Annotated in this window: 24 protein-coding genes and 1 pseudogene (2 of these 25 running past the window's edge); 13 read left to right on the top strand and 12 right to left on the bottom strand. The window is 74.0% G+C overall.

Features of this window, described 5'->3' with window-relative positions; translation table 11 throughout:
• The 5 genes and pseudogenes from ACIPSJ_RS23980 to ACIPSJ_RS23960 form a co-directional block, all read right to left on the bottom strand.
• Window positions 1-1,894 (bottom strand): annotated as a pseudogene (locus ACIPSJ_RS23980) (type I polyketide synthase) (its annotated part extends 334 nt beyond the left edge of the window); the annotation flags it as partial.
• A 61-nt stretch (window positions 1,895-1,955) separates the two neighbouring features.
• Window positions 1,956-10,466 (bottom strand): type I polyketide synthase, encoded by an 8,511-nt coding sequence (locus ACIPSJ_RS23975; protein WP_401348642.1) that lies wholly within the window; start codon window positions 10,464-10,466, stop codon window positions 1,956-1,958.
• Between the two features lie 59 nt (window positions 10,467-10,525).
• On the bottom strand, window positions 10,526-28,363 hold the full coding sequence (locus ACIPSJ_RS23970) for a type I polyketide synthase (RefSeq protein ID WP_401348640.1): 17,838 nt from the start codon (window positions 28,361-28,363) through the stop codon (window positions 10,526-10,528).
• A 145-nt stretch (window positions 28,364-28,508) separates the two neighbouring features.
• On the bottom strand, window positions 28,509-29,732 hold the full coding sequence (locus tag ACIPSJ_RS23965) for a cytochrome P450 (protein WP_401348638.1): 1,224 nt from the start codon (window positions 29,730-29,732) through the stop codon (window positions 28,509-28,511).
• 146 nt (window positions 29,733-29,878) lie between these two features.
• Entirely contained in the window at window positions 29,879-33,379 is a 3,501-nt protein-coding gene (locus ACIPSJ_RS23960; protein ID WP_401348635.1) for an AfsR/SARP family transcriptional regulator, read from the bottom strand.
• A 458-nt stretch (window positions 33,380-33,837) separates the two neighbouring features.
• On the opposite strand from ACIPSJ_RS23960, the gene ACIPSJ_RS23955 reads away from it, so the two are divergent.
• From ACIPSJ_RS23955 to ACIPSJ_RS23920, 8 genes are all read left to right on the top strand, one after another.
• Complete coding sequence (locus ACIPSJ_RS23955) at window positions 33,838-36,696, top strand: BTAD domain-containing putative transcriptional regulator (protein WP_401348633.1); 2,859 nt, start codon at window positions 33,838-33,840, stop codon at window positions 36,694-36,696.
• 223 nt (window positions 36,697-36,919) lie between these two features.
• Window positions 36,920-38,173 carry a cytochrome P450 gene (locus ACIPSJ_RS23950; RefSeq protein WP_401348631.1) on the top strand — a complete coding sequence of 418 codons (1,254 nt, stop codon included), beginning with the start codon at window positions 36,920-36,922 and terminating at the stop codon, window positions 38,171-38,173.
• A 46-nt stretch (window positions 38,174-38,219) separates the two neighbouring features.
• Window positions 38,220-39,779, top strand: a complete 1,560-nt coding sequence (locus tag ACIPSJ_RS23945) for a BBE domain-containing protein (protein ID WP_401348630.1) — start codon at window positions 38,220-38,222, stop codon at window positions 39,777-39,779.
• Window positions 39,780-39,786: 7 nt separating this feature from the next.
• Entirely contained in the window at window positions 39,787-41,133 is a 1,347-nt protein-coding gene (gene ccrA / locus ACIPSJ_RS23940) for a crotonyl-CoA carboxylase/reductase (RefSeq protein ID WP_401348628.1), read from the top strand.
• Between the two features lie 32 nt (window positions 41,134-41,165).
• A complete protein-coding gene (locus ACIPSJ_RS23935) occupies window positions 41,166-42,194 on the top strand; it encodes a 3-oxoacyl-ACP synthase III family protein (protein ID WP_401348626.1) in 1,029 nt (342 codons plus the stop codon).
• Window positions 42,191-43,066: a 3-hydroxybutyryl-CoA dehydrogenase gene (locus ACIPSJ_RS23930; RefSeq protein ID WP_401348624.1), complete on the top strand. Its 876-nt coding sequence runs from the start codon at window positions 42,191-42,193 to the stop codon at window positions 43,064-43,066. The genes ACIPSJ_RS23935 and ACIPSJ_RS23930 overlap by 4 nt, the downstream gene beginning before the upstream one ends.
• Entirely contained in the window at window positions 43,063-43,860 is a 798-nt protein-coding gene (locus ACIPSJ_RS23925) for a thioesterase II family protein (RefSeq protein ID WP_401348622.1), read from the top strand. The genes ACIPSJ_RS23930 and ACIPSJ_RS23925 overlap by 4 nt, the downstream gene beginning before the upstream one ends.
• Window positions 43,857-44,039 carry a ferredoxin gene (locus ACIPSJ_RS23920; RefSeq protein WP_355725356.1) on the top strand — a complete coding sequence of 61 codons (183 nt, stop codon included), beginning with the start codon at window positions 43,857-43,859 and terminating at the stop codon, window positions 44,037-44,039. The genes ACIPSJ_RS23925 and ACIPSJ_RS23920 overlap by 4 nt, the downstream gene beginning before the upstream one ends.
• A gap of 24 nt (window positions 44,040-44,063) precedes the next feature.
• On the opposite strand, the gene ACIPSJ_RS23915 is transcribed toward ACIPSJ_RS23920, so the two are convergent.
• Complete coding sequence (locus ACIPSJ_RS23915) at window positions 44,064-44,888, bottom strand: maleylpyruvate isomerase family mycothiol-dependent enzyme (RefSeq protein WP_401348620.1); 825 nt, start codon at window positions 44,886-44,888, stop codon at window positions 44,064-44,066.
• A 70-nt stretch (window positions 44,889-44,958) separates the two neighbouring features.
• Window positions 44,959-45,447, bottom strand: a complete 489-nt coding sequence (locus tag ACIPSJ_RS23910) for a TetR family transcriptional regulator (protein ID WP_359222790.1) — start codon at window positions 45,445-45,447, stop codon at window positions 44,959-44,961.
• Between the two features lie 166 nt (window positions 45,448-45,613).
• On the opposite strand from ACIPSJ_RS23910, the gene ACIPSJ_RS23905 reads away from it, so the two are divergent.
• Genes ACIPSJ_RS23905 through ACIPSJ_RS23895 form a run of 3 tightly spaced genes read left to right on the top strand, consistent with a single transcriptional unit; the run spans window position 45,614 to window position 49,679 of the window.
• Window positions 45,614-47,047 carry an aldehyde dehydrogenase gene (locus tag ACIPSJ_RS23905; protein WP_401348618.1) on the top strand — a complete coding sequence of 478 codons (1,434 nt, stop codon included), beginning with the start codon at window positions 45,614-45,616 and terminating at the stop codon, window positions 47,045-47,047.
• Between the two features lie 32 nt (window positions 47,048-47,079).
• Window positions 47,080-48,132 (top strand): alpha/beta fold hydrolase, encoded by a 1,053-nt coding sequence (locus ACIPSJ_RS23900; RefSeq protein WP_401348616.1) that lies wholly within the window; start codon window positions 47,080-47,082, stop codon window positions 48,130-48,132.
• A gap of 53 nt (window positions 48,133-48,185) precedes the next feature.
• A complete protein-coding gene (locus tag ACIPSJ_RS23895; protein ID WP_401348614.1) occupies window positions 48,186-49,679 on the top strand; it encodes a glycoside hydrolase family 3 N-terminal domain-containing protein in 1,494 nt (497 codons plus the stop codon).
• On the opposite strand, the gene ACIPSJ_RS23890 is transcribed toward ACIPSJ_RS23895, so the two are convergent.
• Window positions 49,633-50,682 (bottom strand): glycosyl hydrolase, encoded by a 1,050-nt coding sequence (locus ACIPSJ_RS23890; RefSeq protein ID WP_401348612.1) that lies wholly within the window; start codon window positions 50,680-50,682, stop codon window positions 49,633-49,635. The two genes, ACIPSJ_RS23895 and ACIPSJ_RS23890, sit on opposite strands and share 47 nt — an antisense overlap.
• A gap of 280 nt (window positions 50,683-50,962) precedes the next feature.
• Between ACIPSJ_RS23890 and ACIPSJ_RS23885 the strand changes: the two genes are divergently transcribed.
• The gene (locus tag ACIPSJ_RS23885; protein ID WP_401348609.1) at window positions 50,963-51,985 is read left to right on the top strand and encodes an N-acetylglucosamine kinase; all 1,023 of its coding nucleotides are present in this window, start codon (window positions 50,963-50,965) and stop codon (window positions 51,983-51,985) included.
• Window positions 51,986-52,050: 65 nt separating this feature from the next.
• Entirely contained in the window at window positions 52,051-54,183 is a 2,133-nt protein-coding gene (locus tag ACIPSJ_RS23880; RefSeq protein ID WP_401348685.1) for a glycoside hydrolase family 3 N-terminal domain-containing protein, read from the top strand.
• Window positions 54,184-54,193: 10 nt separating this feature from the next.
• Here the strand turns inward: ACIPSJ_RS23880 and ACIPSJ_RS23875 are convergent, their stop codons facing one another.
• The 4 genes from ACIPSJ_RS23875 to ACIPSJ_RS23860 all read right to left on the bottom strand — a co-directional run.
• Window positions 54,194-55,072: a carbohydrate ABC transporter permease gene (locus tag ACIPSJ_RS23875; RefSeq protein WP_401348606.1), complete on the bottom strand. Its 879-nt coding sequence runs from the start codon at window positions 55,070-55,072 to the stop codon at window positions 54,194-54,196.
• The gene (locus ACIPSJ_RS23870) at window positions 55,069-56,079 is read right to left on the bottom strand and encodes a sugar ABC transporter permease (protein WP_359222770.1); all 1,011 of its coding nucleotides are present in this window, start codon (window positions 56,077-56,079) and stop codon (window positions 55,069-55,071) included. The genes ACIPSJ_RS23875 and ACIPSJ_RS23870 overlap by 4 nt, the downstream gene beginning before the upstream one ends.
• A complete protein-coding gene (locus ACIPSJ_RS23865) occupies window positions 56,079-57,452 on the bottom strand; it encodes an extracellular solute-binding protein (protein ID WP_401348603.1) in 1,374 nt (457 codons plus the stop codon). Before ACIPSJ_RS23865 ends, ACIPSJ_RS23870 begins: the two co-directional genes overlap by 1 nt.
• A gap of 156 nt (window positions 57,453-57,608) precedes the next feature.
• Window positions 57,609-57,671, bottom strand: the final stretch of a protein-coding gene (locus tag ACIPSJ_RS23860) for a peptidyl-prolyl cis-trans isomerase (RefSeq protein ID WP_401348600.1). The gene runs 603 nt beyond the window's last position; the window shows 63 of its 666 coding nt (coding positions 604-666); its start codon lies off the right edge, out of view; its stop codon occupies window positions 57,609-57,611.

Here is a 57,671-nt window from a genome sequence, read left to right as displayed (position 1 = left end):
CGGATGGTGTGATGCCGTTGGCGGTCCAGAGGCGGGCGAGGCTGGTCATGATGGCGAAGAGGGCGGGTTGGACCATGTCGACCCGGTCCAGCCATCCCTCGTCGGTGCTGGTGAGGGTGTCGATGAGGGGCCAGCCGGTGAGGGGGTCGAGGGCTTGGGCGCAGGCGTCGAGCGATGCGCGGAAGGCGGGGGCATCCTCGTACAGGTCGCGTCCCATGCCCGCCCATTGCGAGCCCTGCCCCGGAAAGACGAAGACGGGGCCCCGGCCCGTGGGGCCGGCCTCTCCGGCGATGAGCTGTGGGGCGGGCCGGTCCTCGGCCAGCGCCCGCAGGCCGCTGATGGCGGTCTCGCGGTCGTCGGCGACCACGACCGCCCGGTGCGGGAGCAGTGCGCGGGTCGTCACCAACGCGTGTGCGGTGGCCGCGAGTTCAAGCTCGGGGTCGGACTCCAGGCGTTCCGCGAGACGTCCGCCCAGCGCGGCCAATGCCTCGGTGCTCGCGGCGGACAGCAGCAGGGGCAGGCGGGCGGGCGGCTCCTCGGCGGCGGGCGGCTCGGGGTTCTCCGGCTGCTCCAGGATGATGTGGGCGTTGGTCCCGCTGATCCCGAACGACGAGATCCCGGCCCGGCGCGGCCGGTCGGCCTCCGGCCAGGGAAGGGCGCGGTCGAGGAGGCGGATGGCGCCCTCGGTCCAGTCGACCTGGCTGGTGGGTGTGCCGAGGTGGAGGCTGCGCGGGAGCAGGCCCTCGCGCATCGCCCAGATCATCTTGAGGACGCCCGCGACCCCGGCGGCGGCCTGGGTGTGCCCGATGTTGGTCTTGACGGAGCCGAGGTGGAGTGGGCTGGTGCGGTTCTGGCCGTAGGTCGCGAGGAGGGCCTGGGCCTCGATGGGGTCGCCGAGCCGGGTGCCGGTGCCGTGCGCCTCGACCACGTCCACGTCGGCCGGGGTGAGGTGGGCGTGGTCGAGCGCGGTGCGCAGGAGGCGGGCCTGGGAACGGCCGTTGGGCGCGGTGAGCCCGTTGGAGGCGCCGTCCTGGTTGACGGCCGTACCGCGGATCACGGCGAGGACGGGATGGCCGTTGCGGCGGGCGTCGGAGAGGCGTTCCACCAGCAGGGTGCCCACGCCCTCGCTCCAGGAGGAGCCGTCCGCCGCGTCGTCGAACGCCTTGATGCGGGCGTCGGGGGCGAGCCCGCGCTGCCGGGAGAACTCGACGAAGGACTCGACCGTCGACATCACGGTGGCACCGCCCGCCACCGCGAGGTCGCACTCGCCGACGCGCAGCGACTGGACGGCCAGGTGCAGCGCGACCAGCGACGACGAGCAGGCGGTGTCGATGGTCAGGGCCGGTCCCTCCAGGCCGAAGACGTACGACAGCCGGCCGGAGGCGATGCTGCCCGCCGTACCGGCGCCGATCATGCCCTCGAAGCCCTCGGGCGCGGGCGTCAGCCGGGTGCCGTGGTCGTGCGAGAGGATCCCGATGAACACACCGGTACGGGAACCGGCGAGGCCGAGCGGGTCGAGGCCCGCGCGTTCGAACGTCTCCCAGGTCGTCTCCAGGAGCAGCCGCTGCTGCGGGTCCATCGAGAGGGCCTCGCGGGGCGGGATGCCGAACAGGGCGGCGTCGAAGCCGGCCGCGTCCTGGAGGAAGCCGCCCTCCTTGACGTAGATGTGGCCGACGGCGTCCGGGTCGGGGTCGTACAGCTCGTCGATGTCCCAGCCGCGGTCGGCGGGCATCGCGGAGATCAGGTCGCGTTCCTCGACGACCGCGCGCCACAGGTCCTCGGGCGAGTCGATGCCGCCGGGGAAGCGGCAGGCGCCCGAGACGATCGCGACGGGCTCCTGCCGTCCCGACTCCAGCTCCAGGAGCCGGGCGCGGGCCCGGTGCAGATCGGCCGTCACCCGCTTCAAGTACTCGATGATCCGCGTGTCTTCCACGGAACGCGTCCCTTTCTGAAGGTCAGAAGGTGCCCATGTCGTCGATGAAGGAGAGGAGTTGGTCGACCGAGGCGTCCTCCAGGCCGAGGTCGGGGCCGTCGGCCGCGGCCGGGGCGTCGCCGTCGCTCCACCGGGCCACCAGGGAGTGCAGCCGCATGGTGACCTTCGCCCGCAGCGCCGGGTCGGAGGTGTCGGCGCCGAGCAGGGCGAGTTCCAGCCGGTCCAGGTCGGTGAGGACCGGTGGGGTGACCTCGACCGGGGTGCCGAACAGCTTCTCGTCGAGGAACTCGGCGATGGCCCGCGGGGAGGGGTGGTCGAAGGCGAGGGTGGCCGGGAGTTTCAGGCCGCTGAGCGCGGACAGCCGGTTGCGCAGGTCCACCGCGGTCAGTGAGTCCAGGCCGAGTTCACGGAAGGCGCGGCCGTCGTCGACCTGGTCGGCGGAGCCGTGCCCGAGGACGAGGGCGACGGTGGTGCGTACGGCGTCCAGGAGGCCGGCGGCGCGTTCGGCGGGGCCGCGCGCGGCGAGCCGTTCGCGCAGGCCGGTCTGGTCGGCGGCGCCCGCGCTGCGCCGGCCGGCCCGTACCAGGCCGCGCAGCAGCGCGGGGAGCGTGCCGTCGCCGGCCTGGGCCCGCAGGGTGGGGAAGTCGAAGCGGGCGGCGACCAGATGGGCGTCGGGGCCGTCGAGGGCCGCGTCCAGCAGGGCGGTGCCCTGCTCGGCGGTCAGGCTGCGGGTGCCGGAGCGGGCCATCCGGCGGGCCAGGTCCTGGTCGGTGAGCCCGGCGCCCATCTCCGAGCGGTCCTGCCACAGTCCCCAGGAGACGGACAGGCCGGGCAGGCCCAGGGACCGGCGGTGCCGGGCGAGGGCGTCCAGGAAGGAGTTGGCCGCACCGTAGTTGGCCTGGCCGGCGCCGCCGAAGGTGCCGGCCATGGAGGAGTACAGGACGAACGCGGCCAGGTCGGCGTCGCGGGTGAGGTGGTGCAGCTGCCAGGCGGCGTCCGCCTTCGTCCGCAGCACGGTGTCGACGTGGTCCGGGGTGAGCGAGCCGAGGGCCCCGTCGGCGAGGACGCCCGCCAGGTGGAACACGCCCGTGAGCGGGTGGAGTTCGGGTATCTGTGCCAGGAGCCGGGCCAGGGCGTCGGGGTCGGACACGTCGCAGGCGGCGGCCGTGACCGTGGCCCCGGCGCGCGTCAACTCGTCCACGAGTGCTGCCGCGTTGGGGGCGTCGGCGCCCCGGCGGCCGGTGAGCAGCAGATGGCGTACGCCGTGCCGGGTCACCAGATGGCGGGCGAGGATGGCGCCGAGGGTGCCGGTGCCGCCGGTGATGAGGACCGTGCCCTCCGGGTCGAGCGGGCGGTGTGCGGGGGCGTCGGCAGTGGCGGTCGCCCGCGCCAGCCGTGCGACGCGCAGGGCGCCTTCCCGCAGGGCGAGTTGGGGCTCGCCCGAGCCAAGGGCCGCCGCCAGCACCACCGTCGGGACCTCGGCCGTGTCGCTGTCCAGCAGCACGAACCGGTCGGGCTGCTCCTGCTGCGCCGAGCGGACCAGGCCCCACAGCGGGGCGTGCGCCAGATCGGTGGGCGCGTCCAGGTCGCCTGCCGCCACCGCGCCCCGGGTGAGGAACACCAGCCGTGCCTCCGCCCAGCGCTCGTCCGCCGTCCACGCCCGGCACAACTCCAGCGCGTCCAGCAGCACTTGCCGGCCCCCGGGCTCGCCGCCCGCGCCGGCCACCAGCACCGCTTCCGGTACCGGGGCGCCCCCGTCCACGGCCGTGGCCAGCGCGGTCAGGTCGGCGTAGTGCCGGCGGGAGTCCACCTCGGCCGGCCACACGGCCTCGCACCGCTTGCCCAGCACCGCCCAGCGGGCGGCGGTGGTCTCGCCCGGCGGCAGCGGCGTCCAGTCCAGGCGGAACAGGGAGTTCTCCGTGGCGGAGCGGGTCGCGGTCAGATCGGCGGCCGTCATGGGGCGTACGGCGACGGACTCGGCGGTGAGCACCGGCTGCCCGGCACCGTCGTACAGGTGGAAGCCGAAGGAGCCGTCGCCGAGCCGTACCACCCGGACCCGCAGCTCGGTGGCGCCCCGCGCGTGCAGGGTGACCCCGCTCCAGCTGAAGGCGAGTTGGCCGCTGTTCTCCAGGCCGTCCAGGACGACGACGTGCAGGGCCGCGTCCAGGAGCGCCGGGTGGATGCCGTACTCCGTGGCGTTCTTCGCCTCCGGCTGCGGGAGCCGTACCCGGGCGAGGAGTTCGTCGCCGCGCCGCCAGGCGGCGGTCAGGCCGCGGAAGGCGGGGCCGTAGTCGATGCCGACGGCGGCGATGCGCTCGTAGGCGTCCTCGGCCGGCAGGGGTTCGGCGTCCCGCGGGGGCCAGTCGGCGAGCGGTTCGGGTGCCGCTCCGGCCGGGGCCAGGACGCCCTCGGCGTGCTGGGTCCACGGGGACTCCTCGTCGGCGTCCGGACGCGAGTGGACGCGTACCGCGCGCCGCCCGGAGCCGTCCGGTGCGTCGACCATGACTTGGACGACCGTCCTGCCCCGCGCCGGAATCACCAGCGGGCGCTGCAGCGCCAGATCCTCCACGGCCGCGCAGCCCACCGCGTCACCCGCCCGCACCGCCAGTTCCACGAAGGCGGCACCGGGCAGGATCGCCACCCCGGCCACCGCGTGGTCGTCCAGCCAGGGCAGCGCCCGCCGGGTCAGACGGCCCGTCAGCAGTGAGCCGCCGTCGGCGAGTTCGACACTGGCGTCGAGCAGGGGATGCCCGGTGCCGCGCACTCCGGCGCCCACCGGACCGGACAGCGGCTCCAGCCAGTAGTGCTCCCGCTGGAACGCGTACGTCGGCAGGTCGACCCGGCGGGCGCCGACCCCGTCGAACACGGCGGCCGTCCAGTCCACGTCCACGCCGTGCGCCCAGGCGTCCGCCAGGGCGCGCGCGGTGCGCTCCGGGCCGCCGTCCTCGCGGCGCAGGGTGCCCAGCGCGGCGACCGGCGCGTCCTGGGACGCGGCGATGTCGGATATCGGGCCCAGCAGCAGCGGGTGCGGGCTCATCTCCAGGAACACCCGGTGGCCCCGGTCCAGCAGATGCCGTACGGCCTTCTCGAACTGCACCGGCTCACGCGCGTTGCGGTACCAGTACGCGGCCGACATCCCGGCGGTGTCCAGGAGTTCCCCGGTGACCGTCGAGCACAGCGGGACCGTGCCCTCCTGCGGGGTCAACTCTGCCAGTGCGTCAAGGAGTTGTTCGCGCAGCCGGGCCATCTGCGGGGCGTGGCCCGGGGCCACCGCGCCGCGCACCCGGCGCACCTGCGCGCCCTCGGCCTCGGCCACCACGAGGAACTCCTCCAGGGCCGTCACATCGCCGGTGACCACCACCGACTCCGGCCCGTTGACGACACCGACGCTCAACTCCGCCTCCCACGGGCCGAGTCGGGCCGCGACCCACTCCGGGGACTTGGACACCCCGGCCATCGCGCCCAGGCCCACCACGTCCACGATCAGCCGGCTGCGCAGCGCCACCACCCGGGCCGCGTCCTCCAGCGACAGGGCGCCCGCCACATGCGCGGCGGCGATCTCACCCTGGGAGTGGCCCACGACCGCCGCCGGCCGCACCCCGGCCGCCTGCCAGGTGCGGGCGAGCGCGACCATGACCGAGAACAGCACCGGCTGCACCACGTCCAGCCGTTCCAGCGACGGCGCGTCCGGTTCCCCGGCCATCGCGCCCGTCACCGACCAGCCGACCAGGTCGGCGAAGGCCCGCTCGCAGTCCGCGAACGCGTCCCGGAACACCTCGGAGCGGTCCAGCAGCGCCGAGGCCATGCCCACCCACTGCGAGCCCTGCCCGGGGAACACGAACACCGCCTCCGCACCGGTCGGCGCCCCGGTGACCACGTGCGGCGCCTCCTCGCCCGCCGCCAGCGCCGCGAGCCCGGCACGGGCCTCCCGCGGACCGGCGGCGAGGACCACCGCGCGGTGCGCGAGCGCCGTCCGGGTCGCCACCAACGACCAGGCGACGTCGGTCAGTTCCGGAGCGTCCTCGGCCGCCAGCAGTCCGGCCAGCCGGGCCGCCTGGCCGCGCAGCGCCGCCGGGGTGTGCCCGGACAGCACCAGCGGGGTGACCGGCAGCGGCAGCCGCGGCTCGTCCACCACGGGCGCGGGCGGGGCCTGTTCGAGGATCACATGCGCGTTGGTGCCGCTCGCCCCGAACGCCGATACCCCAGCCCGGCGCGGTCGGTCCACCGCCGGCCACACCTCGGCCTCGGTCAGCAGCCGCACCGCGCCCAGCGACCAGTCGATCCGCGACGACGGCCGGTCCACGTGCAGGGACCGCGGCAGCAGCCCGTGCCGCAGCGCCATCACCGTCTTGATCACCCCGGCCACGCCCGCCGCGCCCTGGGTGTGCCCGATGTTCGACTTGATCGAGCCGAGCCGCAGCGGCCGGTCCTCGGACCGGTCCTTCCCGTAGGTCGCCATCAGCGCGTGCGCCTCGATGGGGTCGCCGAGCCGGGTACCGGTGCCGTGCGCCTCGACGGCGTCCACGTCGGCCGGGGCCAGGCCCGCGTCGTCGAGCGCGGCCCGGATCACCCGCTGCTGGGCGGTGCCGTTGGGCGCCGTGAGCCCGTTGGAGGCGCCGTCCTGGTTGACCGCCGTGCCGCGTACGACGGCCAGCACCCGGTGCCCCGCCCGCAGCGCGTCCGACAGCCGCTCCACGAGCAGCATGCCGACGCCCTCGGACCACATGGTGCCGTCGGCCGCCTCCGCGAAGGACTTGCTGCGCGCGTCCGGCGCCATCAGCCCCTGCCCGGAGAACCCCACGAACGCGCCGGGCGTCGCCATCACCGTCGCCGCCCCGGCCAGCGCCAGATCGCACTCCCCGGCGCGCAGCGCCCGCACCGCCTGGTGCAGCGCGACCAGCGCCGACGAGCACGCCGTGTCCACGGTCACCGCCGGGCCCTCGAAACCGAAGGTGTAGGAGATCCGGCCGGTGGCGATCGACCCGCCGATGCCCGTCGCGAAGTACGGCACCAGGTCGTCCGGCATCCGCTCCGGGCCGAGCAGGTAGTCGTGCCCGACCAGCCCCGCGAACACCCCGGTACGGCTGCCGCGCAGCGCGGCCGGGTCGAGACCGGCCCGCTCCATCGCCTCCCAGGCCGTCTCCAGGAGCAGCCGGTGCTGCGGGTCCATGGCGAGCGCCTCGCGCGGCGAGATCCCGAAGAACGCCGGGTCGAACTCACCCGCCTCGTGCAGGAATCCGCTCTCCCGCGCCTCGGTCGAGGTCCCCGGGTCGCCGCCCGGGGCGAACAACTCCTCCAGGTTCCAGCCCCGGTTGCCGGGGAAGCCGCCCAGGACGTCCCGCTCGTCGGCCACCAGCCGCCACAGGTCCTCGGGGCTGGTGACCCCGCCCGGGAACCGGCAGCCCATGCCGATGATCGCGACCGGCTCGTCGGGCTTGCGCCTCGGACGCGACCGGGCCGGGGCGGACGGCTGAGCCGGTTCGCCCCGGCCCTCCTGGTCCAGCTGCGCGGCGAGCGCCCGCGGGGTGGGGTGGTCGAAGACGGCCGACGCGGGCACGGACAGCCCGGTGGCCGCCCGCAGTTCGGCACAGAGCTCGACCGCGCCGACCGAGGTCACGCCCAGCTTGGAGAACGGGCGGTCGGCCGCCACCGCCTCCCGCGACGCGTGGCCGAGGACGGCGGCGGTGGCGGAGCGGACCAGGTCCAGCGTCTCCAGCCGGGCCCGCGGGGCGTCCGGCCGGGTCTCGGCGAGCTCCACGGGGGCCGCCGTACCGTCGAAGGAGCGGCCCGCCGCCAGCCAGTACCGCCGGTGCTCGAAGGCGTACGTCGGCAGCGGCACCCGCACCGCGCCCGTACCGGCGAACACCGCGTCCCAGTCCACGGCCACACCGGCCGAGTGCGCCTGGCCCAGCCCGAGGAGCAGGGAGCGGGTGTCGGGGCGGTCCTTGCGCAGGGTCGGGGCGAGGACCGCCGCCGCGCGGTCGGCCAGGCAGTCCGCCGCCATCGACGCGAGCACCCCGTCGGGGCCCAGCTCCAGGAAGACCCGTCCGCCGTCCGCCTCGGCGGCCCGCACCGCGTCCAGGAACCGGACCGGCTCGCGCAGATGCCGTACCCAGTACTCGGGAGCGGTCACCTCACCCGGTCCGACGAGCCGGCCGGTGAGCGCCGAGACCAGCGGGACGCGCGGCTCGTGGTAGGTGACGCGGGCCGCCACCTCCCGGAACTCCGGCATGGCCGGCTCCATCAGGGCCGAGTGGAAGGCGTGGCTGACCTGGAGCCGCCGGGTCTTGTGCCCGCGCTCGGCGAGTGCGCGGGCGACCGCCTCGGTCTCCTCCGCCGCACCCGACAGGACGACGGACCGCGGCCCGTTGACGGCCGCGATGCCCACGCCCGGCGTCAGCAGCTCGGCGACCTCGGCCTCGCCCGCCCGCACCGAGATCATCACCCCGCCCGCGGGCAGCCGGTCCATCACCCGGCCGCGCGCGGCGACCAGCGCGCACGCGTCGGGCAGCGACAGCACCCCGGCCACATGGGCGGCGGCCAGCTCGCCGATGGAGTGCCCGACCAGCCGGTCCGGCACCACACCCCACGACTCCACCAGCCGGAACAGCGCCGTCTCGACGGCGAACAGGGCGGGCTGGGTGAACGCCGTCCGGTCCAGGGCCGCCGCGTCACCGAACAGGACCGGCCGCAGCGGGAGTTCGAGCAGCGGATCGAGGTGCGCGCAGACCTCGTCGAGGGCGGCGGCGAACACGGGGAACTCGTCGCACAACTGCCGTGCCATGCCGACGTACTGGGCGCCCTGGCCGGTGAACAGAAAGGTGAGCGAAGGCTGTTCGGCCGTATCGCCGCGTACGACGCCCGCGCCCGGGGTGCCCTCGGCGAGGGCGTCCAGCCCGGCGAGCAGGTCCTCGGTGCCGGCCGCGACGACGAGCGCGCGGTGCCGCATCCGGGCCCGGGTGGTGACCGTCGACCAGCCGAGGTCCAGCGGGCGGAGCCCGGGGTGGGCGCGCACATGGCCGGCGAGCCGGGCCGCCTGGCCGCGCAGCGCGTCGGGGGTACGGGCGTCGAGCAGGACCGGGCGGACGGACGGGGTACCCGCCTCCACGGGCCGGACGTCCTCCGTCGGTTCGGCCTCCTCCAGCAGGACATGCGCGTTCGTGCCGCTGATCCCGAAGGACGAGACCGCCGCCCGGCGCGGCCGGTCCGTGCGCGGCCAGCGCCGCTCGTCGAGGAGCAGCCGGACACCGGCGGTGTCCCAGTCGACGTGCGCGGTCGGCGGGGCGGCGTGCAGGGTGCGCGGCAGGACGCCGTGACGCAGCGCGAGCACCGTCTTGATGACCCCGGCGACCCCGGCGGCGGCCTGGGTGTGCCCGAGGTTGGACTTGACCGAGCCGAGCCACAGCGGCCGCCCGGCATCCCGGCCCCTGCCGTACGTCGCGAGCAGCGCGTCCACCTCGATGGGGTCGCCGAGCCGGGTGCCGGTGCCGTGCGCCTCGACGGCGTCCACGTCGGCCGGGGCCAGGCCCGCGTCCTTGAGCGCGGCCCGGATCACCCGCTGCTGCGCGGTGCCGCTGGGCGCGGTCAGGCCGTTGGAGGCGCCGTCCTGGTTGACGGCCGAGCCCCGTACCACCGCGAGGACCCGGTGCCCGTTGCGGCGGGCGTCCGACAGGCGCTCCAGGAGCAGCAGACCCACGCCCTCCGACACCGCGGTGCCGTCGGCACGGTCCGAGAACGTCTTGCAGCGGCCGTCCGGCGCCAGTCCGCGCTGCCGGGAGAACTCCACCAGCGTCCACGGGCTCGACATCACCGTGGCACCGCCCGCCAGCGCCAGCTCGCACTCACCGCCGCGCAGCGCCCGCACTGCCTGGTGCAACGCCACCAGGGACGCCGAGCACGCGGTGTCCACGGTGACCGCGGGCCCCTCCAGCCCCAGCGCGTACGCGAGCCGGCCGGACAGCACGCTCTGGGTGGAGCCGGTGCCGAGATAGCCGCCGAGTTCGGCGACCCCGTCCATCATCGGCGGCACGTAGTCCTGGCCGTTGGTGCCGACGAACACGCCGGTGCCGCTGCCGTGCAGCGCCGAGGGGGCGATCGCCGCGTCCTCCAGCGTCTCCCAGGCGACTTCCAGCAGCAGCCGCTGCTGCGGGTCCATGGCGAGCGCCTCACGGGGCGAGATCTCGAAGAAGCCCGCGTCGAAGTCGCCCGCCGTGCCCAGGAAGCCGCCCTCGCGGACGTACGCCGTGCCGGGTGCGGCCGGGTCCGGGTCGTACAGCGCCTCCAGGTCCCAGCCCCGGTCGGCGGGCAGCGGCCCGATCGCGTCCCGGCCCTCGGCCAGCAGCCGCCACAACCCGTCGGGGGAGTCGGCGTCCCCGGGGAACCGGCAGCCCATGCCGACGATCGCGACCGGCTCCGACCGGCCGGCCTCCAGCTGAGCCAACTGGCGCTTGGTCGCGTCGAGTTCGTGTGCCATCCACTTGAGGGTCTCGACGACCTTGTCGCCGCCGGGCGGGGGAGTCTCGCTGCTCGTCACTGCACGTGTCTCCTGTGCTGCTGAGGCCTGAAGCGGGGTCGGGCGTGCGGATGGGCCGGTCATCGGCCGAACCGTTCCTGGATGAAGCCGAGAACCTCCTCGGCGGTCGTCGCCGACGCCAGCGCATCGCCCGGACCGTCGCTGCCGTCATCGGCTTCTGGAGCGTCCGGGAGCCGGTTCAGCAGGGCGCGCAGCCGGGCCGCCACCGCGGCCGACGCCGGTCCGTCGAGGCGGTCGAGGACGGACTCCAGACGGTCCAGCTCGGCGTCCGCCGAGGGACCTTCGGACTGCGGCGGGCCGTCGTCGACGTCCAGCTCGGCGGCGACATGGGCCGCCAGCGCCTCCGGCGTGGGATGGTCGAAGACGACGCCGACGGGCAGCCGCAGCCCGGTGGCCGCGCCGAGCCGGTTGCGGAACTCCACCGCCGTGAGCGAGTCGATGCCCAGTTCGCGGAAGAGCCGGGTGGGTGAGATCTCGTCCGGATCGGCGTGACCGAGCACCGCGGCGAGCTGACGCAGCACCAGATCCCGTACGACTGCCGTGCGTTCACCGGGCGCAGCGGCCGCGACCCGGTCCCGGAAGGCGGACCCGGTCTCCGCCGGGCCGGTGCCGTCCGCCGCCTCCCCGGCCGCGGGCCCCGTCGCCTCACGGTAGCCGGGCAGCTCCAGGAACAGCCGGGTGGCGCGGACACCGGCCGGGTCGGCGTCCAGACGGGTGAAGTCCACGTCCGCGACGACCAGATGGCCGCTGTCGGAGCCCACCGCCCGCTCCAGCGCGCGGACCGCCCGCCGCGGGTCCATCGACTCCATGGCGAACCGGTGCAGCCGGTTGGCGATCACCTCGCCGCCTTCCAGGCCGCTGCCGCCCGCCCAGTGCCCCCAGCCGACCGACAGCGCGGGCAGGCCGAGCGCCCGGCGGCGCAGCGCGAGCGCGTCGAGGTAGGCGTTGCCGGGCGCGTAGCCGCCCTGCCCCGCGTCCGCCGTGACACCCGCGAACGACGAGAACAGCACGAACGCCTCCAGCGGCAGGTCCCGCGTCAGCTCGTCGAGATGGTGTGCCGCCCGCGCCTTCACCCGCAGCGAGCGCTGGAGCTGGGGGAGCGTCAGGGAGGTCAGCAGCGCGTCGTCCACGGCGGCGGCCGTGTGCACCACGGCGGTCAGCGGATACTCGGCCGGCACCCGTTCGAGCAGCGCCGCCAGCTCCGCCCGGTCGCCCAGGTCGCAGGCGACGACGGTCACCCGGGCGCCCAGCGCGGCGAGTTCGTCCGCCAGCTCCCGCGCCCCCGGCGCCTTTGGGCCCCGGCGTCCCGTCAGCAGCAGGTGGGGTGCCCCGAGGGCGGCCAGATGCCGGGCCACCTGCCCGCCGAGCGCACCCGTGCCACCGGTCACGAGCACCGTGCCCGTCGGCTTCCAGCCCTCCGGCCGCTCCGCCCGCGGGGCCGGCAGCAGGCGCCGGGTCAGGGTCGCCGCCGCCCGGACCGCCGCCTCGTCCTCGCCGGTGGCCCCGGAGACCACCGCCACCAGCCGGGTCAGCGCCCGCGGGTCGAGATCCCCGGGCAGGTCGACCACCCCGCCCCACCGCTCGGGATGCTCCTGACGGGCGGTGGCCCCGAGCCCCCACACCATGGCCTGCTCCGGCGCGGCCACCGGGTCCGTCGGCTGCGCACCGACCGCGCCCCGGGTGAGCACCCAGAGCGGAGCCGCCAGGTCCCGGTCGCCGAGGGCCTGGTCGACGGCGAGCGTGGCCGCCAGCGCGCGCGGCACGGCGTCATGGCCGGCGTCGGCGCCGTCGAGCAGCCCGGTCAGCGCCAGCACTCCGGCGGGCGCGGCGAACTCGCCCGGCCTGTCCGGCCTGTCCGGCCTGTCCGGCCTGTCAGGCCTGTCCGGCCCGTCCGGTGCGTCCAGCTCGGTGAGTGCTTCGGCGACGGCCGCTCGGTCGGCCCCGGCCGGGACACCGAGCCGTATCACCCGCGCCCCGTGCGCGCCGAGCGCCGACTCGACCTGCGCGGCGACCGGCCCGACAGCCGGGTCGTCCGGGACGAGCAGCAGCCAGTCGCCGGAGAGCACGGGCCGCGCCGGAGTGGCGACCGGCTCCCACACCACCCGGTGCCGCCACCGGTCCAGCGCCGCGTCCTCCCGCGACCGGTGCCGCCAGTCGGCGAGCGCCGGCAGCACATCCTGGAGCGACGCCAACTGGCCGTTCACCAGTGGCAGTTCACCCGCGAGCGCATCGACGTCCCCGCTCTCCACGGCGTCCCAGAAGCGCCGCTGCGCCGAGTCGTCGTCCGTGACCGGCGGCGCTACGGCCGCCGGGGCGGCGAAGTAGGCCGACTGGCGCGGTGCGTCCAGCCAGTAACGCTGCCGCTGGAAGGCGTACGTGGGCAGCTCCACGGGGCCGGGCGGGACGTGCGCGTACACCGCGCGCGGCCAGTCCACCGGCACACCGGCGACGTACGCCGCACCCAGCGAGGTCGCGAGCCGGCGCGGCCCGCCCTCGTCCCGGCGCAGGGTTCCCAGCGCGACGGCCGGGGCGCCCGCGTCCTCCAGGGTCTCCTGAAGGCCCGTCAGCAGCACCGGGTGCGGGCTGACCTCCAGGAACACCCGGTGCCCGCGGGCCACCAACTCCCGTACCGCTTCGTCGAACCGGACGGGCTCCCGCATGTTGTCGTACCAGTAGGCGGCGTCCATCCCGGAGCCGTCGGCCACGGCCCCGGTGACCGTCGAGACGACGGGCACGGAGCCCGCCCTCGGCACGACCGGGGCCAGCTCCGCGAGGACGCGCTCGCGCACCAGCTCCACCTGCGCCGAGTGCCCGGCCGCGATCGCACCCTTCACCCGTCGGGCCCGCAGCCCGGCCTCCGCCGCGTCCGCCAGGAACTCGCCGACCGCGGCGGCCTCGCCCGACACCACCACGGAGGCGGGCCCGTTGACCGCCGCCACACTCAGCCGGTCGCCCCAGCGTGCCAGCCGTGCCGCGACCGCCTCCCGGGGCGCGGCCACCGACGCCATCGCGCCCAGCCCGGACAGCTCCTCCTGCATGGTCCTGCTGCGCAGGCAGATGATCCGGGCCGCGTCCGGCAGGGACAGGGCGCCCGCGACGCAGGCCGCGGCCACCTCGCCCTGCGAATGCCCCACGACGGCCGCCGGCACCACCCCGGCCGCCTCCCAGGTCCGGGCCAGCGCCACCATCACCGCGAACAGCAGCGGCTGCACCACGTCGAGCCGCTCCATCGAGGGCGCGCCCGGACGGTCGTACAGCACGTCCAGGACCGACCAGTCGACGAACTCGCCCAGCGCCGCGTCGCATTCGGCCAGCGCCTGACGGAACACCGGTGAGCCGTCGAGGAGTTCGACCGCCATGCCCGGCCACTGCGAACCCTGGCCCGGGAAGACCAGGACCGGCCCGGCGCCCGGCGCCGCCGCCCCGGTGACCAGCTGGGCGTGTGCCTCGCCGGCCGCGAGGGCGGCCAGCGCGGCCAGCGCCTCGTCCCGGTCACCGGCGACCACGGCCGCCCGGTGCTCCAGATCGGTCACGCGATCCGTCGCCAACGCGCGCCCGATGAGCGGGAGTTCGAGGTCGGGTCGGTCGGCGAGGGAGTCGTGGAGCCGTCGGGCCTGGTCACGCAGTCCGGCGGCGGTGGCGGAGGAGAGCGGCAGGACGGCGGGGGCGCCGGATGGGGCGGATCCGGCGAGTCCGGCGGATCCGGCTGGTCCGGCTGGTCCGGCGGATCCGGCTGGTCCGGCGGCGAGCGGGACGGCACCGGTCGGGGCGATGGGGGGATCCACCGGGGGTTCCTCCGCCTGCTCCAGAATCACATGCGCGTTCGTCCCGCTGATCCCGAACGCCGAGACGGCCGCCCGCCGGGCCCGCTCCACCTGCGGCCACTCCCGTGTCTCGGCGAGCAGCTCGACCCCGCCCGAGGACCAGTCGACGTGCGAGGAGGGCTCGGCCAGATGCAGGGTGCGCGGCAGCACACCGTGCCGCAGGGCGTGCACCGTCTTGATGACGCCCGCGATGCCCGCCGCGGCCTGGGTGTGCCCGATGTTCGACTTCAACGAGCCCAGATACAGGGGCCGTTCGGCGGGGCGGTCCTGACCGTAGGTGGCCAGCAGCGCCTCCGCCTCGATGGGGTCGCCGAGCGGGGTGCCGGTGCCGTGCCCCTCGACGGCGTCGACATCGGCCGGGGTCAGCCCGGCGTCGGCCAGGGCCTGCCGGATCACCCGCTGCTGCGAGCGGCCGTTGGGCGCGCTGAGCCCGTTGGAGGCGCCGTCCTGGTTGATCGCCGTACCCCGGACGACGGCGAGCACCGGATGCCCGTTGCGGCGGGCGTCCGACAGCCGCTCCACCACCAGGGCGCCGATGCCCTCGGAGAACGCGGAGCCGTCCGCGTCCTCCGAGTACGAACGGCAGCGCCCGGTGCGTCCCAGCACCTGCTGCCGGCTGAACTCCACGAAGCCGCCCGGCGTCGACATCACCGTCGCACCGCCCGCCACCGCCAGGTCGCACTCCCCGCCGCGCAGCGCCCGCACCGCGAGGTGCAGTGCGACCAGGCCCGCCGAGCAGGCCGTGTCGAGCGTGAGCGTCGGCCCTTCGAGGCCGAAGACATAGGCGACCCGGCCGGACAGCACACTGGCGGTGTGCCCGAGCAGCAGATGGTTGGCGACGCCCTCGGGCGCGTCGGACACCCCGCCCGCGTAGTCCTGCTCGCCGGCGCCGACGAACACACCGGTGTTGCTGCCGCGCAGCGAGGTCGGCGGGATCCCGGCCCGTTCGAACGCCTCCCAGGTCGTCTCCAGCAGCAGCCGCTGATGCGGATCCATGGCCAGCGCCTCACGGGGCGAGATCGCGAACAGGCCCGCGTCGAAACCGGCGATGTCGTCCAGGAAGCCGCCTTCGCGTGAGTACGACGTCCCGGTCGCGGCCGGGTCCGGGTCGTACAGGGCGGTCAGGTCCCAGCCCCGGTCGGCGGGGAAGTCGGTGACGGCGTCCCGTTCCTCGGCGACCAGCCGCCACAGGTCCTCGGGGCTCACCGTGCCGCCGGGGTACCGGCAGGCCATGCCGACGATGGCCACCGGCTCGTCGGCGCCGAGGGGCGTCGCCACCGCCGACTCACGCTCCGTCCCGGTCCTCTGTTCCAGGCCGGTGAGCCGGTCGCGGACCGCGGCGGCCAGATCGCGGGGGGTGGGGTGGTCGAAGACGACGGTGGCGGGCAGCGCCAGCCCGGTCGCCGCGACGAGCCGCCCCCGCACCTCCACGGCGGTCATCGAGTCCAGGCCCAGGCTCTTGAAGGTCAGCGTGACGTCGAGATCGTGTGCCGAATCGTGCCCGAGCGCCGCCGCGACCTCGTCCCGCACCAGCGCGAGCACCGTCCGCTCCCGCTCGACGGGCGGCAGCTCCGCCAGCCGCCGGGCGAGGCCGTTGTCGGTCTCCTCCTCCTCGCTCTGCGGTGCCGTGAGCGCGAACAGCGGCCCGGGCCGTACGGCGGCGAACACCGCCGGGAGCCGGTCCCAGTCCACGTCGGCGACCACCCGGCAGGCCTCGTCCGACGCCACCGCCTGCCCCAGCGCGGCCAGTGCGTCGGCCGGGGCCAGGGGGCGCAGCCCGCTGTCGCGCAGCAGCCCGGCCAGCGTGTCGTCGGCCGCCATCCCGGCCCCCGCCCAGGGGCCCCACGCGACACTGGTCGCGGGCAGCCCGTCGGCGCGCCGCCGCTCGGCGAGGGCGTCCAGCATCGCGTTGCCGGCGGCGTAGGCGGCCTGCCCGGTGCTGCCCCACACCCCGGCGATCGACGAGAACAGCACGAACGCGTCCAGTTCCAGGCCGAGTTCCCGGCTCAGCTCGTCCAGGTGCCGGGCTCCGGCGGCCTTGCCCGCCGTCACCGTGGACCACCCCTCGGCCGCCAGCCCGGCCACGGGGCATGCCTCGACGACACCGGCCGTGTGGAACACGGCGGTCGGGCGGTGGCGGGTCAGCAGGTCGGCGAGCGCGGCACGGTCGGCGGTGTCACAGGCCGCCACGGTCACCTCCGCGCCATGCTCGCGCAGCGCCGCCACCAGCTCGGCCGCCCCGGGGGCCGCCTCACCCCGGCGGCTGGTCAGGACGATCCGCCGGGCACCGTGCCCGGCGAGCCAGCGGGCCACTTGGGCGCCGAGCGCCCCGGTGCCGCCGGTGACCAGCACGGTGCCGGCGGGGCGCCAAGGGCGTGTGGGCCGTTGGGGGGCGGTCGGCTCCGTGGCCGGTACGACACGGCGGCCCAGCACCCGCCCGGCGCGCACCGCGACCTGGTCCTCACGGCCGGGCCGGGCACCGTCGGCGAGTACCGCGCACAGCGCGTCCAGGTCCCGGTCGCCGAAACCGCCCACATCAGCCAACCCGCCCCAGACCGCGGGCAGTTCGAGCGACACCACCTGGCCGAGACCCCACACCGCGGCCTGTGCCGCCTCCCGCACCGCATCCTCCGGTCCGGTGGCGACGGCACTCTCGGTCAGGAACCACACCGGGGCGTCCGCCGCGCCCCGAGCGGCCTCCAACGCGAACCACCCGGGATCGGCGGCGAGCGCGGCCACGGCCACGACCCCGGCGAAGCCGTCGGCGGCTGCCGTGGAGTCGTCGGTGTCGCCGCCGGGACGCCCGGCGGTCTCGGGGCCACCGGTACCACCGGTGGAGCCCGCGGCCTTGTCGTCGTCGCCGACGCGTGCCTCGGCCCGCTCGGCGTTATCGGCGTCGGTGTCGGCCACGGCCGGCTCGGCGATGCCGGCGTCGGCCACGGTCCCGTCGGCGTCACCGGCCCGGTCCACCACGGCCTCCGCACCGGCCCGTGCCAGCGCGCCGAGCAGAGCCGTCACCCGGGCGTCCGCCGGATCGGTCCCGGCGGGCAGAACCACTCGCCACCGGCCCCGCAGGCGCGCCCCACCGCCCGGCACCGGCCGCCACTCCACCCGATGGGTGAGGCGCCGCAGCCGATCCGCGCGGTCCGGCTCGCCGAGCAGTGCGTCCAGTGTGCGCGTCTGTTCCTCGCTGAGGCCCAACTCGCGGACGGCGTCGGCGAAGCGGGCCATGGAGCCCGCCCGCGGGGCCGACGCGTCGAGCCAGTAGCGGCGATGCCGGAAGGGGTAGGTGGGCAGCTCGACGACCCGTGCGCCGCTGCCGTCGAACGCCCTCGCCCAGTCCACCGTCAGCCCCGACAGGTGCAGGGCGGCCAGCGCCGCCATGAAGGCCGGTGCCTCGGGCCGGTCCGCGCGCAGCGCCGCGACGATCACGGGGGACGCGTCTGCCGGCACACTGTCCCGGACCGCTCCGGCCAGCACCCCGGCGGGCCCCAGCTCCAGGTACGCCGTCGCGCCCGCCGCGTGCAGGGTGCCGACGCCGTCCCCGAAGCGGACCGTCTCGCGCACATGCCGCACCCAGTAGGCGGGCGAGGCAAGCTCCTCGGCGGTGGCCAGGACACCGGTCACGTTGGACACGACCGGCAGCACCGGGGGACGGAAGCCGACCCCGGCCAGGACGTCCGCGAAGTCGGCCAGCATCGCGTCCATGTGCGCGGAGTGGAAGGCGTGGCTGACCCGCAGCCGTCGTACCCGCCGCCCGCGCGCCCGCAGCCGCTCCGCGACCTCCTCGACGGCCTCCCGGTCGCCGGAGACCACCACGGCCGACGGCCCGTTGACCGCCGCCACACTCACCCGGTCGCCGTACCCGGCGAGTTCGGCCGCGACCTCGTCCTCCGTCGCCTCCACGGCGGCCATCGCGCCGTCCGCGGCCACGCCCCGCATCAGCCGCCCCCGGGCGGCCACCAGGGCACAGGCGTCGGCGAGGGACCACACCCCGGCCACACAGGCCGCCGCGAACTCCCCGATGGAGTGCCCGATCAGCAGGTCGGGCGTCACACCCCAGTGCTCCAGCAGCCGGTAGAGCGCCACCTCGACGGCGAACAGCGCCGCCTGTGCGTGGTCGGTGCGGTCCAGCAGCTCCGCGTCCGAGCCGAACACGACGTCTCGCAGGGGCTCTTCGAGATGCGGTGCGAAGTGCGCGCACACCTCGTCGAAGGCGGCGGCGAACACCGGCTGGTCCGCGTACAGTTCACGGCCCATGCCGAGCCGCTGACTGCCCTGCCCGCTGAAGACGACCGCCAGCCGGCCCTCCTCCCGCGCCCGGCCCGTCAGCACCCCGGCGGCCGACCGCCCCTCGGCCAGCGCCCGCAGCCGCTCCCCGGCCTGCTCCGGCCCGTCGGCGACCACCGCGGCCCGCCAGGGCAGCGCACTGCGGGTGGCCGCCAACGACCAGGCCACGTCGACAAGTTCGGTACCGTCCGCCGATACCGTGTCGGCGATCCGCGCCGCCTGTGCGCGCAGCCCCTCCTCGTCGGCCGCCGACAGCAGCAGCGGTACGACGGCGGGATCCGGTCCGCGCTCCGGTGGCTCGGCCCCCGACGGCGCCTGCTCCAGGATCACATGGGCGTTCGTCCCGCTGATCCCGAAGGACGACACGGCGGCCCGCCGCGCCCGGCCCACCTCGGGCCAGGCCAGCGTCCGGGCCAGCAGTTCCACCCCGCCCGACGCCCAGTCCACGTGCGGCGAGGGCGTCGCCGCGTGCAGACTGCGCGGCAGCACCCCCTCGGCCATGGCCATGACGGTCTTGATCACACCGGCGACCCCGGCGGCGGCCTGGGTGTGCCCGAGGTTGGACTTGACCGAGCCCAGGTACAGCGGCCGTTCGGCGGGCCGCTCCCTGCCGTAGGTCTCCAGCAGGGCACCCGCCTCGATCGGATCGCCCAGCACGGTGCCGGTGCCGTGGCCCTCGACGGCGTCGACGTCGGCCGGGGCGAGCCCGGCGGCGGCCAGCGCCTGGCGGATGACCCGCTGCTGCGCGGCACCGTTGGGCGCGGTCAGCCCGTTGGAAGCGCCGTCCTGGTTGACGGCGCTGCCGCGCAGGACCGCCAGCACCCGGTGCCCGTTGCGCCGGGCGTCCGACAGCCGCTCCACCAGCAACATGCCCACGCCCTCCGACCAGCCGGTGCCGTCGGCGTCCTCGGAGAACGACTTGCAACGGCCGTCCCCGGCCAGCCCGCCCTGCCGGGAGAACTCCACGAACGTGTCCGGCGTGACCATCACCGTGACCCCGCCGGCCAGCGCCAGATCGGACTCCCCGCGCCGCAGCGACTGCGCCGCCAGATGCAGCGCCACCAGCGACGACGAGCACGCGGTGTCGACGGTGAGGGCCGGACCCTCCAGCCCGAGCGCGTAGGCGATCCGGCCCGAGGCGACACTGCCCGCCCCGCCCGTCAGCAGATACCCCGCGACACCCTCCGGCACCTCGGCCGTACCGCTGCCGTAGTCGTGGTACATCAGCCCGGCGAACACCCCGGTCCGCGAACCGTGCACGGCCTCGGCAGGGATCCCCGCGTGCTCCAGCGCCTCCCAGGACACCTCCAGGAGCAGCCGCTGCTGCGGATCCATCGCCAGCGCCTCGCGTGGCGAGATCCCGAACAGGGCCGGGTCGAAACCGGCGGCGTCGTCGAGGAACCCGCCCTCGCGGGTGGCGCTGGTGCCGTGCACGCCCCCTGTCGTGTCGAACAGGGCGCCCAGATCCCAGCCCCGGTCCACGGGGAACCCGCCCACCGCGTCCCGCTCCTCCAGCACCAGCCGCCACAGGTCGCCGGGCCCGTTCACCCCGCCCGGGTAACGGCAGGCCATACCGATGATCGCGACCGGCTCGTCGGCATCGCGCAGCGCCGTGCCGGCCTCCGTACCGCCGCCCGGCACCGGGTCCGCGCCGGTCAGCCGCCCGTCCAGGAAGCGGGCCAGCGCCCGGGGCGTGGGATGGTCGAAGACCACCGTGGACGGCAGGGTGACCCCGGTGACCGTGGCCAGCCGGTTGCGGACCTCCACCGCCATCAGCGAGTCGACACCCAGCTTGCGGAACTCGGCCGCCACATCGAGCCGTTCACCGCTCGCGTGCCCGAGCACCAGCGCCGTCTCGTCGCGCACCACCCCCAGCAGCAACCGCTCCCGCTCGTCGCCGGACAACCCGGCCAGCCGCCCCGCGAAGCCGTCCGCCCCGTCCGCCCCGGCCGCCGGCGCGGTCTGCGCGGCCGTCCGGCGTACGGTCCCCGGCGCGAGCCGCGACAGCAGCGGCGGCACCGGACGCCCGCCCCGCACCAGCGCCCCCACGTCGAGCCGCGCCGGCACCAGCGCGGCCGGGCCACCGGCCCGGGCCGCCTCGGCGAGACCCGCGTCCAGCAGCGCCAGCCCCTCCTCGGCCGACAGCGGCAGCACTCCCGCCCGCCGCATCCGGGCCAGGTCCCGCTCGTCCAGATGCCCGGTCATCCCGGACGGCTGCTCCCACAGCCCCCACGCCAACGACAAGGCAGGCAGGCCGAGTTGTGCCCGCTGTACGGCCAAGGCGTCCAGGCAGGCGTTGGCCGCCGCGTAGTTGGCCTGCCCCGGATTGCCCAGCACCCCCGCCACGGACGAGAACAGCACGAACGCCGACAGCTCCGCCCCGGCGGTCAACTCATGCAGATGCAGGGCGGCTCGGGCCTTGGGGCGCAGCACCGCCGTCACCGCCCCGGCGCTCAGCCCCGCCACGGTGGCGTCCTCCAGGACACCCGCCGCGTGCACCACGGCCCCCAGCGGATGCTCCGACCCCTGGACGTCCGCCACGACCTCCGCCAGCGCCTCCCGGTCCCCGAGATCGCAGGCCCGCACATCGACCACGGCGCCCGCCCCGGTCAGCTCACCGACCAGATCGCCGACCCCGGCCGCCTGCGGCCCGGACCGGCTGAGCAGCATCAGCCGCCGCACCCCGTGCACGGCGACCAGATGCCGCGCCACCAGCGCCCCCAGGCTCCCCGTGCCGCCGGTGATCAGCACCGTACGGCCGGCGTCGAAGGACGGCGCCACCGCCTCCTCGGAGCGCGGCTGCCGTACCAGACGCGGCACATACGACACCCCGTCCCGCACGGCGAGTTGGGGCTCGTCCCCGATCACGCCGGTACCGACCTCGGCATCCGCGTCGACCAGCACGAACCGGCCGGGATGCTCGCTCTGCGCCGACCGGACCAGCCCCCAGACGGCGGCCGCCGCCGGGTCGGTCACCCGGTCGCCCTCGCCCACCGAGACCGCACCCCGGGTGCGCACCACCAGCGTCCGGTCCCGAAGCGCCGGATCGGTCACGAAGCGCCGCACGACCTCCAGCGCGGTCAGGACCGCGTCCTCCGCCTCCACCACCGCGGACGCGCCGAGGTCCAGCAGCACGGGCAGGCGGTCACCGTCCGGTACCGAGCCCCGCGCCGTCTCCAGCACCGCGCCCCAGTCCGCCGCCCCGGTCCTGGCCACCGCACCTGCTTCCTCCCATCGCACGGCGAGCAGCGACCCGGACCGCGCACCCGCGCGCAGCGTCTCCTCGGCCACCGGCAGCAGCACCAGCGACGCCACCGACACCACCGGCGCCCCGGCCCCGTCCACGGCCGTCAGCTCCACCGAGTCCGCCCCCGTACGGCGCACCAGGACCCGCAGGACCCTCGCGCCCGAGGCATGCACCCGCACCCCCGACCAGGCGAACGGCAGCCGAATGCCCGCCCCTTGGGACAGCAGCCCCGTGGCGGCCACGGCGTGCAGAGCGGAGTCGAGCAGCGCCGGATGGACCAGGAACCCCTCGGCCGGACCCGCCTCCGCGGGCAACTCGACCTCGGCGAAGACCTCGTCACCACGGCGCCACAGCGCCCGGACCCCCTGGAAGGCGGGGCCGTACTCGTACCCCTGGGCGGCGAGTCCGTCGTACACCCCGCCGACGGGCACGGCCCGGGCAGCGGACGGCGGCCAGGCACCGAGACCGTGGTCGGGCGCGGCACCGGAGCCGCCCTCGGCCAGCACACCCTCGGCGTGCAGCGTCCACTCAGCCGCCGGGCCACCCGGACCCGGCCGGGAGTGGACCGTCACCGGACGGCGCCCCTTCGTGTCCGCCTCGCCCACCGCGACCTGCACGGTCACCGGCCCCACGAGCGCGAGCGGCGCACGCAGGGTCAGCTCCTCCACCGAGCCGCACCCGACCTCGTCTCCGGCCCGCACCACCATCTCCACGAACGCCGTACCCGGCAGCAACACCGTGCCGGCGACCGCGTGATCGACGGACCACGCCGGAACCCCCGCACCGAGCCCACCCGTGAGCACCACCCCCGCACCCGCCAACGGCACCGCCGCACTCAGCAGCGGATGGTCCCGCCCGTCGACCCCGGGCCGCGCGGCGGCAGCCGGAGTGCGCTCCAGCCAGTAGCGCTGGTGCTGGAAGGGATAGGTGGGGAGCGCGACGGGCCGGTCGGGGGTGTGGCTGGTCCAGACGGGGGTGGTGCCGGTGACATGGGCCCGCGCGAGCGCGGCGACGAAATCGGCCGGCGCGCCCTGTCCTCGGCGCAGTGTGTAGAGGCTGGTGAGGTCACCGGCTTCCTGGATCGCTGGGGTGAGGACGGGGTGGGGGCTGGCCTCGATGGTGGTGCGGTGTCCGGTGTCGAGGAGGTGGGTGAGGGCCTGGTGGAAGAGCACCGGGCGGCGGAGGTTGGCGTACCAGTAGGCGGCGTCCAGTTCGGGGCCTTCGACCATGTCCCCGGTGACCGTCGAGACCATGGGCAGCACGGACCGCTGCGGACGGATGTCGGCCAGCGCGGCGGTGATCTCCTCGTGGAACGCGTCGACCTGTGCGGAGTGGGAGGCGTAGTCGACGTTGATACGCCGAACGTGCAGGCCCTCTCCCTGCCAGCGGGCGGTGAGTTGGTCGAGGGCTTGGGGGGTGCCTGAGACGACGGTGGTGGTGGGGGAGTTGTGGGCGGCGATGGTGGCGTCGAGGCCGGTGAGGTGTTGCTGTACCTGGTCGGTGTTGGTGTTGATGGTGGCCATGCCGCCGTGGCCGGAGAGGTGGCGCATGGCGGTGGAGCGCACGGCGACGATGCGTGCCGCGTCCTGGAGGGTGAGGATGCCGGCGATGTGGGCGGCGGCGATCTCGCCTTGGGAGTGGCCGATGACGGCGGATGGTGTGATGCCGGAGGTGATCCAGAGGCGGGCGAGGCTGGTCATGACCGCGAACAGGGCGGGTTGGACCATGTCGACCCGGTCCAGCCATCCCTCGTCTGTGCTGGTGAGGGTGTCGATGAGGGACCAGCCGGTGAGGGGATCGAGGGCTTGGGCGCAGGCGTCGAGCGACGCACGGAAGGCGGGGTCGTCCGCGTACAAGTCGCGGCCCATGCCTGCCCATTGCGAGCCCTGGCCCGGAAAGACGAAGACCGGCCCGCGTCCCGTCGGCGTGGCCACACCCGTTACGACGTGCGGGAGGCTGACGCTGTCGGCGAGGGCCCGCAGACCCTCGATCGCGCTGTCGCGCCCCTCGGCGACCACGACAGCTCGATGGGAGAGCAGTGCGCGGGTCGTTGCCAACGCGTGTGCGGCATCCGCAAGGTGAAGTCCGGGATCGGTCTCCAGCCGTTCCGCGAGACGCGAGCCCGAAGCCGCCAACGCGTCGGCGCTCTCGGCGGAGAGGAGCAGAGGCAACCCGGTGGGCGTTTCCCCGGCGGTCGACGCCTCGTGCTCCTCCGGCTGCTCCAGGATGACGTGGGCGTTGGTCCCGCTGATCCCGAACGCCGAGACGGCCGCCCGGCGCACCCGCCGCACCTCGGGCCAGGCCCGGCTCTCGGTGAGCAGTTCCACCGCGCCGGACGACCAGTCGACGTGTGACGTCGGCTCGGAGACGTGCAGGGTGCGCGGCAGCAGCCCGTGCTCCAGGGCGAGGACCATCTTCATGACCCCGGCGATACCGGCCGCGGCCTGGGTGTGCCCGAGGTTGGACTTCGCCGACCCGAGGTAGAGCGGGTGGGCGCGGTCCTGGCCGTACGTGGTGAGGAGGGCCTGGGCCTCGATGGGGTCGCCGAGCCGGGTGCCGGTGCCGTGCGCCTCGACGGCGTCCACGTCGGCCGGAGCCAGCCCCGCGGTGTCGAGCGCGGTCCGCAGCAGGCGGGCCTGGGAACGGCCGTTGGGTGCGCTCAGGCCGTTGGAGGCGCCGTCCTGGTTGACGGCCGTACCGCGGATCACGGCGAGGACGGGATGGCCGTTGCGGCGGGCCTCGGACAGGCGCTCCACCAGCACCGTACCCACCCCCTCCGACCAGCCTGTGCCGTCCGCGGACTCGTCGAAGGCCTTGCAGCGGCCGTCCGCCGCGAGTCCGCCCTGCCGGGAGAACTCCAGGAACATGCCCGGCGTCGACATCACACTGGCACCGCTCGCCACCGCGAGATCGCACTCGCCGGCGCGCAGCGACTGCACCGCCAGATGCAGCGCGACCAGCGACGACGAGCACGCGGTGTCGACGGTGAGGGCCGGACCCTCCAGACCGAACACATAGGCCAGCCGTCCGGACGCCACGCTCGCCGCGTGCCCGGTCAGCAGGAAACCCTCGCTGCCCTGCGCCGGACCGGGAGTGGTGTAGGTGGCGTAGTCCTGCTCGTTCGTGCCCACGAACACACCGGTACGGTTGCCGCGCAGGGAACCGGGGTCGATACCGGCCCGCTCGAAGGCCTCCCAGGCCGTTTCGAGCAGCAGCCGCTGATGCGGATCCATCGCCAGCGCCTCGCGCGGGGCGATACCGAAGAGACCGGCGTCGAAACCGGCGATGTCGTCCAGGAACCCGCCCCGACGGACGTATGTCGTACCGGAGTTGGACGCATCGGGGTCGTACAGCTCGTTCAGGTTCCACCCCCGGTCGGCCGGGAAGTCACCGATGGCGTCCCGCTCCTCGACCAGCAACCGCCACAGATCCTCCGGCCCCCGCACACTCCCCGGGAAGCGGCAGGCCATCGCGACGATGGCGACCGGATCGTCGTCCATCACCGCGGCACCCTCGGCGTCGGCGGACTCCGCCTGGTCGGGGCCCTCCGTCAGATACGCGGCGAGCTCGGCCGGACTCGGATGGTCGTACGTCGAGTTGACCAGCACCCGGCGCCTGAGCAGCGCCGACAGCCGCTTGCACAGCTCGACACCCGCGAACGAGTCGAAACCGAGGTCCTTGAACGTGGACCGCGGCGGCACGTCGGCGGCCGACGCGTGACCGAGCACCCGCGCGCATTCATTGAGTACGACGTCCAGCACATCGCCGGACCGAGGCGCGCCGGCCAGCACCTCGGGTGCTTCCGGGGCGGGCGTCAGGTCCACGGTCGTGCCCGTGGGTTCCGCGACCGAACTCGGCCAGTAGGAGCGCCGCTGGAAGGGGTAGGTGGGGAGGGGGACACGGCGGGCGGGAGCGGGAAGACGGTTGGTCCAGGTGGGGGTGGTGCCGGTGACGTGGGCCTGGGCGAGGGCGGTGGTGAAGTCGGTGGGGGTGCCCTGTCCTCGGCGCAGTGTGTAGAGGCTGGTGAGGTCGGCGGTCTCCTGGATCGCTGGGGTGAGGACGGGGTGGGGGCTGGCCTCGATGGTGGTGCGGTGTCCGGAGTCGACGAGGTGGGTGAGCGCCTCGTGGAAGCGGACGGGGCGGCGGAGGTTGGCGTACCAGTAGGCGGCGTCCAGTTCGGGGCCATCGACCATGTCCCCGGTGACCGTCGAGACCATGGGGATGACGGCCGCCCGTGGGCGTACGTCGGCCAGGGCTTCGATGATCTCGCCCTGATACGCCTCGACTTGGGGGGAGTGGGAGGCGTAGTCGACGTGGACGCGGCGGACGCGGATGCCTTGTGCGGTGCAGGTTTGGGTGAGTTGGTCGAGGGCTTGGGGGGTGCCTGAGACGACGGTGGTGGTGGGGGAGTTGTGGGCGGCGATGGTGGCGTCGAGGCCGGTGAGGTGTTGCTGTACCCAGTCGGTGTTGGTGTTGATGGTGGCCATGCCGCCGTGGCCGGAGAGGTGGCGCATGGCGGTGGAGCGGATGGCGACGATGCGTGCCGCGTCCTGGAGGGTGAGGATGCCGGCGATGTGGGCGGCGGCGATCTCGCCTTGGGAGTGGCCGATGACGGCGGATGGTGTGATGCCGTTGGCGATCCAGAGGCGGGCGAGGCTGGTCATGATGGCGAAGAGGGCGGGTTGGACCATGTCGACCCGTTCCAGCCACCCTTCGTCGGTGCTGGTGAGGGTGTCGATGAGGGGCCAGCCGGTGAGGGGGTCGAGGGCTTGGGCGCAGGCGTCGAGCGATGCGCGGAAGGCGGGGTCGTCCGTGTACAGGTCGCGGCCCATGCCCGCCCATTGCGAACCCTGCCCGGGGAAGACGAAGACCGGTCCGTGTCCCGTCGGCGTGGCCACACCCGTGACCACGTGCGGGGCGTTGGTGCCGTCGGCGAGGGCCCGCAGGCCGCTGATGGCGGTGTCGCGGTCGTCGGCGACCACGACCGCCCGGTGCGGGAGCAGTGCGCGGGTCGTCGCCAACGCGTGCGCGGTGGCCGCGAGTTCAAGCCCGGGGTCGGACTCCAGACGTTCCGCGAGACGTGCGCCCAGCGCGGCCAGGGCCCCCGCGCCGGCCGCCGACACCACCAGCGGCACCGCGCCGACCGGCTCGGGGGCCGGGGCGGCTGCCGGTCGGGCGGGCGGTGCCTCCGTGAGGAGCACATGGGCGTTGGTGCCGCCCACGCCGAATGCCGACACCCCGGCCACCAGCGGTCGGTCCGGCTGGGGCCAGGGTCCCGGCGCCGTCCGCACGCGCAGCCGTAGCCGGTCGAAGGGGATGGCGGGGTTCGGGGATTCGAAGTTGAGGCTGGGCGGGAGTGCCCGATGGTGCAGGGAGAGCGCGGTCTTGAGGAGGCCCACCACCCCGGCCGCGCCTTCGAGGTGGCCGACGTTGGTCTTGGCCGAGCCGACCGCGAGATCGTAGGTCCGGTCGGGTGCCGTACCGAGCGCGGCGCCGAGTGCCGCCGCCTCGACGGGGTCGCCGACCGGGGTGCCGGTGCCGTGCAGTTCGACGTACTGCACCTCCCCGGGGCGCAGGCCCGCGTCCGCGAGCGCCGCCGTGACCACCTCCCGCTGGGCCTCGGCGTTCGGTACGGCCAGGCCCTCGCCGGCACCGTCATGGTTGACGGCGGAACCGCTGAGCACGCAGTAGACGCGGTCGCCGTCGGCCAGCGCCCGGGAGAGCGGCTTCAGGACCACCAGGGCCCCGCCCTCGCCGCGGACGAACCCGTTGGCGCGGGCGTCGAAGGTGTGGCAGCGGCCGTCGGGGGACAGGGCACCGAAGCGGTCGACGGCGGTGGTGCTCTCGGGCGCCAGGTTCAGCTGGACACCGCCCGCCAGGGCGAGCGCCGCCTCGCCGCGCCGTAGCGCCTCGGCGGCCAGGTGGACTGCGACCAGTGACGAGGACTGGCCGCAGTCGACCGTCAAACTGGGCCCCCGCAGCCCCAGCGAGTAGGAGAGTCGGTTGGCGATCACACCTCGCTGGACGCCGGTGAACATGTGCCGCGTGATGCCTTGTGGGCCGCCGCGGCGCAGGAGGGTGGCGTAGTCGTCGGCGATCGCGCCGACGTAGACGCCCGCGGGGGTGCCTCCGAGGGAGTCGGGGGCGATTCCGGCGTCCTCCAGCGCTTCCCAGCCCAGTTCGAGGGCGAGTCGCTGCTGGGGGTCGATAGCCGGCGCCTCACGGGGGGAGACGCCGAAGAAGGCCGCGTCGAAGCCGTCGACACGGTCCAGATAGCCGCCGCGCCGGGCCCGCGGGGCGTCGGTGCTGTCGGTGTCGGTGTCGGTGTCGGTGCCGGTGCCGGTTTCGGTGGCGGCCGGGTGCCGGTGGGGCGGAGGTTCGGAGATCGCGTCGCGGCCCTCGCTCAACAGCCGCCAGAACGCGGACGGGTCGGGAGCGCCCGGCAGCCGGCACGCGAGGCCGATCACCGCGACCGGCTCGTCACGCGGGCCTGTGGGAGCGCCGGCACCCGTGGTCGAGTCGTCAACCGCACGCATTGCAGACATCCCTTTCGCCGAACCGCCGGAGGGTGATCGACCGCGGGTCGGTCGTCCCACCTGAGTTGTCAGCCGTGACTGGTGAGTCGTCAGCCGTGACTCGTGAGGCGCCCGCCGTGACTCGTGAGGCGCCCGCCGTCCGCCGTCAGCCGTCGGTGCCGTGCGGCCGGACCGGCAGCTTCTCCAGGCCGTGGGTGACGGTGCTGAGCCGCCACCGCAGCTCGTTCGGGTCGCAGGCGAGGGACAGGTCGGGGAAGCGGTCGAGCAGCATGCCGAGGGCGATCTCGGCCTCCAGCCGGGCCAGCGGCGCGCCCATGCAGTAGTGGATGCCGTGCCCGAACGTCATCTGGCCGCCGATCGGGCGGGTGATGTCGAAGAGTTCGGGGTTGTCGAAGCGGTCGGGGTCGCGGTTGGCGGCCATGAGGGACACCATCACCACCTCGCCGACCGGGACGGTGACGTCGCCGAGCGACACCGGGTCGATCGTGTACCGGAAGGTGGCGAGGTTCACCGGGCCGTCGAAGCGCAGGAACTCCTCGACCGCCTGCGGCAGCAGCGAGCGGTCGGTGCGCAGCTTCTCCAGCTCGCCGGGGTGGGTGAGCAGGGCCAGCACACCGTTGCCGATGAGGTTGACGGCCGTCTCGGTGCCGGCCGAGAACATCAGGTAGATCGTGGCGAGCAGCTCGCCCTCGGTGAGCTTGTCGTCCTCGTCGCGGGCGGCGATCAGCGCGCTCAGCAGGTCGTCCCCGGGGTTGTCGCGCTTGACCTGGATCAGCTTCACCAGGTACTCGCGCATCGCCCGGGTGGCCTCCTCGTACCCCTCGGGGGCGAGGTCGGAGAGCACGACGGCCGCGTACCGGCCGAAGGCGAGCCGCTCGGCCTCCGGCACCCCGAGCAGCGTGCACAGCAGCTCCATCGGCACCGGGTAGGCGAGCGCCTCCAGCAGGTCGATCTCGTCGTGCTTCTCCATCTCGTCGAGCAGCCGCGTGGTCAGCTCCCGCAGCATCGGCCGCATGCTCTCCACCCGGCGCGGGGTGAACGCCTTGTTGACCAGTCGGCGCATCCGCGTGTGGTCCGGCGGGTCGCTGGCCAGCATGTGCCCGACGAGCGCCTCGTCGTACTGCTTGGGCGCGTGGCCCTCCTTGGTGTGCTTGGCCATCAGTTCGTTGAGGCCCTTGAAGTCCTTGCTCAGCCTGGTCTCGCTGAGCGCCTGCCGGACCTCCTCGTAGCGGGTCACGATCCACACCAGCGACCCGTTGGGCAGCATCACCTTCACTGCGGGGCCGGCCTCGCGGAGCCGCTTGAGCACCTCGTGGGGGGTCTGGACGAAGCTGACGTCCAGCTCCTCGGTCACCTGGGTTTCCTGCACGACTGCGCCCTCCTGGCCACGGGACCGTGTCCCTGCTCCGGGTCCTACGGGGTTGCTCCCGGGAGCATGGTCCGCACCCCTTGCCGGGCACTGGCGGGAGGCCTTGCGGAACCCTGACAGGAGCCTTGCAGGGCGCTTGCGGGGGCTCAGTCGGCGCGTGTCCCGGCGCAGGTCCCGGTCTGCTCCAGCTTGCGCCGCAGCGGGCCCGCGTCGGGATGGCGCATCCCGTCGAGCAGGGACAGGGCCTCCTGCCAGGTCCGGGCCGCCCGCGCGTGCTCTCCGCGGGCCAGCCGGGTGTGCCCGATGTGCACCAGGGTGTCGGCCTGCAGGTAGCGCTCGTCCTGGGCGCGGTGGAGGTCGAGGGCGCGCTGGTAGTGGACCAGCGCCTCGTCGTACGCGCCGAGTTGGCGCAGGGCGTAGCCGAGGCTGTCGTAGGCGGTGGCCTCGCCGGCCGGATGGCCCGCGGTGCGGCACAGACCGGCCGCGCGTTCGCAGGGGTCGAGGGCGGCGGCGTAGTCGCCCTTCAGCAGATGGGTCCAGCCGATGTCGTTGCGGACGTCGGCCTCGCCGACCGTGTCCGCGGCCCCCCGGTACAGATCGAGGGCCTGGTGGTAGTGGTGCAGGGCCAGGTCGTGCCGGGTGGCGACATTGGCCCGGAACGCGATGCAGCGGTGCACCCCGGCCTGCCCCTGTTCGTCCTCCGCCTCCGTGAACAGGTCCAGCGCGCGGTGCAGATGGGTCTGCGCGTCGGTGTGCCGGCCCAGCCGGCCGTAGGCGAAGCCGAGCGCGCGGTGCGCGTGCGCGCGGGCCACCAGGTCGCCCTGGAGGTCGGCGGTGAACAGGCAGGTCCGTTGTAGTGCGATCTGCTCGTCCCAGCGGGCCCGCCGGTCCAGCGGGACTTCCAGCGCCAGCCCCAGCTGGTGGACGTGCGCGTGCAGGCCGAGCGCGGCCGCCTCGCGCAGCACGGCGCTGAGAACGGGCAGCAGCCGGCGGTCGAGCCAGTCGGCGGCCTGGGCGGTGCCGTGCAGTCGCTCCGGGGCGGTGCGCGGCTGCAGCGCCGGCAGCGCGCCGAGCACGTTCCGGTGCGGGGAGAGGCGGAACCCCGCCTCCCGGGCGGTGTGCACATAGTGGTCGAGCATGCGGCGTACGGCGAGCCGGCGCAGGTCGTGGGGGTCGTGCACGCGGGACAGCTTCAGCGCGAACGCGCGCAGCAGATCGTGCAGATGACAGGTGTCGGTCTCCTGCGTGCTGAGCAGCCGGGCCCCGGACAGCTCGTCGAGCATCGCCCGGGCCGGTACGGGCGCCACCCCGGCGAGACTGGCCGCGGCGGACACCGGGATGTCCCGGCCCGGATGCAGGGCGAGCAGCCGGAACATCCGGGCCGTCTCGGCGGGCAGGTGCGCATACGACCAGAACAGGACCCGGTGGACCGTCTCGGCGGGGTTGGGCGGGCTGCCGGGCGGGGCACAGTGGGCGCGCAGTTCCGCTGCCAGCGCGGTGAGTCCGTCGTCCGGACGGCGGACGGCCACGGCGCCCGCGAGGGACAGCGCCAGCGGTACGCCGGCGCAGCACCCGGCCAGGGCCACCGCCCCCTCCGGTTCGGCCGCGGCCCGCGCCGCGCCCACCTGACGGGCCAGCGCCTCGTACGCCCGGGCCGGGTCCAGCGCGCCGGGCTCCAGCCGCCGGGCCTCTTCCCTGACGACCAGGTCGTCCAGCGGATCCCGGCTGGTGACCAGGGTCAGACAGCCGGGGGAACGCGGCAGCAGGGCCCGCACATGGCGGGCGTCCCGGGCGTCGTCCAGGACGACCAGGACGCGGCGGCCCGCCAGCAGGCCCCGGTACAGCGCGGCCCGCGCCCGCAGCCCGGCCGGGACCCGGTGCTCGGGCGTGCCGAGGGCGACCAGCAGCCTGCGCAGCGCCTCCTCGGCGGCGACCGAGTTGCCGGACGGGGCGTGCCCGCGCAGGTCCACGAAGAGCACGCCGTCGGGAAAGCGCGCGCCGAGCCGGTGCGCCGCGCGGACCACCAACGCGGTCTTGCCGATGCCCGGCGGCCCCACGACAGCCGCCGCGACGGCTCCCACGGGAGCGGCCGCCGGAGCCACCACGCCCGCCGTGCCGCTGCCCTCCCCGGCAGCCACCGCCCCGGGTAACGGCACCTCGCACACCGGCGCCCCCATGGCGGCGCCCCGAGCGCCGGGGCCGGCCGAAGCGGAGCCGGAGCCGGGGGCCGGGGTCACGGCGGCTTCCGGAACCGCGTCATTGGTCGGGACTGCGCCACTGGCCAGAACCACCTCGCTCGCCGGAGGCGCGTCGTCGGTCGGACCCGTGTCACTGGTCGGACCCGTGTCACTGGTCGGACCCGTGTCACTGGTGGGGAGCGCGACAGTGGTCGGGAGTGCGTCATCGGCCGGACCCAAGTCGCTTGCCAGGACTGCGTCATTGACCAGGACCGCGTCACCGGCCGGGACCGCGTCACTGGCCGGGACCGCGTCACTGGCCGGGACCGCGTCACTGGCCGGGACCGCGTCACTGGCCGGGACCGCGTCACTGGCCGGGACCGCGTCACTGACCAGGACCGCGTCACTGGCCGGGACCGCTTCATCGGATGGGACTGCGTCACCGCTTGGAGCCGCGTCACCGCCTGGGGCCTCGTCACCGTCCGACGTGCCGTTGCCGCCCGGGTTCCGGTCGGTCGGTGCCAGGGTGTCGAGGAAGGCCAGTTCGGCCTCCCGGCCGACGAACTCGGCGGCCTCCGGCGGGAGCGGTTCGGAGGACCCCGCGTCCGGGCCGCAGCGCTCGCGGTGCCCGCTGAACGGGCAGGGGCTGTCGAGCGGAACGTGGGCGGAGAGCGGGGCGGACCCGGCGGTGCCGGGAACCGGCTCGGCGCTCCGCGTCCCGCGCAGCAGGATGTCCTCGTACACGGACCGCAGTTCGGGCCCGGGCGCTATGCCGAGTTGTTCGTCCAGGTGGGTACGGACCGCGTGATAGGCCTGCAGCGCCTCCGCCTGACGGCCGGTGGCGGCGAGCGTCTGCACCAGCTGCGCCTGCAGCATCTCGTCCAACGGGTGCTGGACGGCCGCCGGTTGGAGCACATCGAGGACGGCGCCGGGCTCACCCAGCCGCCCGGCGATCACCGCGGCCTCCTTCACGGCCGTCAGATACTCGCCGTCCACGGCGACGAAGTACGGGTGCTGCGCCACATGCGAGAGGATCCCGGAGGCGATCGGTCCCCGGGACAGCCGCAGCGCGCGCGTGAGCAGGCGGACGCTCTCGCGCATCGCCCCCTTGCCGGCCAGCACCCGTGCCTGGCCCGTCAGCTGGCGGAAACTGAGCAGGTCGAGCGTGACCGGGCTGGCGTCCAGCCGGTATCCGCCGGACACCCGCACCAGACGCGTGGCCGGCCGGTCCGGGCTCGGGTCGCCGGTCTCCAGCAGACGGCGGATCGCTGCCGTGTGGCGGTAGACGACGTTGGCGGCGCTGCTCGGCGGATCCTGCCCCCACAGCACGTCGATGATCGTGGCGAGGCTGGTCGGCTGCCCCGTCCGGACCAGCAACAGGGCCAGCAGGGCCTGGCGTTTGGCGGGACCGAGATCGAGTTCCACCTCGTCCTGCCAGGCCCGCAGGGGCCCAAGTACGGTCAGCCACACGCGTTCGAGGGTAAACCAGTTCGAATCCGATGCGTGGGTCATACAGCGGTGCGGCCGGATTCCATACGTGATTTTCACCCGCGCTGAACTGGCCGGAAACCGTCCCATCGGTGGAGCGCTCTCAAGGCGCGTCACATTTTCGGCACAACCGGTGTTCTACGATCGCATTCAAGTGCCGGACGGGGGGCGGATCTTGGAGGTCCGGTACCGGCGCGTTCGCTCGTGTGAGCTGGGCGGACGCACTGGTCCCGACGGGGGAGGTGAACGGCTGCAGAAGAATTCGTGGCGGAACAGGCGCCGGACGTCCCCACATCCGGCCGAATTCATTCGGAACCGGTCGTGGCCCGGTCGACTCTTCTGACCCTTTTCTTGCTGCGGTTCGTGCAGTTCGTGTGGTGCGCTTCAACCGGGTGCCACGCGATATTCCCCGAGAGCCTCCCTGTGGACGAAGGAAGTGTATGGCTGAAGTGTTCGAGCGCGCGATCCTGGATCAGGCGAGCGCGATGAGCCCCACGCCGACCACGGCCGGGCGGACCACGGACCGAGAGGAGGAAAAACACCCCGCCGCATGGGAGTTACGGGTGTTCGGCTCGCTGACAGCGCTGCGGGCCGGACAGGCACTGCCGCTCGGGCCGTTGCGCCACCGCGCGTTGCTGGGGTTGCTGTTGGTGCGCCTGGGAAACGTTGTCGCGGTGGGTCAGCTGGTGGACGAACTCTGGGGTCCGCGTCCGCCACGGCACCCCGTCGCCACCCTCCAGACATACGTCTCCCATCTGCGCCGGGCCCTGGAGAAGGCCAGGGAACAGGGCGGTGCCCACGCCCGGCTGCGCCACCTCTCCCCGGGCTATGTCCTCGACCTCGACCCCGAACTCGTCGACGCCCATCGATTCGAACGACTGATTGAGCAGGGACGGCAGTTCCTCGCCGACGGCCGCTTCGACCAGGCCCGCGACGCGCTGACCCGGGCACTGGGGCTCTGGCGCGCCCAGCCCTACCTCGAACTCGTCTCCTACCGCCCCATCGCCGACGAGAACGAACGCCTGGGACAGCTGCGCCTGACCGCGCTGGAGGCCCAGGCCGACGCCTGCCTGGCCCTCGGTGACGCCGACCGTGTGGTGCGGGCACTGTATCCGGAAGTCCAGCACAACCCCACCCACGAGCGCCTTGTCGGCCATCTGATGACCGGCCTGTACCGGGTGGGCCGGCAGGCCGAGGCGCTGCGCCTGTACGAACAGACCCGCCGCCATCTGGCCGAGGAACTCGGCGTCGACCCCGGCACCGAACTCCAGGGCGTCCACACCGACATCCTCCACCAGCGCCTCACCCTCCCCGAACCCCCGAAACGCCCCCGCCCCGGCACCACCGGCACCCCCGGAGCGGCCGAGCGGGGCGCGGGGGAGCCGGCGAGCCGGGCGAGCACGGCGAGTCGGGCCGACGCGACGGGTTCAGCGAGGCCGGTGTCGCCAGGTGCCGCCGCCGAAGGGGGCCCCACAGGCTCCGCGCACGCACGGGAACGCCCGACACCCGGCCATCCGACCCCGGCCACCGACACCCGGACACCCACCGCCACATCGACCCCTGCCGCTTCACACACGCCCACCCCCGCGCCGACGCCTGTCGTTCCGTACGCTCCTGCCCCCGCGCCGACGCCTGTCGTTCCGTACGCTCCTGCCCCCGCGCCGACGCCTGTCGTTCCGTACGCGCCCGCCGCCGCGCCGATACCTGCCGACGCCGCCCCGTCTGCCGCCGCGCCGGAGTCCGCCGTCTCGCACCCGCAGACCCCGCTGTCCTCTTCTTACGCCCCGTCCGCTCCCGGCGGACCGCCCCCGGCCCCCGTCTCGAACGGGCCGATCGCTCACTTGCCCGCATCCGGGGTCCCCGCATCCGCGGTCCCCGCATCCGACGCTCCCGCCGCATCCGCACCGTCGGCACACACGGCCGTCGCCCCGCACGTGCCTGCCGCTCCACACGCGCCCGGCGCCCCCCACCCGCCTGCCATCGCCCCTTCCCCAACCTCTTCTCTCCCTCCTGCCTCGCCCCCGACCCCCGCCACCGGCACCCTGGGCGACCTCCCCCGGGTGCGGGGGCTGTTCGTCGGCCGGGGCCGGGAGCGGGGGGTGCTCGGTGGGCATGTGCTGGAAGCGCTGAACGGGGGCAGCCATCTCACCGCGGTGCTCGGGGAGATGGGCGTCGGCAAGACCGAACTGGTCGCGGAGGTCGGTGCGCATCTCAACGACCTGCTGCAGGAGGTGGTGTGGGGCTGCTGCACCTCCTGGGACGGCGTACCGGACTACTGGGTGTGGTCCCAGGTCTTCCGGCAGCTCGCCGTCTCCCGCCCCGAACCGTTCCGCCGCGCCGAGGCCCGTTTCGGCCGGCTGCTGGCCCCGTTGATGCTCGACCCGGAGGCGGTGGGCCGGTTCCTGGCCGCCGAGGAGCAACCGCCGCTGGCCCGGTTCCTCGTCCAGGACGCGATGTGCGAGACGCTGCTCGCGCTGGCCGCCGAGGAGCCGCTGGTCGTCGTACTGGAGGATCTGGACCAGGCCGACGAACGCTCCCTGGAACTGCTGACCCTGCTGCGCAGCCGGCTGCGCGGCGAACCGCTCGGTGTCGTCGTGATCGCGGAGGACACGGGGGTCGCCGCGGACTTCATGCACGGCGGCGCGGTCACCGACGTCCTCAGCGATCCGCGCACCCGCAGCCTGCGGCTGACCGGCCTGTCCCGGGCCGAGACCGGCGAACTCGTCGCGGTGCAGACGGGGATCCAGGTGCCCGACGACGTCCTGCGGGTGCTGCACGAACGCAGCCGCGGCAACCCGTACTTCCTGCACCAGTTCCTGGCCGGCGTCGGCGACCCCGAACCGCTCCAGGACCGTACGGCGGTGCAGGCCGCGCTGGCCGACGTGCCGCTGGGCGTACGGCAGGCGCTGGGCCGGCGGCTTGCGGCGCTGCCGGAGCCGGTGCTGGAGGTGCTGCGCTGCTGTTCGGCGCTGGGTGCCGCCTTCGACCTGGCGCTGGTCCAGGAGGCGGTGCCGCGCGGCGGTGACCCGGAGGCGGCCCTGGAGGAGGCTGTGCGCTGCGGGCTGCTGCGCCGGGAGACCCGGTCGCCGTTCCGGCTGGCGTTCCGGGACGCGCTGACGCAGGAGGTGCTGCTCACCGAGCTGAGCGGCACGGACCGCACCCGGCTGCGCAAGCGCGCCGTCCGCGCGGTGCAGGAGCAGCAGGGCGCGCACGGCACCGGCCGGGGCCCGCGGCGCCCGCTGTCGCACCGTACGCCACCGGCCTCTCCGAACGGCGCCACCGGTCCCCGTCGGGCCTGATCAGGGGGCCGGTCCCGCGCGGACCGGCCGCCCGCAAGGAAGCCGCAAGCGGTGTGCAAGGCCCCGGCAGGGAGCTGATCCCATGCTCGGCGGTGCGTCGGGACGCGACCGCCCGCCGCGTGCCGTCCCCGACGGCCCGCGGACGCGGTCCCCCGTTCCGGTACGGCCCGGCGCGCGCCGATCACCTCGGCGCGCGTGCCGTTTCCCCGAGGAGGAGACCCTGGTGACCACCGCGGCCCGGCGGTTCGACACCGCCGACATTTCGTCCATCGACTTCTGGTCGCAGCCCCCGGCGGCCTGGGACGACACCTTCCGCGTCCTGCGCGACGAACGACCGGTCTCCTGGCACAAGGCGCCCGAGGGAAGCCTCCTGCCCACACCCCCGGACGACGGCTTCTGGGCGGTCGTACGGCACGCCGACATCGTGGCCGTGAGCAGCCAGCCGGATCTCTACATCTCCCGCAAGGGCGTGCAGTTCGAGGAGCTGCCCGAGGACATCCTGCAGGCCACCCAGTCCATCGTCGCCATGGACGCGCCCCGTCACCTCAAGGTCCGCAGCCTGGTCACCGCGGCCTTCAGTCCCGCCCGGATGGAGCAGATGCGCGGGTCGATGGAGGACGAGGTCCGCCGGATCGTCGAGGACTTCGCGACCGCCGGCGAGTGCGACTTCGTCGCCAAGGTCTCGATGCCGATGGCCCGTTGGACGATGACGTACATGCTCGGTCTGGACGCGGCGGAGCTGGACCGCTTCACCGAGGCCATCACCGTCATGCTGGCCAGCCGGGACGAGGCGGAGAAGCTCGGCCGGGACCGCGCCGACATCGTGAACGAGGTCGTCGGACTGGTCTCGCAGAAGGCCGTCGCGATCGCCCGGGCGCGGCGCGCGGACCCGCAGGACGACGTGATGACCGACCTGGTGCAGGCCCGCGTCGACGGCGAGGGCCTGACCGACGCCGAGATCAGCGCCTTCTTCCTGCTGCTGATCGGCGCCGGCTTCGACACCCCGCGCCAGACGATCAGCCACGCCGGCAAGGCGCTCTCCGACTTCCCCGAGCAACGCGCCTTCCTCGCCGCCGACTTCGACGCCCGCTCCGGCAAGGCCATCGAGGAGCTGCTGCGCTGGTCCACTCCGGTGCTCACGCTGCGCCGTACCGCCGCCCGGGACACCGAACTCGGCGGGCGGCACATCAGCGAGGGCGACAAGGTGGCTCTGTTCTACCCCTCGGGCAACCGCGACGAGCGGGTCTTCACCGACCCGCACCTCCTGGACCTGGCCCGCAACCCCAACCGGCACATCAGCTTCGGTGGCGGCGGCCCCCACCACTGCCTGGGCAACGTCCTCGCCCGGATGGAGCTGCGCGTCCTGCTGAAGGAACTCCTTCGCCGCGTACCGGACTTCGAGATCGGCGAGCCGGTCCGCGTGACCAGCAACTTCGTGAGCGCCATCACCCGGATGCCGGCGGTGGCCCGTGGCTGAGCTGGGCCGCAGACAGCTACTCGGATACGCGATGGCGGGAGCAACCGTGGCAGCAGGCACCACCGCGGGCCCGGCCCTGGCCGCCGAGACGACGACCGCGCCGATCGTCGTCACCCCGGACGAGGCCCGCTACGACGACATGACCAGCGGCTACAACAAGCGCTGGATCGGCACCCCGGACCAGATCCGGGTGATCCGCTCCACCGCCGAGGCGGTCGCCGCGGTCCAGGAGATGGTCGACACCGGAAAGCGGTTCTCGGTGCGCAGCGGCGGCGGCTGCTTCGAGAACTTCGTCTACAACCCGGAGATCGAGGTCGTCCTCGACCTGTCCACCCTGGACGAGGTGGGCTACGACGCGAAGCGCCGCGCCTTCTCCGTCCAGCCCGGCGCGATCCTCCTCAACGTCTACGACACCCTGCTGCACGAGTGGGGCGTCACCCTCCCGGCCGGGCTGTGCTACTCGGTCGGCATGGGCGGCCACGCCTGCGGCGGCGGTTACGGTCTGCTGTCCCGTCAGTTCGGGCTGGTCGTCGACCACTTGTACGCGGTGGAGGTGGTCGTCGTGAACGCCGCGGGCAAGGCCCGCGCGGTCGTCGCGACGGCGGACCCCGACGACCCGAACCACGACCTGTGGTGGGCGCACACCGGCGGGGGCGGCGGCAACTTCGGTGTCGTCACCAAGTACTGGTTCCGCACCCCGGGCGCCACCGGCGACGACCCGCGCACCCTGCTGCCCCAGCCGCCCTCGCACGTGCTGCTCAACATCGCCGCCATCCCGTGGAGCGCCATCGACGAGGCCGACTTCGCCCGGCTGCTCACCAACTTCATCGCCTGGCTGGGCGACCACAGCGCCCCCGGCGCCAAGGAGAACGCGCTGTCCAGCCTGTTCGGCCTCAACCACGTCTCCACCGGCGTGCTCACCCTGATCACCCAGGTCGACGCGACCGTGGACGGCGCCGCCGACCTGCTCGCCGACCACCTCGCCGCGATCGGCGAGGGCACCTCCGACGGCATCCGCCAGGCCCTGGCCGCCGCGCCCACCAAGGCCACCTGGGGCCAGGTCACCCGGTTCGTCTCCACCTCGAACTACGCGGCCCCCGCGGTCCGGGTCAAGGCCAAGTCGGCGTATCTCAGGACCAACTTCACGGCCGAGCAGGCGGCGACCATCCACCGCTACCTGACCGCGACGGACTACAGCAACCCGGGCGCCTCCCTGATCATCTTCCCGTACGGCGGGCAGATCGCCGCCGTCGCCCCGGACGCCACCGCCATCCCGCAGCGCGACTCGCTGGTCAAGATGCAGTACCAGGCGTGGTGGACGAACCCGGCCGAGGACGACAAGCACCTGGCCTGGGTGCGCGGCATGTACAAGGAGGTCTACGCGGCCACCGGCGGGGTGCCGGTGCCCGACGGCACCTGGGACGGCTGCTACATCAACTACGTCGACGCCGATCTCGCCGACCCCGCCCACAACGACTCGGGCGTGCCCTGGTCGACCTTCTACTACAAGGACAACTACCCCAGGCTCCAGCGGACCAAGGCGCAGTGGGACCCGCGCAACGTCTTCCACCACGCGCTGTCCATAGAACCGCCCACCGGCGAATGAGGTACCCATGTCCCTGACCGACGCCGTGCTGTCCGGGGCCTCCCCGGACGAGCTCGCCCGCGCCGAACTGCCCGACCGCTTCACCGCCGCGCACCTGCGCGTCGAGGACGAGGGCATCTTCGCCGAGGCCACCGACAAGGACGTCCGCCGTACCCTGCACGTCGGCGAGGTCCCGATGCCCGACCTCGCCCCGGACGAGGTGCTGGTCGCCGTCATGGCCAGCTCCGTCAACTACAACACCGTCTGGTCGGCGAAGTTCGAGCCGCTGTCCACCTTCCGGTTCCTGCGCTCCTACGCCCGGCAGGGCGGCTGGGCGGCCCGCCACGACCAGCCCTTCCACGTGCTCGGCTCGGACGGCAGCGGTGTCGTGGTGCGGGTCGGTTCGGGTGTACGGCGCTGGCGCGTCGGCGACCACGTCGTCGTCAGCCCCGCCCACGTCGACGACCAGGAGCCGGCCACCCAGGCCGACGGCATGCTCAGCGAGGCCCAGCTCGCCTGGGGCTTCGAGACCAACTACGGCGGCCTCGCCCAGTACGCCGTGGCCCGCGCCAGCCAGCTCATCCCGAAGCCGCCGCACCTGAGCTGGGAGGAGGCCGCCGGCATCCCCGTCTGCGGCGGCACCGCCTACCGGATGCTGGTCAGCGACCGGGGCGCCCGGATGAAGCAGGGCGACATCGTGCTGATCTGGGGCGCCTCCGGCGGCCTCGGCGCGTACGCCGCCCAACTGGTCCGCAACGGCGGCGGGGTGGCCGTCGGCGTGGTCGGCTCCGAGGCCAAGGAGGCCGTCGCCCGGAAGCTGGGCTGCCAGGTGGTGATCAACCGCGAGGAGATCGGCATCGGCGACGACACCGGTGACGACCCCGAACTCGCCATCAAGGCCGGCAAACGGCTCGGCGCGATCGTCCGCCGGGAGGTGGGGGAGGACCCGCACATCGTCTTCGAGCACGTCGGCCGCGCCACCTTCGGCATCTCCGTGTTCGTCGTACGGCGGGGCGGGGTGGTGGTCACCTGCGGCTCCAGCACCGGGTACCACCACACCTTCGACAACCGCTATCTGTGGATGAAGCTCAAGCGGATCGTCGGCAGCCACATCGCCAACCTCCAGGAGATGACCGAGTTCGCCCGCCTCTTCGAGCAGGGCAGCATCGTCCCGGTGATCTCCCGGGTCTACCCGCTGGCGGACGTCGGTGAGGCGACCCGCCTGGTGCAGCTCAACCAGCACGTCGGCAAGGTCGGCGTCCTCTGCCTCGCCCCCGAGCGCGGCCTCGGCGTCACCGCGCCCGAACTGCGCGCCCGCATCGGCGAGGAGACCCTCACCCCGCTGCGGTCCGTCACCGCGGCCGTCGCGGGCTGACCGGGCCGTCGGACACCCGAAGGGAAACGAACATGACAGCGGACCTGTCCGCCGGCGGCATCGGCATCCTCGCGACCGGCTCCTACCTGCCCGAACGGGTGGTCACCAACGCCGATGTGGTGGCGATGGTGCCCGGCACCAGCGAGGAGTGGATCGAACGCAAGACGAAGATCGTCTCGCGCCGGTTCGCCGCCCCCGACGAGGCGGCCTCCGACCTCGCCGTGCGCGCGGCCCGCTCAGCCTTGGACGCGGCCGGGCTCGGCGCCGGCGACATCGACTACCTCATCGTCTCCACCACCACCGGGGACGCCCCCATCCCGGCCACCGCGACCCTGGTGCAGGACGCGCTCGGCGCCCACCGCGCCGGCTGCTTCGACGTCAACATCGCCTGCTCCGGCTTCGTGACCTCGCTCGCCCTGGCCCGCGCCCTGATCAGCCTGCGGCCCGCCGCCCGGGCCCTGGTCATCGGCACCGACGTCTACTCCCGGTTCGTCGACTTCGACGACCGGGCCACCAGCGTGCTGTTCGGCGACGGCGCCGGAGCCGCCGTGGTCGCGGCCGTCGACGACGGCTCCGGCTTCCTGGACCTCGACATGATCGGCGGCGGCGCCGCCCACCGGCTGATCGAGATCCCCGGCGGCGGCAGCCGCCGCCCCGCCTCCGCGGAGACGGTCACCGGCCGCGGCCATGTCCTGCACATGCGCGGCCGGGAGGTCCGCGACTACGTCATGGACAACGTGCCCGGCATCATCGACGCCCTGCTGGAGCGCTGCGACCACAAGGCGGCCGACGTCGACCACTTCGTGCCCCACCAGGCCAACGGCATGATGGTCACCGAACTCGTCGACGCCTGCGGCCTGACCGACGCCGTCACCCACCTGCCGCTCGACCACTCCGGCAACACCGGCAGCGCCTCCGTCGCCATCGCCCTGGACGAGGCCAACCGCTCCGGTGCCCTGCGCCCCGGCGACCTGGTGCTGCTCGCCGGGTTCGGCGCCGGCATGGCGGTCGCCGCGGGCCTGCTGCGCTGGTCGGCGCCGGTCGTGCGGAGCGCGGCGTGAGCGCCCGCCGGATCGGTGTCGTCGGCGGCGGCACCATGGGTGCCGGCATCGCCGTCGAGTGCCTGCGCGCCGGTCTGGACGTGCGGATCCTGGGCTCAGGACCGACCTCCGCCGACCGCGCCCGCACCCGCGTGCTGCGCCTGCTCGACCGGGCGCACGCGAAGGGCCGTATCGACGACGCCCTGCGCGCCGATGCCGAGGAACGGGCGGTGTTCGGTGCCGACCCGGACGCCCTCGCCGACCGGGACTTCGTCATCGAGGCGGTCCCGGAGGAACGGGAGACCAAGCTGCGGCTGTTCACCGCGCTCGGCAAGACCGTCGAGGACCCGGAGGCGGTCCTCGCCTCCACCACCTCGTCCTTCGCCATCGCCGACCTCGCGGCCGCCACCGACCGCCCCGGCGACGTGATCGGCCTGCACTTCTTCAACCCGGTGCCGACCATGCCGCTGGTGGAGGTCATCCGGTCCGCGCACACCGCCGAGCGCACCGCCGCCCGCGCCGAGGACCTGGTCACCGGCGTGCTCGGCAAGGAGATCGTGCGCGCCGAGGACCGCTGCGGCTTCGTCGTCAACGCCCTCCTCATCCCGTACCTGATGGCCGCCGTCCGGATGTACGAGTCCGGCATCGCCACGGCCGAGGACATCGACCGCGGCATGACCCTCGGCTGCGGCCACCCCATGGGCCCGCTCGCGGTCCTGGACCTGATCGGCCTCGACGTCATCGCCGACGTGGCCCGCAGCATGGAGGACGGCACCGGCGACGCCGTGCACGCCGTACCGCCGCTCCTCGACCGGCTGATCGACGAGGGCCGGCTGGGCCGCAAGACCGGCCGGGGCTTCCACCGCTACGACACCGTGCGCGCCGCCTCATGAGCGGCGACCCGCAGGGCACCCTGTGGATCCGCCGCTTCGAGCCCCGCCCGGCGGCCCCGGTACGCCTGGTCTGCCTGCCCCACGCGGGCGGCTCGGCCACGTTCTTCGCCGGCCTGCCCGCACTTCTCGGCGACGGCGTGGACGTGCTCGCCGTCCAGTACCCGGGCCGCCAGGACCGCCGCGGTGAACCCTGCGCGCCGAGCATCGACGTGCTGGCCCGCCAGGTGACCGCCGAACTGCTGCCGTGGACCGACCGACCCCTCGCCGTCTTCGGGCACAGCCTCGGCGCCGTCCTCGGCTTCGAGGTGGCCCGCGGACTGCAGGTGGCAGGCCGGACCCCGGCCGCGCTGTTCGCCTCGGGCCGCCGGGCCCCCTCACGGCACCGGCCCGAGGCCGCCCACCGGCTCGACGACGAGGGCCTGCTGCGGGAGATCCGCGCGCTCAGCGGCACCGACTCGCGGGTCTTCGCCGACGAGGAACTCGTCCGCATGGTGCTCCCGGCGATCCGCGCCGACTACCGCATCGTCGAGAGCCACCGGGCCGCCCCGGACCCGCCCCTGGACTGCCCCATCACCGCCCTCACCGGCATCGACGACCCCAAGGTGACCCCCGAGGAGGCGCAGGCCTGGCGGGAACACACCACGGCCGCCTTCGACCTGGTCACCTTCCCGGGCGGACACTTCTACCTCACCGCGCGCGCGGCCGAGGTGGCCCGCGTGATCAGCACCGCCCTGGCGCCGCCGCCCGCCACTCCCGGGACCCCGCCCCCTCCTGAACTGATAGGCAGACCATGACCGTTGACGTGAACAAGGACGTCTGCATCGGCGCGGGCCAGTGCGCCCTCACCGCACCCGGAGCCTTCTTCCAGGACGACGACGGCTACGGCACCGTCCGCGACCCCGCCGACCCCCTCGTACCGGAAGCCGCCCGTGCCTGCCCGGTCGGCGCCATCAGCGTCGGCGACCTCGGCTGAGGTCAGGGAGTGCCCCGGCGGAAGTCAGGGGGCGACGAACAGGGCGGGGAAGCGCGGCGCGAGCCAGGGCCTGCGCCCGAAGGCGAGCACCTGCCCCCGGGCCATGGCCGGCCAGGGACTGATGCGGCCGAGGGCGATCAGCAGGAAGACGACGGGATCGATGAGGATCGTGCAGTCCGGGCGGTCCTGCGGCTGTGGCGTCACCCGCACGGCACCGCCGGCGACCGAGACCCCGAAGGCGCCGCCGCCACCGCGCAGCCGGATCGTGTACCGGGCGGTCGTCCCGGCGACGGCCGAGCCGTTCGCCACGGCCGGCATCACCGTGCGCATGAACGGCATGCACAGCCCGGCCCGTTCGGCGTCGACCATGTGCGGGCGCCGCACCGCACGGGCCAGGTCGTAGCCGTGGCCCAGCATGTGGGTGAGCAGGTAGGAGGCGAGTTCCGGCCGCTCCAGCACACCGAGCGGGGTGACCGGCGCCGGACCGTCGGCCGGCCCGGCCAGCGCGTCGACGCACCGCCTGGCCTGCTCGGTGATCATCGCCGCCAGCGGCTCGGCCCGGCGTTCGCCGAACACGGCCAGCGACTCCGCGTTGGCCGCCGCCAGACTCTGCGGTGTGCCGTCCCCGTACGGGCGCTCCCGGCCCTCCGCCAGATCGGCCATCAGCTCGTTGGCCAGCGCCAGATGGGCCGCCGCCTCGCCGACCGTCCACGCCGAACCCGGCACCGCGGCACCCATGTCGGACGCGCCCCGCAGCAACGCGGCGATCTCGTCGGCGGTCCGCTCTATCGCCCGTCCGAGCCCTTCGGGCAGCGTCCCTCGAACGCCCTGTTCAGCGGCCTGATCCACGTCGGTCGCCCCCGTTCTGTCGCGCCGTACCCAATCAGACGCACGGGCGCCCGGCAACCCCCCTCGGCGGTCACCGCGGGCCGAGCCCGCGCAGGAAGCTGTCGACGACCACATCGGCGGCCCTCGCGGCGCTGAGCCCGGGCAGCTGCTGCGACGCCAGGTGCATGAGCTGCGGCAGCAGTGAACTCGCCCAGGCGAGGGGGAGATCCGCGCGCAGCAGCCCCTCGTCGGTGGCGCGCCGCAGGAAGTCCTCGACCTCGCCGATCAGGGCGTCCCGCCGCTCCCGGATCGCGTCGTCGGATCGCAGCCGGGTCAGCTCCACCGGCCAGGTGCGGTTGACCTCGATGATCTCCTCGACGTACCGGTGCAGCGCCACCGCCACGGGAGCCTCACGCAGCCTGGCGCGGTCCACGGCCCGCTGGACCGCGTCGTACCGCGCCTCGTAGATCGCCGCGAGCAGCTCCTCGCGGGACGCGAACCGCCGGTAGACGGTGCGCCGGTCGACACCCGCCTCGGCGGCGATCGCGGCGATGCTCGCGCCCGGGTCGACGGCGAGCATGCGGGCCCCGGTCGTCAGGACCGCTTCCAGATTGCGTGCTGCGTCTGCTCTCACGCGGTGAGCATAGCCCGCGGTGTGAAACCTGACTCACTTACCGCATCACCAGAGAGGCTCTCTCTCAATTAACTGCTACATTGATGTGACAGTTAAGGAATGGAGAGAGCACATGATCACCTACGACCGTCTCTTCGTCGCGGGCTCCTGGGTGGAGCCCAGCAGCCCCGAGCTGCTCGACATCCGGTCGCCGCACGACCAGGAGGTCATCGGCCGCGCCGCCCAGGCCCGGCCCGCCGACGTCGACCGTGCCGTGGCCGCCGCCCGGGCCGCCTTCGACGAGGGCACCTGGCCGCACACGGCACCGGCCGAGCGCATCGCGGTCATACGACGGCTGAACGCCCTGCGCGAGGCCCGCGCCGACGAGATCGCCGGGCTGATCTCGGCCGAGAACGGCTCGGCCGCCTGGTTCACCAGGGCCGGACAGCCGGGGCTCACCCGGCAGGCCGACGCCTACCTCAGGGCGGCGGAGGGGTTCGGCTGGGAGGAGGCCCTGGAGTCCGCCGCCGCGCCCCGCGCCGTCGTCCGGCGCGAGCCCGTCGGTGTCGTGGCCGCCGTCATCCCCTGGAACTCCCCGTTCTCGGCGGCCATGGCGAAGATCATCCCCGCGCTGCTGGCCGGGAACACCGTCGTCCTGAAGGTGTCCCCGGAGAACTCGCTGAGCATGGGAGTCCTCGCCGAACTGCTGGAGCGGACCGGTCTGCCGGAAGGCGTGATCAGCGTGCTCCCCGCCGACCGGGAGACCAGCGAGTACCTCGTCTCGCACCGCGACATCGACAAGATCGCCTTCACCGGCTCGACCCGGGCCGGCCGCCGGATCGCCGCCATCGCCGGCGAGCAGCTGAAGCGCGTCAGCCTGGAACTGGGCGGCAAGTCGGCCGCGGTCATCCTGCCGGACGCCGACGTGGACACGGCGGTACGCGGACTGCGGTTCGCCTCCCTGCTCAACAACGGCGAGTCGTGCATCGCGCAGACCCGGGTCCTCGCGCCCCGCGCCCGGTACGAGGAGGTCGTCGCCGCCTTCAAGGACCTGGTGGAGTCGCTCCAGGTCGGCGACCCGGCCGACCCCGGTACCTTCATCGGCCCGATGGTGCGCCCGGACCAGCAGCAGCGCGTGCGTGAGTACATCGAACTCGGCATCATGGAGGGGGCCCGGCTCGTCACCGGCGGCCCCGGGATCCCGCCAGGACTGGAGGGCGGGAACTACGTCACCCCGACCGTGTTCGCCGACGTCGACAACTCCATGCGGATCGCCCAGGAGGAGATCTTCGGCCCGGTCCTGGTGGTCATCGGGTACGACGACGAGGACGACGCCGTACGGATCGCGAACGACTCGGAGTACGGCCTCTCGGCCGGCGTCTGGTCCGCCGACGAGGACCACGCCCTGGAAGTCGCCCGCCGCCTGCGCACCGGCACGGTCACCGTCAACGGCGCGGCCATCTCCTTCGACGGCCCCTTCGGCGGCTACAAGGCCAGCGGGATCGGCCGCGAGTACGGGGCCGCCGGGCTCGCCCAGTACGTCGAGCTCAAGACCGTGACCGTGTGAGCGGGCGTGGACCCGGACCAAGGAGGCTTCACGTGATCGACAGGCGCACCTTCAATACGGCGATGGGGACCGGCGCGGCGGCGGTCTCGATGGGGGCATCGCAGGGGGCTCCGTCCGCCGCGGCCGCTCCCCGTGACCCGTCCCCGACACCGGCGGGCGCCGGTTCCTTCGCACGGGTGCGGCAGATCCGCGCCGGACTGCTCGACGTCGGCTACGCGGAGGCGGGCCCGGCCCACGGCCCCGTGGTCGTCTGTCTGCACGGCTGGCCGTACGACATCCACAGTTACGTCGGCGTCGCCCCGCTGCTGGCCGACCAGGGCTACCGGGTGATCGTCCCCTACCTGCGCGGTCACGGCACGACACGCTTCCTGTCCGAGCGGACCTTCCGCAACGCCCAGCAGTCGGCCGTCGCCCTGGACATCGTGGCCCTGATGGACGCCCTCAAGATCGAGCGGGCCGTGCTGGCCGGGTTCGACTGGGGCTCGCGCACCGCCGACATCATCGCCGCGCTCTGGCCGGAGCGGTGCCGGGCACTGGTGTCGGTGAGCGGCTACCTCGTCACCGACGTCAAGGCCAACCTGGAGCCTGCGCCGGCGAAGGTCGAGTACACCTGGTGGTACCAGTACTACTTCGCCACCGAGCGCGGCCGGAAGGCCATGGAGGACCGGGACCTGCGCCGCGACCTGACCCGGCTCGTCTGGCAACAGGTCTCCCCGACCTGGGACTTCGACGACGCGACCTTCGACCGCACGGCGGCCGCCTTCGACAACCCCGACTACGCGGCCATCGTCATCCACAACTACCGCTGGCGGCTCGGCATCGCGGACGGCCAGCGCCGCTACGACGGCCTGGAGAAGCAGCTCGCCGCCCGGCCGCCCATCGCCGTCCCCACCGTCACCCTCGACCCGGAGCGCGACCCGTTCACGGCGCCGGGCGACGGCAGCACCTACCGGGACCGGTTCACCGGCCCGTACGAGCACCGCACCCTGGCGGGCGTCGGCCACAACGTCCCCCAGGAGGCACCCGAGGCCTTCGCGCGGGCGGTGACGGACGCGGCGCGCCTGACGACCGCGTCACCGTCCTGACCGGACCCCCATGCGTGAATGAATGATCCCGAAAGCGGTTGACTTTCGGTTGGATGAGCCACAGGATTCCCGGGGTGACCCTCCCCGCGCACGGCCCCGGCGACCTGCCCGAGACCCTGGACGAGGCCGCGCATCGCTGCCTGGTCGCCGGATTCGACGGTACGACGACCATCCCCGACACCCTGAAACGGCTCATCGACCGCGGCCTGGGCGGTGTCATCCTCTTCACCCGCAACATCCGCGACGCCGACCAGGTCCGTGAACTCACCGGGACGCTGCGGGAGTTGCGGCCCGACCTGCTGGTGGCCATCGACAACGAGGGCGGCGGCATCGGCCACCTGGTCGGCGCGGGCGCGCCGGAGGTGCCCGGCTCCTGGGCCCTCGGCGTCACCGACGACCCCGCGCTGACGGCCGCCTGCGCCGACTCCCTCGCCGGGCACCTGGCCACGCTCGGCATCACCGTCTCCTACGCCCCGGTCGCCGACGTCCAGCACCGCCCCGAGAACCCGATCGTCCGCACCCGTTCCTTCGGCGCCGATCCCGACCTGGTCGCGCGCCACCTGCGCGCCTGGATCGCCGCCACCGAGGCCCGCGGTGTCGCCTCCTGCGCCAAGCACTTCCCCGGCCACGGCGGCACCGTCACCGACAGCCACCACGAGACGGCGGCCGACCCCAGGCCGTACGACCGGCTCGACCTCGCCCCCTTCCGGGCCGCGATCGCCGCCGGAGTGCCGATGCTGATGAGCGCCCATGTCGTCTTCCCGGCCCTGGACCCCGACCGCCCCGCCACCCTCAGCCCCCGCATCCTCGGCGACCTGCTGCGCGGCGAACTCGGCTTCGACGGCGTGCTGGTGAGCGACGCGCTGGAGATGAAGGCCATCGCCGACCGGTACGGCGAGGCCGCCGGCGCCCGGATCGCCCTCGCGGCCGGAGCCGACCAGGTCATCATCGCCGTACCGCACCTGGAGACCACCCTCGCCTGCCGGGACGCCGTCCTCGACGCGCTGCGCTCGGGGGAACTGGCGCCGGAGCGGATCGAGGAGGCCGCGACTCGGGTACGACGGCTCACCCGGCGGTACGCCACGCCGCCGGCGCACGTGGCTCCGTGGGACGCGGGGGCGGGAGCGGAGGCGGCGCGACGGGCCGTACGGAGCGGGGGCGTGGCGCTCCCGCCCGTGCCGGGCGCCTACGCCGTCGACCTGTTCCCACCGCCGCATCCCGCCCTCAACTGGGGCGGCGAGGACCTGCTCACCGAGGTGCGGGCCCTGGATCCGACGGCCACGGGGACGGCCCTCACTGGCGAGCCGGACCCGGCCGCCGTGCGGGAGCTGCTGCGGGCGGCGGCCGGACGGCCGCTCGTGGTCGCCGTCTGCGACGCCGGACTGCATCCCTGGCAGGAGCGGGTACGTGCGGCGCTGCTGGCCGCCCGGCCGGACGCGGTGCGGGTCTCGACCGGGCTGCCGGAGGGCGAGGGGCTGTGTTCCTTCGGGCGGGGGCGGGTCAACCTCCGTGCGCTGGCGGAGGTGTTGGCCGGATCAGCTCCCTGATGCCCCGGGCCGCGAGGTGATGCCCGTCGGCCGCCCGCTCCGCCAGGACGACGGCCGGCCGGACTCCCTCCGCGCGCACCCTCATCCACGCCTCGAAGAACGCCCCGCCCGGACCCGAGACCGAGCGCGTGGCCGGGGTGCAGTCCAGGACCAGTGCGGTCCGCCGGGCTGTCACGGCACGCTTCTCGCGCAGCTCCGCCACCGTGTCCGCGAGCGCGTGCGCGATCGGTTTGGGGCGGCCCGCCGAGTCGAACAGGCCCAAGGTGTACTCAAGTTCGGGGAAGTCCAGCAGGGCCCGGTCCACGTCGTGGGAGCACCACCAGGTGACGCCCCACAGGCCGGTGCAGTCCGCCGCGTTGAGCAGCGTCGCGCGGGCGAAGTCCGGGGCGTCGGCGGCCGGGATGTGCGGCTCGGGCGCGCCCGTCTCCTGGACCCAGACCGGGCGGGCGGGGTCGGTGGCGTAGGCCTTGGCGAGTTCGGTGCCGTACTCGGCGAGATGCCGTACCTCGGGGGAGCGCGGGCCGTAGCGGCGGGCGCAGTCGGCGGAGAACACCCAGGGATGGACGGTGGTCAGGTCGCCCTTGCGGGCCGAGGCCTCCGGGGTGAACGGGTGGTCGTCGCCGTACCAGGCCGCGTCGTAGGCGGAGTGGCTGACCAGTCCGGCGCCCGTGCCCAGCCCCTCCCGGGCCGCCGCCAGCAGGGTGTCCAGGTAGTGGTCCACCTCGGCCACTGTCACCGGGTTGTGCTCGACGAGGTTGTTGAGCTCGTTGCCGAGCTGCAGGCCGATCAGGTTGGGGCGGCCGGTCAGGGCGCGGCCCAGGGTGCGCAGCAGGGTGGCCTGGGCCTCGATGGCGGCGGGGTCGGTGAAGACGTTGCGGTGGTGCCAGCTGCGCGTCCATTCCGGGTAGAAGTCGAAGCTCGACAGATGGCCCTGGATGCCGTCCACGAGGACGTCCAGGCCGGACTCGGCGGCCAGGTCGACGAGTTGGACGAGCCGGTCCACCGCGGCGGGGCGGATGAGTGCGCGGTTGGGCTGCAGCAGCGGCCAGAGCGGGAAGACCCGGATGTGGTCCAGGCCCAGTCCGGCGATCTGGGCCAGATCCTCGCGGGCGTGCTCCGGATCGACGTCGTGCCATGCGTGGAACCAGCCACGGCGTGGGGTGTAGTTGACGCCGAAGCGGAGTTCAGGGGCGGGCGGGGGCGTGCTGATGGCGTCCTCCTCGGGGCCTCGGATGCTCTTCGGACCTTGTCTGCGGCGAATGTATCAACCACCATGGGTGACAATGAATAGTGATTTGAACCAGAGATCGGGGTGGGTCGTCGGGATCGACGCCGGCGGCACCCGTACCCGGGCGGTCCTCGCGGACGCGCGGGACGGGCGGCCGCTCGGGGAAGGCGCGGCCGGACCGGGCAACGCGCTGACCGTTCCCGGGCCGCGGCTCGCCGATCAGCTGGCGCGGGCGGTCGCCTCGGCCGTGCCGGAGGCGGAGCGCGGGCGCGTGGTCGCGGTGGTCGGAGGATTCGCCGGGGCCGCCCGGGCGCCCGAGGAGGAGCCGGGCCGGGTCCGGGCGCGGACCGCCCTCACCGCCGCGCTGGCCCGGCTGGGGATCGCCACCGGAGCCGTCGAGGTCTACAGCGACATCGAGGCGGCCTTCGCCGGGGCGCAGGGACAACCCGCCGACGGACTCGCCCTGGTGGCCGGGACCGGCGCGGTCGCCGCCCGGATCGAGGGCCGGGTGCTGGTCGCGACCTCCGGCGGGGACGGCTGGCTGCTCGGGGACGACGGCAGCGGGTTCTGGATCGGACGCGAGGCGGCGCGGTCCGCCCTGCGGGCGGCGGACGGCCGGGGCGAACCGACGGTCCTCACCGGTACGGTCGGCCGGGCCCTGGGGCTTCCGGCGAGCGTGCTGCCCCCGGCCGGCGAGGAGGCCTGGCCGTCTGCGGGTCGGGCCGCCTACCGGGCGCGGCTGCTGCCCGCCGTGCTGGACCGGCCGCCGGTGCGGCTGGCCGACCTCGCACCCCTGGTACCGGAGGCGGCGGCGGAGAAGGACGTGGTCGCCGAGGCGATCCTCCGGGCGGCGGCCGCCCATCTCGCCGGGACCGTGGCCGCGTTGCGACCGCGCCGGGGCGAGCCACTGGTCGTCACGGGCGGCCTGGTCGCTCCGGCGGGCCCCCTGCTGAGCCCGCTCGCCGAACGGTTCGCCGGCCTCGGCCTGCGGATCACCCCCGTCCCGGACGGCTGCGCGGGGGCCGTGGCCCTGGCACGGCTCACCGCGACCGCCCACCGACCCGCGGAGGACCCGTGACCACGCCCGTCTACCGCACCCCCACCGCCCCCCTCGACGCCCGCGTCACCGACCTCCTCTCCCGGATGACCCTCCGCGAGAAGGCGGGCCAGCTCAACCAGCGCATGTACGGCTGGGACGCCTACCGCCGCACCCCCGACGGCCGGTTCGCCCTCACCGACGCGCTGCGCGCCGAGACCGAGCGCTTCGCCGGACTCGGCGCCCTCTACGGCCTGCTGCGCGCCGACGCCTGGTCCGGCGTGGAGCACGGCACCGGCCCCGGCGCCGACGACAGCGCCGAACTCGCCGACCTGGTCCAGCGCCATGTCCTCGACAGCAGCCGGCTGGGCATCCCCGCCCTGTTCGTCGAGGAGGTCCCGCACGGGCACATGGCGCTCGACGGCACGGTCCTCCCGGTCAACCTCGCCGTCGGCGCCGGCTGGGACCCCGGCCTGCACGAGCGCGCCGCCGCCCACGCCGCCGCCGAACTCCGCGCCCGGGGCGGCCATGTCGCCCTGGTCCCGGCCCTGGACATCGCCGGCGACCCCCGCTGGGGCCGTACCGAGGAGTGCTTCGGCGAGGACCCCCACCTCGCCGCCCGCCTCACGGAAGCGCTGGTACGCGGCATGCAGGGAGCACCTGCCGAGTACTTCGCCGCCGACCGGGCCCCCGTCGTCCTCAAGCACTTCGCCGGTCAGGGCGCCACCGTCGGCGGCCGCAACTCCGCCGAGTCCGCACTCGGACTCCGCGAACTCCACGAGATCCACCTCCCGGCGGCCCGGGCGGGCATCCGCGCCGGAGCGGCCGCCGTCATGGCCGCCTACAACGAGGTCGACGGCCTGCCGTGCGCGGGCAACCGGGCCCTGCTCACCGGGATCCTGCGCGAGAGCTGGGGGTTCGACGGGCTGGTGATGGCCGACGGCCTCGCCGTGGACCGGCTGGCCCGGATCACCGGCGACAAGATCTCCGCGGGCGCCCTCGCCCTCCGCTCCGGGGTGGACCTGAGCCTCTGGGACGAGGGGTTCACGCATCTGGAAGAGGCCGTGGAGCGCGGCCTCGTCGAGGAGTCGGTCCTGGACGCGGCCGTGGCCCGGGTGCTGCGGCTCAAGTTCCGCCTAGGTCTCTTCGAGCAGCCGTACACCCGCCGTACACCGCTGCCCGGCGGCGGACGCGAGCTGAGCACCGCACTCGCCCGCCGCTGCGTCACCCTCCTCCACGACCGCGCCGGACTCCTGCCGATCGGACCCGCCGTCCGCCGGATCGCCGTCCTCGGCACCCACGCCTCCACCACCGCCCACCAGCTCGGCGACTACACCGCCCCGCAGCGCCCCGGCACCGGGGCCACGGTCCTGGACGCCCTGCGCGCGCTCGCCCCGCCCGGTGTCCTGATCCACCAGGGGGAGACGGCGGCCGACCTCGCCGTGCTGGTGCTGGGCGGCAGCAGCGCCCGTAGCGCCGACGCGGAGTTCGACGCCAACGGGGCGGCCCGGACGGCCGTCGCCGAGATGACCTGCGGCGAGGGCGTCGACCTCGCCGGACTGCGGCTTCCGGCCGACCAGCGGGCCCTGTTCGACGCGGTCACCGCCACCGGCACCCCCACCGTCGTCGTCCTCGTCCAGGGCCGCCCGCACGCCGTCCCCGAACTCGCCGAACGCGCGGGAGCCCTGCTCACCGCCTGGTACCCGGGCCCGTGGGGCGGCGAGGCGATCGCCGAGGTCCTCCTCGGACACACCGAACCCACCGGCCGGCTCCCCGTCTCGGTGCCGCGCTCCGCCGCCCAGCTCCCCGTCCACTACAACCACAAGGACACCGAGTACGGCGGCTACGCCGACGAGAGCGCCGAGCCGCAGTTCGCCTTCGGCCACGGGCTGTCCTACACGAGCTTCGCCTACGGCCCGCCGCGGCTCTCCGGGCACACCGTGGAGGTCGACATCACCAACACGGGCGGACGACCCGGCCGAACCGTCGCCCAGCTCTACATCCGGCGGCTGCGCACCCCCGTGTGGCCACGCACCCTCGAACTGCGCGCCTTCCAGGGCGTCGACCTGGCACCGGGCGAGCGCCGCGCGGTCACCTTCCACCTCGACGCCGCAGAACTCGCCCAGGTCGGCCCCGACCTGACGACGGCCGTGCTGCCCGGGACGCTGGAGATCCGCGTCGCGGACTCGTCCCGGGCCGCGCTGGCGGCCGTACCCGCACTGCTCCGGGTCGAGGGGTGAGCGGGTGGTCTCAGAGCTTCACGGCCCCCGCCGAGACACCCTTGTAGAACCACCGCTGGGTGATCACGAAGAGCACCAGCACCGGGATCACGGAGATCACCGAACCGGCCATCACCACCCGCTGGTCGTAGCCGAACGACGAACTCTGCAGCCGGGACAGCCCCAAGGTCAGTGTCATGTGCTTCTCCGAGCGCAGCACGATCAGCGGCCACAGGAAGTCGTCCCAGGCACTGATGAACGTGTTGATGACCACGACCATGATCGCGCCCCAGGCGGAGGGCAGGTACAGATACCGGAAGCGCTGCCACTCGCCCGCGCCGTCGAGCATCGCCGAGTCCTCGATCTCGCGCGGGACGGCCAGGAACGCCCCCCGCATCAGCAGGACGTTGATGGCCCCGACGAACCCGGGCAGCCACACCCCGGCGAGGCTGTCGACCAGGCCCAGGTCGCGGATGCTCAGGAACAGCGACACCATGATCGACTCGAAGGGGAACATCATGGAGGCGACCAGCACCACCCAGACCGCCCTGCGGCCCTTCCAGCCGGGCTTGGAGAGCATGTAACCGGCGGTGGTGGAGAACACCAGCTGGCTGGTGATCGAGAGGACGACCACGGTCAGGCTGTTCCGGATGTACGTGGCCACCGGCACCTGCTCGAAGACCTCCCGGTACGCCCGCAGGGTCGGGTGGCGCGGCAGGAGGGTGGCGTCCGCGCCGAAGACGTCCTCGCCGGTGCTCTTGAGGGAGGCCAGGAGCTGCCAGAGCAGCGGGCCGACGGTGAGGCCGAGGACGAGCAGCAACAGCAGGTAGCGGACGACGAGTTCGCGGGGGCGGCCGTACTCCCGCCAGCGGGGCAGCGGACGCCGGGCCCTGGGCACTGCGGTGGTCATGCCTCGTCCTCCTTGGTCAGGCGCTGTGCCAGCAGGGTCAGGCCGAGGGTCAGCACGAACAGGGCCACACTGACCGCCGAGCCGTAACCGGCGTTCCCGGTGAGCGGGTCCAGGCCGACGTCCCGGATGTAGAAGGGCAGGGTGCGGTCGGCGCCGCCGGGGCCGCCCGTGGAGCCGCCCAGCATGTAGATCTCGGTGAACACCCGCAGCGAGCCGATGCCGGTGAGGGTGCCGACCAGCATCATGGCCTGCCGTACGCCCGGCACGGTGATGTGCCAGAAGCGGCGGACCGCGCCGGCCCCGTCCATGGCCGCGGCCTCGTGCAGTTCCCTCGGCACGTTCCCGAGCGCGGCCAGGTAGAAGACCATGTACCAGCCGAGGCCCTTCCACAGCGTCAGGCCCATCGCGCAGAGCAGGATCAGCCAGGAGTCGGAGAGGAAGGGGATGGCCGACCTGATCAGATGGGCCTTCCGCAGCCAGGTGTTGACCAGTCCGTCGTCGGCCAGCAGCCACTGCCAGCTCAGGCCCACCACCACGCTGGAGGCGAGCACCGGGGTGTAGAAGGCCGAGCGGAAGAAGCCGATGCCGGGGAGGTTCTTCTCCACCAGCACCGCCAGCAGCAGCGGCAGCAGCACCATCAGCGGGACGACGATCACCGCGTACAGGACGCTGTTGCGGGTGGCGAGCCAGAAGTCGGAATCGCCCAGCATCCGGGTGTAGTTGTCCAGGCCGACGAAGCCCGCGGCGCCGCCCAGCGGCTTGGCGTTCGTGAACGACAGCAGCACGGTGTTGAAGAAGGGGAACACCCCGAAGACCACGGCACAGCCGATCGCGGGCGCGGTCCACAGCCACGGCAGCCACCAACGGCGGTACAGCGCGGCCCCGTTGGCGCCCGGAGCGGGGCCGGGCAGCAGCCGTCGCAGACGGGACGGGGCCGCGCCCGGTGCGGCGGCCGTGCGCTGCGCACCGGGCACGGAGACGGTCTCGGCGGTCTCGGTCGCCACCATCAACCCGCCTGCTTCAGCAGCTCGTTCGCCTTCTCCTGGGCGTCCTTCACGGCCTGCTCGGCGCTCTTCTTGCCCTGCATGGCCAGCTGCACCTGGGCCACGATCGCGTTCTGCACGGCCGGGGAGAGGTTGGTCTGGTTGGTGGAGGCCGTCTTGAGCTGGTCGGCTACGAGCTTGCGGGCCTGGGAGAAGGGGTCGCTGCCGGTGACGTCCTGGAAGAACGGGTCGTTCAGCGACTCGGTGGTCGTCGGGAAGATCACCACGGCCGGGTCCTTGCACCAGGCCGTCTGGTTCTCGGTGTTGGTGAGGTACTCGGCGAAGGCGAGCGCCACCGGCGCGTGCTTGCTGGTCGCGGCGACCGAGATGTACTGCGGGGCGCCGGCGGAGGCCTTGCCGAGCGCGTCGTAGGGCTGCTGGCTCACGCCCGTCTCGGCGTAGACCGAGGGGCTGTTCTGCTTCACGAACCGCACGAAGCTCGGGTTCGTCGAGCCGTACGCCACCTTGCCCTGGCTGTAGAGCGTGGACGGGTCGTTGCTGGAGGACAGCGAGTCCTTCGGCATCGCGCCCTCCTTGTACAGCTTCGCCATCCAGGCGACCCACTGGACAGTCCTCGGATCATTGGCGAAGACGGCCGACTTGCCGTCGGCGGAGAGCGTCTTGATGTTCATCTGGTCCCAGTCGGCCGGGATCCGCCAGATCGGGTTGGCCATCGTCGCGAAGTACTTGCCCTGGGCCGCCTTGGCGACCTTCTCGTAGTCCGCGAAGAGATCGAAGACGCTCGTCGGCGACTTCGTCGTGTCGACCCCGGCCTTCGACAGGAGGTCCTTGTTGTACGTGATCAGGACCCCGCCGGTGTACCAGGGCAGCACGGTGTGGATCGACGAGCCCTTCGCGTCCTTGAAGGTGCCGGACTTCCAGAACGACGGCACGAAGGGCTTGGCCACGTCCGGGTCCTTGGTGCCCACGTCGAGCAGGTAGCCGGCCTTGGTGAGCGCGGTCGCCGTCGGGGCGTTGAGGTTGATGACGTCCGGCAGCGTGCACGCCTGGGCGTCGGCCACCGTGCGCGAGGTGAAGGTGTTGTCGCCCGGGTCGTCGATCCACTTGACCTTCGCGCCGGGGTGGGCCTTCTCGAAGGCCTTGATGACGCCGTTGAAGAAGTCGCCGAAGTCCTTCTTCAGGTTCGTCGTCTGGAAGGTGATCTGGCCCTTGACGTCACCCGTCAGTTTCCCCGAACCGACGTTGCCCTGGTCGACCTTGCAGCCGCCGGCCGTCGCGTCCCCGTCGCCGGAGCCGCCCGACAGGCCGCAGCCCGCGGCGGTCAGGGCGAGGACGAGGACGCCTGTCATGGATCCGGTCAGTCTCTTCGCGCGCATGGTTGCCCTCCTGCGGCCGGCCGGATGCCCGTGTGGCTCGTTCCGGCTGGTTCAAATCACCAACTTGGAGTTCGATTGATGAAAAGGTGGACCAGAATTCATCGGAGGTCAATGGTTTGCGTGTTGCGTTTGGGTTCCGTGCGGGAAGACGCGGGCTCAGTGCCGGTGTTCGTGGTCCGGATGCGCCGGGTCACCGGGGTGCTCGTGCCCGGCCGGATA

The organism is Streptomyces sp. NPDC090088, assembly GCF_044747345.1.
Lineage (GTDB): Bacteria > Actinomycetota > Actinomycetes > Streptomycetales > Streptomycetaceae > Streptomyces.
This window is presented reverse-complemented; position numbering and strand designations above follow the sequence as displayed.

Bases quoted from the DNA above. Each gene is read 5' to 3' on its own strand.
- ACIPSJ_RS23970 (WP_401348640.1), bottom strand. From the start codon at position 28,363: ATGCGTGCGGTTGACGACTCGACCACGGGTGCCGGCGCTCCCACAGGC.
- ACIPSJ_RS23955 (WP_401348633.1), top strand. From the start codon at position 33,838: ATGGCTGAAGTGTTCGAGCGCGCGATCCTGGATCAGGCGAGCGCGATG.
- ccrA (WP_401348628.1), top strand. From the start codon at position 39,787: ATGTCCCTGACCGACGCCGTGCTGTCCGGGGCCTCCCCGGACGAGCTC.
- ACIPSJ_RS23935 (WP_401348626.1), top strand. From the start codon at position 41,166: ATGACAGCGGACCTGTCCGCCGGCGGCATCGGCATCCTCGCGACCGGC.
- ACIPSJ_RS23925 (WP_401348622.1), top strand. From the start codon at position 43,063: ATGAGCGGCGACCCGCAGGGCACCCTGTGGATCCGCCGCTTCGAGCCC.
- ACIPSJ_RS23920 (WP_355725356.1), top strand. From the start codon at position 43,857: ATGACCGTTGACGTGAACAAGGACGTCTGCATCGGCGCGGGCCAGTGC.
- ACIPSJ_RS23910 (WP_359222790.1), bottom strand. From the start codon at position 45,447: ATGCTCGCCGTCGACCCGGGCGCGAGCATCGCCGCGATCGCCGCCGAG.
- ACIPSJ_RS23905 (WP_401348618.1), top strand. From the start codon at position 45,614: ATGATCACCTACGACCGTCTCTTCGTCGCGGGCTCCTGGGTGGAGCCC.
- ACIPSJ_RS23895 (WP_401348614.1), top strand. From the start codon at position 48,186: ATGAGCCACAGGATTCCCGGGGTGACCCTCCCCGCGCACGGCCCCGGC.
- ACIPSJ_RS23885 (WP_401348609.1), top strand. From the start codon at position 50,963: ATGAATAGTGATTTGAACCAGAGATCGGGGTGGGTCGTCGGGATCGAC.
- ACIPSJ_RS23880 (WP_401348685.1), top strand. From the start codon at position 52,051: ATGACCCTCCGCGAGAAGGCGGGCCAGCTCAACCAGCGCATGTACGGC.
- ACIPSJ_RS23875 (WP_401348606.1), bottom strand. From the start codon at position 55,072: ATGACCACCGCAGTGCCCAGGGCCCGGCGTCCGCTGCCCCGCTGGCGG.
- ACIPSJ_RS23870 (WP_359222770.1), bottom strand. From the start codon at position 56,079: ATGGTGGCGACCGAGACCGCCGAGACCGTCTCCGTGCCCGGTGCGCAG.
- ACIPSJ_RS23865 (WP_401348603.1), bottom strand. From the start codon at position 57,452: ATGCGCGCGAAGAGACTGACCGGATCCATGACAGGCGTCCTCGTCCTC.